A 54,548-nucleotide genomic window follows, 5' to 3' on the forward strand; every position below is an offset into this window, starting at 1 on the left:
TTCGCAGATGCGCAAGCGCGGACGCGAGGTGCAGGACAGCGACGGGATCATGACGGCCAGACTTGCGGTTCATCCCGCTCAGCACGGGCAGCTTGACCTTGAAGACTTTCGCGGCGCGCTGGAAAAGCTTCCCGAAGACCAGCGCGAAGCGATCATCCTGATCGGTGCGTCCGGCTTTTCCTACGAGGAGGCGGCGGAAATCTGCAACTGCGCCGTCGGCACGATCAAGAGCCGCGTCAGCCGCGCCCGCACCCGGCTACAGGAAATCCTGCAGATCTCGGGCGAAGACGATTTCGGCCCCGATGCGATTTCCACTCAGGTGATGACGTCCCCGGCGGACTGAAGAGGGGGCGCTTTGCGCGCGGCCACCAGCGCCGCGACGAGATCGCTTCCCGAATAGGGCTTTTCGACCAGCGCGACACCCGGGAAATCACGCTCAAGCTCGTCGGTGATGCCGTGGCCGGAGGCGAAAACGAAGGGAATGCCGTCACGACGCAGTTGGGCCGCAAAAGGCAGCGTGGAGGCGCCATCCAGCACAAGGTCGAGGATCGCTGCGTCGAAGCTGGATGCCGCGAGTGGATCGAATCCTGCAAGGTTGTCGACGATGGTGACATCGGCTGCGCCGGCGTCGCGGCAAATCTGCTCGACATCCATAGCGATAAGATACTCGTCCTCAAGGATGAGAATACGCAGTCCATCGAGCAAAGCTGACAACGCCGTGACTCTCCTTTGGAGTGGGGGCGCAGTCATGGCCGTATTTTGCTACCCTGTCATTTAAAAAAGACATAGCCTCGGAAAACGGCTCTCGGAACTTCCGCAGGGGAAATGCGTTTGTATTGAACAGCTTGGGGGATAGGGGTCCGAAATGGCGGAACAGCAGGGAAGTCGTTCGGCGCGGCGTTATCCGTGTGAAAAGTGCCCCTTGCGACCACTGCCCGCGTTCCGCGAATTCGAGCCGGAAGAACTTGCCTTCGTCAGCACTTTCAAAAAGGGCGAACTGGCGGTCGATCGTGGAGCCACGGTGCTGGTGGAGGGCAACCACAGCGCGCACCTCTATACGGTCCTTTCCGGATGGGGCTTCCGCTACAAGCTGCTGGACGATGGGCGCCGCCAGATCCTCAACTACATCATGCCGGGCGACCTGATCGGTCTGCAAGGCAGCGTGATGGGCGAGATGCAGCACTCGGTCGAGGCGCTGTCGGAGTTGCTTTTGTGCGTATTCGAACGCGACAATCTGCACGGGCTCTATCGCGGGCATCCCGGCCTCGCCTACGACATCACCTGGCTGGCGGCGCGCGAAGAACGCATGCTCGACGAGAACTTGCTGAGCGTGGGGCGGCGCACGGCGCTGGAGCGAGCTGCCTATCTCATCGCCTTCATCCATGCGCGGGCAAAGGTGGTCGGCTTGAACGGCAAGACGCCGGTTGAAATCCCGATCACGCAGCAGCATGTCGCCGATACGCTTGGCCTGTCGCTGGTTCATACCAACAAGACGCTGCGCAAGCTGATGGACCGCAGACTGATCCATTGGCGCGACGGCGGATGCGAGGTGATCGATCCGGATGGCCTGCAATCCATTGCCGGCTGGGATGGATTGGATGAAGGTCGCCGTCCGCTTGTGTGATGGCTGCGATGGCCGATTGTGGACTCCGACAAGGAAAAGCTTTCCTATGAGGGCCAGCCCGGAACTTTGAGGTTTTTTGCGCGTTCCCGATACGACACAAATTCAAGGAGTTGAGAATGGCCACCGCAACCGGAAAAACCGCCGACGACGCCAAGACCACGTCCGACCTGGAAGCCGATATCAAGCAGTTGAGGGCGGACATCGACAAGCTTGCCAAGCTCTTGGCGAAGACCGGCGAGCATGGGGTCGGCACGGCGCGGCGGGCGGCGACAGAAGGCGTCGAACAGTTGCGGGCGCAGGGCGAGGCGGCGATGGACAGCCTGCGTTCCAATGCACGCGACCTTGAAGAGCAGGTCATCGCCAATGTGCGCGAAAAGCCGGTGACGTCGCTGGCAATTGCCGCCGGTGTCGGCTTCCTGTTTGCGCTCATCTCGCGTCGCTAGCGGCTGCGCATCATGGGCTTCATCGCATCGCTGATCGCGGGCTTCGCATCGGGTGAGACGGTCGCAGCTTTGCGCCGTGCGCGCGGCGCGGCAATTGCCTATGCGCTGGCCGGCCTTGCCGCGCTGTGCGGGGTCGGGTTCCTCATTGGCGCTGGCTACATCTGGGCTGCGGCGCGCTATGGGTCGCTGGAAGCCGCAATCGGCTTCGGTATCGGTTTCCTCGCCCTGTCGGGACTTATCGTGCTCATCTTCCGCCTGAGCGCGGAGTCGCGCGTGGTGCGTCGTGTGCGCCGGCGCAATGCCGACATGACAGCGCTGGGCGTAACGGCAGCCCTTGCCGCTCTGCCCGTCCTGTTGCGCAGCAAGGGTGGGCTAGGTGCCATCCTTGGTCCGGCGGCTGCGCTTGTGGCCTATGCCATCTATCGTGAAAACGTGAAGCCCGGCGATGAAGATGACGCCGGCAAGGGCGGCGGCTGATCGGCTTATTTCTGGGCTGGAACCAGCACTTTCAACGCCTTGGGATGGATTTCGATCGTGGTTTCCGGCGTGAGATCCACCAGTTCGCCATCCATGGCGGCATAGAGCTTGCGCCGGCTCGAGCGGATGTTCAGCTTAACCTTGTCTGTCTGGTGGATTTCGACATGCTCGTTGTCGCGCCATTTGCCACGCGCCACGTTGAGCATGAACTTCATCAGTTCGCCCTTCTGTCGCGCCACCGTGACATAGATGCCCAGCACGCCGCCGGCAGGATTGTCGGCATAGGGCAGATGGCCTTCGCCAAACAGGTTGTTGGTGACGCCGATGGCGCTCGCGCGGGCGATGACCTCGGCCTCGCCGATGGTCAAGGTGACATCCATCTTGGGTGGATTGGCGAGCGTGTCATAGGCGGCGCGCGCCGAAGCGCGCATCTTGCCCAGCCGCGAGCCGAATTCCATCTTGTCGCGCAGGTGGATCATCTTGGCGTGCATGCCGACCGAGAACTGGTGGACGAAGGGCTCGCCATTGGCGCTGGCCATATCCACGGACACAATATGGCCATCGGCAAAGGCGGCGATAGCGGCATCGAGTGATTGCGGGATGCCGAGGCTGCGGGCAAAAAGGTTCATGGTTCCCGCAGGCAAGATGGCAAGCGCCTTCTTCTTGCCCATCAGCCGTGCCGCGGCAGTCGAGACGGTTCCGTCGCCGCCGCCGACGAGGACGACGTCGATGTTTCGCCGCGCGGCAGCCTTGTCGAGCGCTTCAGCCACGTCCTTGCCGGGAACGATATCGATATCGACCTTGTGACCGGCGCTCTCAAGGGTTTCGGCCGTACGCTTGGAAAACGCGTCGAGGTCGGTGGTACGCAAGGTGCCGCCCTCGCTGTTCAGCACCGCAGCAAAGCGCATGAAAAATCCTTCGTGACGGTCGTTGGAAGTTATGTGGCCAATTCATATTGGCCGACCCTCCGACGCGAAACGTCAATGATCGCAAATGGTTCCCAGCTTTCGAGGGATCTGCATCGAAGGCAATTGGCGGAAAAATTTCGGAACCTCAAAGTGATGGCGGCGTTGTCGAAACGTCATTGCCGTGGCCGTCCTCCCCAATGCTGGCCGCGGTGGAAACGAACAGCATACGAGGAGAGACATCATGATCCGCACACTCCTGGCTACGACAGCCCTTGCGACGCTTCTTGCCTCCGGCGCCATGGCGCAGGAAACCACCGCGCCTGCAACGACCGCGCCGGCGCCGATGACCGACAGTGCCGTTCCGGCCGCTCCGGTTGCGCAGGCGGATGGAAGCCTCGTTACAAACATCATCGGTGAATCGGTGTTCAACGGACCGGGCGACGATGCCCAGAACATCGGCAAGGTGAGCGACGTCGTGTTCGACAAGGACGGCAATGCGACTTCGGTCGTCATTGGCGTTGGCGGCTTCCTTGGCATAGGCGCCAAGGACGTGGCGTTTGATTTCGCCAAGCTGCAATGGGCCGAAAAGAACGGCGACCGCTGGTTGGTGGCTCCGTCTACCAAGGAAGAACTGGCCGCGCAGCCGGCCTTCGATCCGGCGCCTTACGAACCGGCACCTGCGCCGCAGGCTGCGGCTGACGTGCCGGCGACGACGACCGCACCCGCCGATGGCACGTCTGCGCCTTCCGATACAACGGCCATGGCGCCGGCCACCGATATGCAGACGGCACCGGCTGAGCCTGCTCCGCCGATCAAGCGGGCCGATGGCAGCATCGCCACGCAGATCATTGGCGAGAACGTGTACAACGGCACCGGCGATGAAGCTCAGGATATCGGCAGCATCAACGATATCGTTTTGTCCAAGACCGGTCAGGTGGAGTCGCTGGTGATCGGTGTGGGCGGTTTCCTGGGGCTCGGCCAGAAGAACGTCGCCTTCGACTATGGCAAGACAAGCTGGACGGAAAAGAACGGCGACCGTTGGCTGGTGGTCGAGGCGAACAAGGAGTCGCTCGAGGCCCTGCCTGATTTCGATCGCCGCGCTTATGACCCGGCTCCGGCGGCAGCGGCGGCTGGTGCTGAAACGCCGGCGACCGTAACCCCGACGACGGACACGGCCGCCAATACCGAGACTGCACCGGATGCGAATTCGACTGCACCGGCTGGAGAAATGGCGGCCGAAACGCCGACCCCCGATGCGACCGCAACGCCTGATGAAACGCAGACTGCTGCAATCGACAAATCCACGCTGACGGAAATGCCGATGACGGGCGAAATCCGTTCCGAGGATCTCGTTGGAACCACCGTCTACGGTGCCGATGATGCCAAGGTTGGCGAGATCGGCGATGTGGCGCTGACCGCCGACAGCAAGGTCGACGCCGTAATCGTCGATGTCGGCGGCTTCCTCGGGATCGGTGAGAAAGAGGTCGCGGTCGGTATGGATAATCTGAAGATCATGACCGACAAGGACGGCAAGAAGTATCTCTATACGGACTTCACCAAGGAGCAGCTTGAGGCGCAGGCCGCCTATGACAAGGGCAGCTATACAGAAAAGCGCGATGAGCAGCGCCTGATGCTGCAGTAACCTGTCATCTTTCGGGAGGAGCGCCCGCGCCGGCAACGGCGCGGGCATTTTTGTTTCCGCCTCAGACCTGTCTATGGCTCATCCGTAAACAATAGCGGAGTGATTGTTCACTTATTCAGCACGGATCATTCTGAGTTTGCCGCCTTTGCTCTGGTCCATGACGGGACCATATTGGCCTCGACAGCGGCAAGGACCGCAGAAAGGGGCAATGTCATGCTCACCCAGATCAAAGGCCTGCATCACGTCACATCGATGGCGAAGGACGCACGCACCAACAATGCGTTCTTCACGCAAAAGCTCGGCCTGCGCCGCGTAAAGCAGACAGTGAATTTCGACGCGCCTGACGTCTATCACCTCTACTATGCCGACGAGTTCGGCACGCCGGGGTCAGTGATGACCTATTTTCCCTTTCCGAACATCGGACAGGGCCGCCCCGGCGTGGGCGAGGTCGGCACTACAGTCTTTTCGGTGCCGGAAGGTACGCTCGATTTCTGGCAACAGCGCTTTGCCGAACAGGATGTCACAGTACTTGGGAGCGAGGAACGCTTCGGCGAAAAGCGCCTGACCTTCGCTGGTCCGGACGGGGACGGTTTCGCTTTGGTTGAGGCCAAGGGTGATGTCCGCGCGCCATGGTCTACAGCCGAAATTGCTTCAGATGAGGCGATCCGAGGCTTTCATTCCGTATCGCTGAGATTGCGCGATGGTGGTGCGACCGAGGAGCTGCTCAAGTTCATGGGCTATGAGGAGGTTGACAGGGGCGGCAACCTCAAGCGCCTCGCCATAAAGGACGGCAACGGCGCCGATCTCGTCGATATCGAAACGCTTCCGGGTGCCGCTTTTGCCAATCTCGGTGCGGGATCGGTGCATCACGTTGCCTTTGCGGTGGAAGACCGCGCGCGTCAGCTCGAGGTCCGCAAGGCGTTGATGGATACCGGTCATCAGGTAACGCCGGTGATTGACCGCGACTATTTCTGGGCGATCTATTTCCGTACGCCCGGCGGCGTGCTGTTCGAGATCTCGACCAATGAGCCGGGCTTTGACCGGGACGAGGATACGGCTCATCTCGGTGAGGCGTTGAAGTTGCCCAAGCAGCATGAGCACCTGCGCCCTTATCTCGAACAGCATCTGCAGCCGTTGAACGCATAAGGAGCGAGCCATGACCAAGGATGCCTATATCCACAAAATCGTGCCCGGTAAGCCGGGCGGCCCGCTTCTCTTTGTGTTTCACGGTACGGGAGCAGACGAGACGCAGCTTCTATCGCTCGGCCATGATCTCATGCCGGACGCCACCATTGTCTCGCCGCGCGGCGACGTTTCGGAAATGGGCGCGGCGCGCTTCTTCCGCCGCACCGGCGAAGGCGTCTACGACATGGCCGATCTGGCGCGCGCAACGAAGAAGATGGCCGGGTTCGTAAAGGCACACATAGCGGATGCCGAGCCGTCGCGTGTAGTGGGCCTTGGCTATTCAAACGGCGCCAACATATTGGCGTCGGTGCTGTTCGACGCGCCTGAGTTGTTTGATGCTGCCGTGCTGATGCATCCGCTGATCCCGTTCGAGCCGCAAGTGGCGGGCGGCTTCGCTGGTCGGAAGGTGCTGGTAACGGCCGGTCGGCGCGACCCGATCTGCCCGCCAAACTTGACCACGCGGCTGGAAGCGTATTTGCGTGATCTTGGGGCCAGCGTGACTGTCGAATGGCATGAGGGCGGGCACGAGGTGCGCCCCAATGAAATCGAGGCGGCACGCCAATTCGTTGCGGCTGTCTCTGGAAAGGAAATGGCGAAATGAACGAGCAATTGCCGGAAGTGCAACTTGAGGACAACGGCACCAAGGGGCGCTATGTCCTGCGAGGACCGGATGGTGCTGAAGCCGAAATGACCTTCACCAAGGTCGGCGAAACGCAGTTCATCATAGACCATACCGAGGTGCCGGGTGCCTTTCGTGGGCAGGGCGCGGGGCTGAGGTTGGTGACAAGGGCCGTCGAGGATGCGCGTGCTTCCGGCAAGAAGATCATTCCGCTTTGCCCGTTCGCTGCGGCGCAGTTCCGCCGTCACCCGGAATGGGCGGACGTGCTCAAGCAGTAAAGCTGAACTGGCCCTGCGGTCTCCGCTTCCTATATTTATGCCAGGCAATTTTGGTAGAGGTCGCGAATGGATGCGCATGTCGATATCCGCAAGGAAGAGCACGACGGCAGGGGCCGCTATGTGCTTGAGATGCCGGCTGGCGAAGAAGCCTATCTGACCTTCGTGCGCTCCAGCCCAGCGCACATCGTGATCGACTACAGCTTCGTGCCACCGTCGGCGCGAGGGCGCGGCGTGGCGGCCAGGCTCGTCGCCTACGCCGTTCAGGATGCGCGCGATACCAACACAAGGATTACGCCCGTGTGCGGTTACGTTGCTGCCGAATTCCGCCGGCATGGCGAGTGGGCCGACGTGCTGGCGCGCTGATTTGGCAGCCGGCAGGTTGCCCTTCCGCTGGCGTCCTCACACCGCCGACGAACAAGGCTCTGGCCTGTCTCCCACCGTTTCTTAAGGTGTTTTGGCTAGACAAGGGCAGTTTTGCGCAAACACGGAGACGGACAGGGTGCGCTTTTCCGCGGCCACGACAGCCGACCGGATTTTGCCGCAGCGCCTTGCGTCGCGCGTGCGACCTTTGCTTTTGCGCGTGGACGACATTCTTTTCAGCGCAGATGAGCGCGGCGAAGCCGGACGGATGTCGCTGATCGCCTTTGCGATACGTGTGGTCAGCGCGGCCATCGCCTTCATCAGCCAGGTCATGATGGCCCGCTGGATGGGCAGCTTCGAATACGGCATCTTCGTGCTGGTGTGGGTGACGATGCTGATCATCGGCAGCATCTCCTGCCTCGGTTTCAGCACGTCGGTGATCCGCTTCATCCCGGAGTTTCGCGAGCGGGCGATGCTGGAAGAACTGCGCGGCATCGTCTTGTCCAGCCGCTACTTCGTTCTTGCCGCCTCAACGGTAATAGCGGGTGCTGGCGCACTCGGCGTCTGGCTGTTTTCGCCGTGGATGGAAGACTACTATTTCGTGCCGTTCCTGCTCGGCATCTTCTGCATTCCGATGATTGCCTTGACCGACCTGATGCAAGGCATGTCGCGCGCCTATTCTTGGGCGTTGTCGGCCCTGTTTCCGACCTTCATCACGCGGCCGATCCTGATCCTCGTGTTCATGGCGCTGGCGATCTGGTTCGGCTTCCCGGCGGATGCCAAGACGGCGATCCTGTCAGCGATCGCGGCGACATACCTGACTGCGGTGTTGCAATTGGCCAGTCTGACCGCGCGGCTGGATACCTTGATCCCGGCCGGGCCGATGAAGGTGAATTTGCGCTATTGGCTGGCTGTTTCGCTGCCGATTTTCCTCGTTGATGGATTCTTCTACCTTTTGACCAACGCCGATGTGCTGATGGTTGGGCTCTACCTCGATCCCGATCAGGTCGCGGTCTACTTCGCGACGGTAAAGACGCTGGCGCTGGTGCATTTCGTCTATTTTGCCGTGAAGGCGGGCGTTGCCCAGCGCTATGCCCAATTCACGCATGGCGGCGATACCGACAGGCTGGCCGGCTTTGCCCGTGAAACGGTGTCGTGGACGTTCTGGCCATCGCTGGCTATGGCCGCGGTCGTGCTGATCCTCGGCGAACCCATGCTGGCGCTGTTCGGTGAGGAGTTCGTGGACGGCTATCCGCTCTTGTTCGTGCTCGTCGTCGGCGTGGTGGCGCGTGCGTCGGTCGGCCCATGCGAAAGCCTGCTCACCATGAGCGGCAACCAGAACGTCTGTGCCGCCGTCAATGCGACGACGCTGGCCTTCAACATCGGCCTCAACATGCTTCTGTTGCCGCTGTTCGGGCTGTGGGGTGCGGCCTTTGCCACGGCGTTGGCGATGATGTTCGAAGCCGTGGCGCTTTCCTTCACGGTTTGGCGTCGGCTTGGCATCGTCATGCCGATCTTCATCCCGGTTCGGAGCGCTGCCTGATGGCTGCCGTTCCGTTGATACAGGAAATCAGTGGTGGGCCTGCCGGCGCGATGATGTCCGGCCTTGCCGGGTTGGCGCGTGACCCGGCCGAACTTGCCGAGATCGAACTGCTTGCCAGCGGAAGGCCAGAGCGGCGGCTTGCGATCTATCCGGCTTCGGCGGGGTTCGATCTCGTCGAGGAACTCGACCATCTGTGCGTGCGGACCGTCGAGCCGAACATCTTCTTCAATCCGCGGTTCCTGGCGCCGGCAATGCCGCGGCTCGAAGACCGTGAGGTGCGGTTGGCTGTCATTCGCGACGGCGACGAATACCGCTCGCGGCTTCGGCTTCTGGTGCCGTTTTCCGTTGAGCGCTCGACCGTGCCGCTCGGCCAGTCGATCATGCGGACGTGGTCGAACCCGTTCGGACCAACCGGCACTCCGCTCATAGATCGCGATGACCCGTTGGGCGTCCTGGAAGATTTCCTCGACATGATGTCGCGATCGCATCTGAAGCTGCCGAAGGTGCTTGTACTGCCCGATCTATGGCTTGACGGTGCAATGGCGAGTCTGCTCATGGGCGTCGCCGAGGCTCGGCATCTCACCTTGGTGACCACCGACATGGTGGAGCGCCCGGTGCTGGAGAGCAATCTTGAGGGTGACGCCTATCTGAAGGCTTCGCTGCGTTCTCACCACTATCGCGAGTTTCGCCGGCTGTGGCGCAGGCTCTCCGATACAGGCACGCTGGAACATAGCGTTGCGCGAAGCGCGCAGGAGATCCGCGAGGCCACCGAAAGCTTTCTGGCACTGGAAGCGGATGGCTGGAAAGGCCGCGAGCGCACGGCGATGGCCATCGACCGGTTCCAGGCGCCCTTTGCCCGTGAGGCTGTGCATCGGCTGGCCGAGCTGGATATGTGTCGCATCCACACATTGTCGCTCGATGGACGCACGATCGCCAGCCTGATCGTGTTTATCGAGCAGGGCGTCGCCTATACGTGGAAGACTGCCTATGACGAGAGCCTGGCGGCGTTTTCGCCCGGCACGCTTTTGATGATCGAGGTGACGAAACAGCATCTCGAAGACCCCAACATCGTCTTCACCGATTCCTGCGCGGTGCCGGACCACCCGGTGATGAGCCGCCTGTGGTCGGAGCGCAAGACGGTTGGAACCGTCGTCATCGGCTTGTCGCCGGATGCCGACAGGGCTGCGCGGCAGGCGGCGTCGCAACTGCACCTCTACCGGGAGACGCGCAATATGGCGAAGGTCTTGCGTAATCGCGTACGCGGCCTTCTCAAGCGTCGATAGCGGCCATTCGGCATGGGTATCCGATGTTATCCAAACGGAAATCATTGTCTGCTAAGGCAAGGGCAACCATGCGGCTCCAGTCGTTCATGATTGATTTGAAGCGGGGGTGGAAATGACGCTGGTGAATGCCGCCGCACCTTTTGAGGTGCCGCGTTCGGACCATGCTTACAAATGGTCCATCAGGCTGGTTTGGGCTACCGGACTATACGTTGCCGGAGCGTTTTGTTTCTGGCCGGGGTCGTTCCTGACGCTGAGCCAAATGTACGGCATGAAGTTCGCGGTCAACGTTCCGATCCTGTTGACGCTGGGAATCTTTTCAGCCGGGCTCATTTATGGCGGTTCCGAGCCGACGCGCTACGCCATCAACATGTTGACCCAGCGCTGGCGGCTCTATGCGCCCGTCTTCTTTTTCTTCTTCCTCGGCCTGACGGCCTTTTCGACCTACAAGACGGCCATTCCCTCTGTGGTTCCATTCTATGCCGATCCCTGGCTCGCCAGCCTGGACGAATGGCTGCATGGCATCCAGCCTTGGCAGCTGGCTCACTGGTACGACAGCGATATATTCGGGCTTGTCATCTTCGAAAGCTACAAGAAGGTCTGGTTTGGCCTGTGGTTCGGGACTGTGCTTTTCGTTGCGATGTGGCCACGGCACATCGAACGGATCAGATATCTGTGGGCGCTGCTTCTGACATTCGCGATCATCGGAAGCATGCTTGCCATGGGGTTGTCTTCGGTCGGCCCGATTTTCTATGATCAGATCCTTGGCGGCGATCGTTTCCGCGGCCTGCAGATGGCTCTCGACAACCAGGAATACAGCTACCGTATCCGTGAATATTCGGACTATCTTTTGATGCTCTATCGGGCGGACAAGACGGATCTCGGCAGCGGCATTTCGGCAATGCCGAGCGTTCATGTGGCACTGGTGGTGCTCAACGCCTACTTCCTGTCGTCGCTCAACCGCTGGCTTGGTGCGTTTGGCTGGACCTATGCCGCGTTCATACTGTTCAGCTCGGTCTATACCGGAATGCACTACGCAATGGACGGTTATGTTTCGATTGCCGTGGTCTCGCTGATCTGGTGGCTGACCGGACGCTTCATTCTTCGACCCGCATCGGCCGCAGACCGAGACGCTTGATGTGCATGGGGCATGGCTTGAGCCTGACCCTTAGCGCAGGATATCAGAGAGCTTGTTCGGCTTCTTGTCGCCGAGGCTGAGATCGAGTCCGGAGAGAAGATCGGCCAGATGGCTTTTCATCAGTTCCGAGGCTTCACTCGCGCGGTGTGCTTCGATCGCATCAACCAACTCGTTGTGCGCATGGGTGTGGCAGGTGGTTTCGCGCCTGGACCAGTAGAGCGTGATGATGAGCGAGGAATGGGAGACGAGATCGCGCACGATGTTGATGAGTGCCGACTGGTCGGCGATCTCTGCCAGGCCGACATGGAAACGGGCTGACAGGATGATGGCTTCGCTGTCACGGCCAGCGTGCAGCGCCTCGTGCTCTTCCTTCAGATGCTGGCGCAGCAGCGCGATGTCCTCGGGCTTCGCGCGCATCGCGGCAATCGCTGCAACCTCTGCCTCGATCAGCGCGCGCGCCTGGAAGACGTCAAGCGCTTCCTTCTTCGACGGGTGCGCGACGAACGCCCCGCGATTGGGCTCGAGGCGGACAAGGCGCTCATGCGACAGGGCTTGGAGCGCGGCGCGCACGACGGTACGACTGACCGAATAGATGGCCGCGAGCTCGTCTTCGGGCAGCTTGGTGCCCGGCATAAGGCGACGGCCGATGATGGCGTCCTTTAGGCCTTGATGGAGGCTGGTCCAGCGCGACGCCGGTTTTTCCCCTTCATCAACCGGCCTTAATACAGTCAGCATACTTTTCTTTTTCCGGCGATAGCTCTTTGGCTCCCCACCGATATGGGATTGCAAACCCGCCAAGCCAACCAAAATCAGCCTGAAATCTCACATTGCCCGCATGTCGGTCAATCCCTCCAATTTGTGCAGAAAGCTGGAGGAAAAGGCGGTTCGGTTCGATTTCTCCCTAACAAGGCCGGCTATGCCGCTGAACTGTCCTTGATATGTCCGGACGGGGATAGCGGTGCATAAAAGCCGGCGAAACGCTTGGCGAGTGGTGCAGCGTAGCTTCCAACCTTCGAAGTTTTGAGGCCAAGCATGTGCAGTGATTCAGCCAGCTTGACCGCACAGACCACGCCATCCAGCACCGGAACGCCATGCTGGTGGGCGAGTTGATTGGCAAGATCGGCCATGCCTGCGCATCCGAGAACGATGGCTTCGGCCTTGTCTTCATGCAGGGCGCGGGCGATCTCGTCGGAGATCTTGTGGCGGGCGTCCGAATCCGTTTTCTCCAGATCGAGCACGGGAACGTCGGAGGCCCTGACCTTGGCGCAGCGCGAGGATAGCCCGTACTTGACCAGATTGTGCTCGATGGCAGGAACGGAGCGGGCAAGCGTGGTGACGACGCTGAACTTGCCGGAAATCAGGCTGGCCATGTGGAAGGCGGCTTCGCCGATGCCGATGACGGGTGCTTCCGTGGCACAGCGCGCGGCGTCGAGACCGGTGTCGTCAAAGCAACCGATGACATAGGCATCCATACCCGGGTTTTTGTGCATTTCCGCGATGATGCCCGGGATGGCGAATACCTCGTCGAAATAGCCTTCGATGCTGGGCGGGCCGTCATCAGGATTGACCGCCTGAACCTCCGTGCCGGCACCGGCCGCCAAAGAGGCGGCCTTGCCGATCTTGCCGGTCATGGACCTGGTGGTGTTCGGATTGATGACAAGGATACGCATAAGATATTCCTAGACCTCGCCGCCGAGGTAGAGCTGCTTGACGCGCTCGTCCGTCAGCATTTCGGAGGAGTTTCCACTGAGTGCGACAGAACCGGTCGTGAGCGCATAGGCGCGCTGCGAAATGCGCAGCGCCATGCGCGAGTTCTGCTCGACGAGGAGGACGCTCACCTTTTCGTCGCGGTTGATGGCGACGATTGAGCGGGCAATGTCCTGGACCAGTTTCGGCGCAACACCGAGCGACGGCTCGTCCAGAAGCAGAAGCTTGGGCTTGGCCATCAGGGCGCGACCGATGACCAGCATCTGCTGTTCGCCGCCGCTCATCGTTCCTGCTTGCTGGGAATAGCGTTCCTTCAGCCGAGGAAAGCGCGTCATCACCATTTCAAGGCTCTGGGCGATCTCTCCCTTGTCGGTCCGCGTGAAGGCACCCATCAACAGGTTGTCGCGAACCGTCATGTAGGGGAAGACGCGGCGGCCTTCCGGCACCATCGAGATACCCATGCGCACGATCTCGTCGGGGCCTGCGCCATCTATGCGCTTACCGTTGAAATGGATCGTGCCTTTGCGCGGCTTCTTCAAGCCGGTGATGGCGCGAAGGATCGATGACTTGCCGGCGCCGTTGGCACCGATCAGTGCGACCGTCTCACCTTCGTTGACCTCCAACGATACGCCCTTCAGCGCGTAGACGTGATCGTAGTAGAGTTCGACATCGTCGAATTTGAGCAGTTTTTCCATGGCCTACAACCCGATCGATTCGTCTTCGGCGCCGAGATAGGCTTCGATGACTTTGGGGTTTTGCTGGATTTCCAAAGGTGTGCCCTCGGCAATCTTCTGGCCGAAGTTCAGCACCACGATGCGGTCGGAGATGTTCATCACCGCAGGCATGTCGTGTTCCACCAGAAGCACGGTGATGCCGCGATCCCGCACCTTGCGCACCATCTCCACGGCCTTTTTTGTCTCGTCGTGGTTCATGCCGGCGAAAGGCTCGTCGAGCAGGAGCACCGTCGGATTGGTGGCAAGGCCGATGGCGATGCCAAGCGCCCTAAGATGGCCGTGCGGCAAGGTAGAAGCCACTTCGCCGCCCAGTTCGCCCAGTCCAAGGAAGTTGATGATCTCGTCCGCCGAGCGCCCAAACTCCTCCTGGTCGCGGCGGGCCGTGGCACTGCCGAAATAGAAGCCGGCGAGGCTGGCATTGGAGCGCAGGTGATGTGCGGTGATGACGTTGTCGCGCACCGTCATGCCCTTGAAGATGGTGGTTTCCTGGAATGTGCGCACCACGCCCTTGCGCGCCACGATATGCGCGGCAAGACCGGAGATGCGTTCGCCCTTGAAGCGAACCTCGCCTTCAGTTGGGCGAAGGAACGAGGAGATGAGTTTGAACAGCGTGGACTTGCCCGCGCCGTTCGGCCCGATGACCGAAAGGATTTCCCGGTCGCGCACGGTGAAGGAGACATCGTTGACCGCCACCAGGCCGCCGAAGCGCTTGGTGACTTTCGAAATGGTGAGAATGTCGGTCATCGTCCCGCTCCCTTCGCCTTGCCGGAGAACCTGAGGCTCAAGAGGCCGTTGGGCAGCAGGAGCATCAGTGCGATGAGGATCGCGGAGAAGATCAGCAACTGGAACTCACCGGTCTGGAACAGCACATCCCAGCCGAAGTACAGCACGAAGGTGCCGAGGATCGGTCCGAACACGTAGCTCAAGCCGCCGAGGAAGCAGTTCAGCATGAAGTTGACTGAATCCGCCACGGTGAAGCTCGAAGGGTAGATCGACTGCGAGATGGCCGCGAACATCGCTCCGCCGACACCACCAAGGAAGGAGGAAATCGCATAGGCGAGGACGCGCAGATAGGTGATGTTCACACCGATCGAAGACGCCAGTTCCTCGTTCTGCTGCAGGGACTGGCAGAGCTGCCCTATGCGGGAGTTCTTCAGCCGGTAAAGGCCGGCAAAGCACAGCGCCATCAGAATTACCGAGACGATGTAAAAGGCAAGCCGAGGATTGGTGAGCGTGACAAAGTCTGGCAGCAGCGTGATGCCGAACAGGCTTATGCCGCCGGGTTGCGGAATGCTGACGATGCCCTTGGCGCCGTTGGTGATCGGAAGCGCCAGCGCCAGCAGGCGCACCACTTCTGTCAAAACCAGCGTGACCATGGCGAAATAAACGCCGCGCAAACGCAGGATCGGCAGGCCGATCAGGATACTGGCTGCAGCACAGAATATGCCTGCCAATGGCAAGGTGAGCCAGAACGATACCCCGTAGGCGGTGACCAGGATTGTCGAGACGTAGCCACCCATCAAGGCATAGGCGCCCTGACCGATGTTGATGCGTCCGATGTAGAAGGTGATCCAGACGCCGGCGCTGATGATGCTGAGCAGCGCCACGGAGGTCAGCGTGTAGTAGAGGTCTTCGCGACCGCTGGCACCGATCGCCAGCGGCACCACGATGAGGAGGACCAGCAGGAACGCGCCTGCGAGGAGGGCTTTTGTCGTCATGGTCATGGCCTCAACCCCACGGCTTGCCCATCAGCCCGTTCGGGCGGATGCTGAGGAACACCATCAGGAGAGCGAAGATCACCAGGTAGGTGATGTCGCCATATTCGCGCAGGACGGTCAGGCCGACCGACTCCATCATGCCGAGGATGAAGCCGCCGGCGATTGCACCGCCGACAACGCCCGCGCCGCCGATCATGACCATGAGGAAGGCCTTGATCGAGATCGGGCCGCCAATGCCTGAATTGACGCCGGTGATGGTGACAAGCAGGCCGCCGACCGCACCGGCCAGAAGCGCGCCGAGGGCAAAGCCGATCATCGAGTAGCGATCGACCTTAACGCCCATCAACTGGGCGGCGACGCGGTCCTGGGCGAGTGCCCGCATGGCGCGTCCGGGCTTGCTGTACTGCATGTAAAGGACGAAGGCGGCGATCATGGCGAGCGCGACAATGCCGACGACCATGCGGTCATAAGGCATGATCAGGCCGTCGGACACGAAGACGCCGCTGACGATCTTGGGCACGCCGCGCTGCTTTTCGCCGAAGGCAAGCAGGATGACCGCGTCGAGGAAGAAAGCGACCGCCGCTGCAAGCAGCATGGTACTTTCCTCCCGCTCGCTTCGTCGCACGACCGGGCGAAACAGGAATTTTTCGATCAGCGCGCCTACCACGCCAAGCGTGATGCTGGCGGCTGCGAGCGCGACTGGAAATGGCAGACCTAGTTGCCCGTAGATGGCGTAGGTGACGAAGCCGCCAAGCACATACATCTGCCCGTGGGCAAAGTTGAGCACGTTCATCAGCGCGAAGATCAAGGTTAGACCGAGCGCGATAAGTGCGTACTGGGCTCCGAGATAAAGCCCGTTGGCAATTACCTGTTCCATGATTTCGAATCCGGTTCGGAAAGAGAACTGGGCCAAGTCCCAAGTCTCGAAAACTCTAAGGTGCAACCAGCAGAAATGACATGTGGTGTTGCACTTGATCGCACTCTTGAACGCTGCGCCCGCGCATGTCTTTTGCCCTTGCAGGGGGCGTACGGGCAATCAGGTCCCGCTTTGGAGCGCCCCGATCCTACGGGTGGCGACGCTCCAAAGCAGTGTTGCGCAACATTTCTGCCGAAACCGATGCAGGCTTCGGCAACGATCGATCAGTCGACTTCGCCGACGAACAGGGTCTCGAACTTGCCGTCCTTGAATTCGGTCACCACCATCGGCACCGAAATCTGGCGCTTCTGGGTGAACGACGTCTGGCCGACATACTTCAACGTGCCTTCCTTCACGAAAGGATTGGGCGCGGAGAAGGTGTCCATCGTCTTCTTGTATTCCTCGACATTGTCGATCGCGGCCGGGTTGGCCTTCAGCGTTTCGACGATGTAGTCGAGGGCATAGACCTTGGTGTTGGACTCGTCGTTGTACTCGCCATATTTCTTCGTATAGCGGTCGATGAACTCGTCCATTTCCGCCGACCTGATTTCAGGGGTCGAAGCGCCGCCGACCGAGATGAAGCCGTTGGCAAGCTCGCCGGCGCCTTCCTGAAGCACGGTGGCGTCCTGTGCCGTTTCAGCCGAAATCAGTCCTTCATAGCCAAGCTCGCGCGCTGCACGAATGAGCAGGGGCGCGTTGGCCGGAGCAACGCCCGAAAGTACGAGCAGGTCCGGCTTCTGCTGGACGATCGGCGTCATCACAGGCGTGAAATCGCGGGTGTCGTTCGGGTAGGTGTCGTTCTGCGCGACGATTTCCAGCCCAAGCGCCTTGGCCGCTTCGACACCGCCGTCGCGCTGGCTGAGCGGGTCGGATTCATTGGCGGCAACGAAGGCGATCTTCTTAACGCCCTTGTTTTCCTTGAGGTACTTATAGATCGCGGGGGCGGACTGGTAGTTGGCGACCATGCCCAGAACGGCATTCGAGGCCGGCGGGGTATAGAGCGCCTTGGGGAATGCATATGGGAAGTAGATGATCCCCTTGCTTTCCGCTACCGGGCGGACGGCGGCCGCGCCGTCATCGACGTTCGGGCCGACGACGTAATGAATGCCTTCCTGCGCCATCTTTTCCATGCCGGCGATTGCGCGCTTCGGGTCTTTCTGGTCGTCGAAGGTGACCAGTTCGATGTTGTAGGTGTCGTCGCCGATCTTGACGCCGCCCTTTTCATTGATCCAGTCGGCGCGAACCTGCATGGAGCGAACGTTCGACGTTCCCCAGGCTGCGGCCGGACCGCTGGTCACGCCAACGAAACCGATCTTGAGGGTCTTATTTTCGGCGTGGGCCGAAGAGAGAGCGCCGACAATGGCAAGTGTGGAGGCAGCGCCGAGTGCCAGAGACTTCAAAGCAGTGCGTCTGTTAATCATTTCACTCCCCTTTTTATGATCGCGCTTTTATCGGCTCTATGGCTGCGCGAGTGACGTAACGAAAACACGGGTATACATTTCTGTCAACATATCACTGGTAGTTTTGTATACAAAATATTTGACCGCGAAATTTGCCCCCATTTCGTACGACAATGCTGTCAGTTCATCGAACTTGGCTGGCTTGGGCAGTGTTCATTTGGAGCGCTTTGCGATACTCGATTGAGAAGGGGAATTCGCACGCGAAACAAGTGCGGGGAGCTTGATGAGGGCTTTCATTGCAAAGCTGGTGGCAGCGGTCGTCCTGCTGTTCGCACGCGCGGTAACCGCTGTCAGGGCCATCTGGGATGAAAGCGGTTTGCCACGCCGGCAGGCCGTCTATTTCGCCAACCATTCCAGCCATGGCGACTTCATCCTGATATGGGCGGTGCTGCCTCCGCGCCTGCGCCGGCGGGTGCGGCCGGTTGCCGGCGCCGACTACTGGCTCAAGTCCAAGCTGAGGAGCTTCATCGGCAAGGATGTTTTCAACGCAGTGCTGATCCAGCGGGTGCGCGACGAGCGCGAGGACGACCCGGTAACAATCATGGCCAAGGCGCTGGGTGGCGGCGCGTCGCTGATCTTCTTTCCAGAAGGTACCCGCAACCAGACGGACGTGCCTCTGCAACCCTTCAAGTCCGGCCTGTTTCATCTGGCGACGGCTTGCCCGAACGTCGACTTGGTGCCGGTTTGGATCGCCAATCTCAACCGGGTCATGCCGAAAGGCGAATTCGTGCCGATCCCGTTGATCTGCACTGTAACTTTCGGCGCGCCGACACGCCTTGGCATTGGCGAAAGCAAGGAAGCATTTCTGGCGCGGGCGCAGGCGTCACTGCTTGAGCTTGCTCCCAAACAGGCGGGCGGTTGAAGATGAGCGCAACCCAGTCGGACATGCTTCTACTTTTGCTCGGCATAGCCGGTGTCCTGCTTGTCGCCTCGCTCGCCGGTTACATCCTGCAGCAGAAGCTGTCGCCGGAAGGTTCGAACGCGGCGATTGAAAACCTGAATGCACGCATCAAGGCGTGGTGGGTGATGGCGATCCTGATCGCGATTGCGTTTGTTGCCGGGCGTATCGGCGTGCTTTTGCTGTTTGCGTTCTGCTCGTTCGCGGCACTCAGGGAATTCGTGACGCTCACCAATACGCGGCGTGCCGACCACTGGGCGCTTGCCACCGCCTTCTTCATCGTGCTGCCGGCCCAGTATGTGCTGTTGTGGACCGAGAACTACGGGATATTCTCGATCTTCATACCGGTCTATGCGTTCCTTTTGATGCCGATCATCGCGGTGGTCCGCGGCGACACGCAGCATTTCCTGGTGCGCATAGCGGAGGTTCAATGGGCGTTGTTGATCTGCGTCTTCTGCGCCTCGCACGTGCCGGCATTGCTGACGTTGCAGATTCCCGGCTACGAAGGTCGCGCCGTGCTGTTGATCGCATTCCTGGTCATCGTGGTTCAGTCGAGCGACGTGCTTCAATATGTGTGGGGCAAGCTGTTCGGGCGGACCAAGATCGCGCCCAACCTTTCGCCTTCCAAGACCGTGGAAGGATTTGTCGGCGGTGTCGCCAGCGCAACGCTGGTGGGGGCGGCATTGTGGTGGATCACCCCATTCACGCCGGTCCAGGCCGGGCTGATGGCCCTTCTCATTACCATGATGGGCTTCTTCGGAGGGCTGGTGATGTCGGCCATCAAGCGGGATCGCGGCATCAAGGACTGGGGGCATCTCATTGCGGGCCATGGCGGTCTGATCGACCGGCTGGATTCCGTGGTCTTTTCAGCGCCGATCTTCTTTCACCTCACCCGTTACTGGTGGTCGGCTTCGTGATCGAAAGGCTGCGCGCCCTTGCCGGCAGCGGCGTTGTCCATGTCGCCTTCGCCTTCGTGGCGATGGGCGGCTGGGCCGTATTCGCCAACTTTTCGCATCCGATGCCGCGTCCGCTTCTGGCAGGGCTGGTCCAAGGCACAATTTCGGCCGTCCTGACGCTTTGCCTGAAGTCCATCATCGATAAGCTGTCGGACGTATTCAAGGGAAGTTTGCGCCTTTGGGCGCCACCCCTGGTTGCGTGTCTTGCGACGTCGGGCATTCTCGTCGCCCTGCATGCGTTGAGCGGAACACCTGAAATCCTGCGCACCATCGCGGTGCCGCTTGCCGTTTTCACGACATATGCTGCGACCTACAATTACGCGCGATTGCGAGGGGGAAGGGAGAGCCATGGGAGAAGGTGACCGCAGGCCATTGGCAAGCCGGAATACACAATGGGCGCGGGCGCTTGCAGGACGCATGGCTGCGCTATCGGTCACGCCGAATACGATCTCTCAGGCAAGCATGGTTATGGCGGCGTGTGCCGGCGCGGCCTTCTGGGTAGGGGGTGAAAGCAGCGGTGGTACGCGCAGCCTGCTTTTGATCGCGGCAGCGGCGTTTTGCCAGTTGCGCCTGCTTTGCAATCTGCTTGACGGCATGGTGGCCGTGGAGGGCGGCAAGGGCGAAGCCGACGGGCCGTTCTGGAACGAGTTTCCAGACAGGGTCGCGGACGTGATGATCCTGGCAGGTTTGGGGTGTGGGATCGGTATGCCGGCTCTCGGCTGGGCTGCGGCCGCCTTCGCGCTGCTGACCGCATATGTGCGGGAGCTTGGCCGGGCAAACGGAGCGCCAAGCGACTTCTCCGGACCGATGGCCAAGCAGCATCGTATGGCGTTGGTGACGGCAGCGGCCCTGCTGACGTCAGTCGAGTTCCTGTGGAATGGCGACGGCCAGATCCTGATGCTGGCGCTGTGGATCATCGTCATTGGCGCCGGCCTGACCGCGCTTCGCCGCGCCTATCGGCAGATCGGCTGGCTGAGGGCAAATCGTGCCAGCTAGATGGGGCGTCGGCAATGGCAGCGGAATTCGGCCCGCTCGGATGCAACCGGGCGGGCCTTTGTCAAGAACAGCCGGGTCAAGAATAGCCGGGCAGCGTCACGGATTGCCGATCTGTGCTCCGCCGAGACTTGCGCCAACACCTTGAGAACTGGCGCTGACACCGAGGCCATCGCGCCCGCCGACACCAATGCCTAGCCCATCGCTGTTGTTGCTGCCTGCGCCTGCACGTCCGACATCGGCGTTGATGCCTCCGGTATTGTTGGAAGCGGCGTCACGCCCCAAGCCGACATTCAACCCTCCGGTATTTCTCGAGGCTGCCGCAGTGCCAACACCTGCATTCATGCCGCCTGAATTTCGAGATGCGGAATTGCCGCCAACTCCGATGTTCACGCCACCCGTGTTGTCTTGGGTCGCACCGCCAATGCCAAGATTGACGCCGCCAAGCACACCGGCAGCCGAGGTTGCGCCTGATGCGCTCGACTTGCCGGGTGCGGCCTTGGCAGTCTTGCTCGGCGAAAGCGGCGCGACGCAGCCGTTTTCCAAAATAGTCAGAAGTTGTGCGCGTGAAAGCGATCCCGCCGGGACACTGCAGATGTCAGCATGCGAATAGGCCGTACCAATCAATAGCAGTGTAAAAGCCAACCCTGTACTGCGACTTGAACATTTGATTCTCGGAATGAACATGGCATTTCTCCCGCCTGTTGATGATAGAAAACAACCAGTCGGTGACAACAAGGTTTCATTTGCCCTGCCAATAGAGATAACGAAAAGTTAACGGCGCGGGATGTCCCGGAAGACGGCGGGGAAGTGGGACACCTCTAAGACGAAGAAGTGGGCAGCAAGCCGGGCGCGACCGCGGCAATGACATACCAGTGAGGAAGAGAACCGAGGCTCATATAGAGTCGGTTGGTGCCCCTAGCCGGGATCGAACCAGCACTCCTTGCGGAACTCGATTTTGAGTCGAGCGCGTCTACCAATTCCGCCATAGGGGCTCGGACCCTGAGGTCACGATGGGCGCGGACTATACGGCCCAAGGGGGGTTCGTCAACAGCCCAGTTCGCTATTTCCAAAGATGGGGCAAAACACCATCTGTCGGTTTCGTGACCAAGCCGTCATTGTGCCGCCACGAATCTCTTCCTATTCAGGCGGCACGTAATTCGGGGGACATATGCTTCGCGGACTTTACGACTGGACGCTGTCGCTCGCGGCAAGGAAATCCGCCGAGTGGTGGCTTGCTTTCATCGCTTTCGTCGAAAGCTCGGTATTTCTCGTTCCGGCCGACGTGCTCTATCTGCCCATGGCGCTATCGCGGCCGGAGCGGGCATATCGTTATGCGCTGGTTGCGACGGTGGCATCAGTGCTGGGCGGCATCGCCGGCTGGTTCATAGGTCACTACGCCTACGATGCGTTCGCCAAGCCGGTGCTCGAATTCTATGGCAAGTATGACGAGTTCGAAGCGCTGCGGACCTCTTCGGGCGTCGGCTTCATCATCCTGATGCTGGTGACTTCGGGCCTCGCCCATCTGCCGCCGATCAAGGTGGTAACGATCCTTTCCGGCGTCATCGGCGTCAATCTGTTGCTGTTCATCATCCTGGCAATCGTGGCGCGTGGCGCGCGCTTCCTGTTCCTGGCCTGGCTGTTGCGCAAATATGGGGAGCCGATCCGGGAGTTTATCGAAAAGCGGCTTGGCACCATCGCTGCCGCCGCTGCCGCCGTGCTGATTTTGATCTATGCAGTCGTGAGATATGCCCACTGACGGTTGCGAACTACAAAGGCCGACAAGATGACCGACAACACAGTTTCCCACAGCGCTCGCCGACCGATGCGCACAGCGCTGTTTCTTGCCGTCGCCATGGCTGCGACCGTGGGCTCGGCGCTCGGCTTCCAGTACATAGGCGGCTACATTCCCTGCAAGCTCTGCTACGAACAGCGCATCCCGTACTATGTTGGCATTCCCCTGATGGTTCTTGCCGTGCTGACTTCGTTGGTCAAGCTGCCGGCCTGGACCACGCGCGCGCTCCTGGTCATCGTCGGACTGCTGATGGTCTACGGCCTCTATCTCGGCGTCTATCATTCCGGGGTGGAATGGGCCTGGTGGCCGGGTCCGACCGATTGCACCAACGTAGCTGGTCCGGTCGATACCGGCGGCAACGGCGTGCTCGATGCGCTGGACAAGTTCGTGCCGCCATCCTGCGACAAGGCGGCGCTGCGTATCCTTGGCCTGTCGCTGGCCGGCTGGAACGCCATTGCCAGCCTTATCCTGGCAGCAGTCGCGTTTCGCGGAGCGCTGTCGCGCCGCTGAGCATTCCGGAAAGCCGGGATCAAGGCTCCAGTTCGACGTCCCAATAGAGATAGTCCATCCAGCTTTCGTGCAGATGGTTGGGCGGGAACGAACGGCCGTTATTGTGAAGGTCTTGTACGGTAGGTTGGTACGGCTTCTGCAGCGGCCACATCTTGGCCTTTGCGGGCAGAAGGCCCCCCTTGCGCAGATTGCAGGGCGAGCAAGCGGCAACCACGTTATCCCACGTCGTCGCGCCGCCGCAACGCCGTGGGATGACGTGGTCGAAGGTTAAGTCCTCCGGCGTGCCGCAATATTGGCAGCGGAAGTGATCGCGCAGGAAGACGTTGAACCGGGTGAAGGCCGGATAGCGCGAAGGCTTCACATAGGTCTTGAGGCTGACCACGCTTGGAAGCTTCATCGAGAATGTCGGCGAGGAGACGGCGTGCTCGTACTCGGCGACGATGTTGACCCGGTCGAGGAACACCGCCTTGATGGCGTCCTGCCAAGACCAGAGCGACAAGGGGTAATAGCTGAGCGGGCGGTAGTCCGCGTTCAGCACCAGTGCTGGCAGCCCATCCGGAGATACGCCAACCGTCACGTTTCTGGCCTCCTTCGCCCACGCATCAACGGTGCGGATACTGTAAGCCCGACATGACAGGGATGTGAAGCGGGTTGTCCGTCGTGCAGCCCCTCAAATATGCACGATTTAAGCGCTTTTTTGTGGTCAGGCGGGCGGTGCGGCGTCGCGGCCCCTGGTTTCGCGGTAGTAAGACCAGAAAAGCCGCGATGCGACGCCTCGCCAGGGGCTCCATGATTCGGCCAGCTTGATCAGCGCTTTTTCACCGGGACGAGGGCTTATTTCCAGCGCATGGCCAACAGCGCTTTGCAGAGCGACATCGCGGGCCGGGAAGATGTCGGGGTGGCCGGCGGCGAACAGCAGATAGCATTCGGCAGTCCAAGGTCCGATGCCGGGAACCGCGGTCAAAAGGCGCAGCGCCTCGGCAGCGTCGAGCGAGCAAAGGTGATGGAGGTCGAGACCATCCTCCACCGCCTGCGCGACAGCGAGCAGGCCGCGCTGCTTCGGCCGCGACAGGCCTGCCTCGCGAAACACCTGTTCGCCGGCGGCAAGGACGGCCTGTGGCGTCAGCGGATCGAGCAGATTTACCAGCCTGCCGAAAATGGCGTCGGCGCTGGCCCGCGAAACCTGCTGCGAGATGACAATGGAGGCGAGGCTTCTGAAACCGGGTTCGGACAGGCGCAACGGCACCTCGCCGGCGATGCCGCGCACCTTTTCCAATCTTGGATCAAGGCTGCAAAGCGCATCGAGCCCAAGGGCTATGTGGTCGAGGGTCTCTATGCGCTGCATGGCTTTCTTGAATCGCTCGCCACGCCAAGGTAGCAATCGGTTCAAGTTCCACACAACCCGAAAACAACCCGCTTGCCGACACTGCCGACATTTCGCTTCGCTCCGAGCCCGAATGGCCAGTTGCATCTTGGCCATGCCTATTCGGCGCTGCTCAATCAGGCGCTGGCGAAGGCAAATGGCGGGCGCATGCTGTTGCGGATCGAAGACATCGACACGACACGCTGCACGCCTGCATTCGAGGCCAGCATCTACGAGGATCTGCGCTGGCTGGGCGTGGAATGGGAAGGGGCAGTGCGGCGGCAGTCGCAACATTTCGCCGACTACGAACAGGTGTTTTCGCGGTTGATCGCAGAGGAACTTGTCTATCCGGCTTTCATGAGCCGGGGCGAAATCCGCGCGTTCATTGCCGAAAGTGAGAGCAGGGGACGCAAATGGCCGCGCGACCCTGATGGTGCGCCGCTCTATCCGGCCGTCGACAGGGCGCTCAGCCAGAAGGAGCGCCGCAAGCGAATTGCCGATGGCGCGCCCTTTGCCTGGCGTCTCGATGTGGAGGCCGCGGTTGCGCGTATCGGCATGCCGCTCGCCTGGATGGAGTATTCAAACGAAGCCTTGTCCGAGACGCGGGTGGTGGAGGCCCAGCCACAGGCCTGGGGCGATGTCATCCTGGCGCGGCGCGAGATCCCGACCAGCTATCATTTGTCGGTCGTGGTCGACGACGCCTTGCAAGGGATCAGCCATGTCGTGCGCGGCATGGATCTTTATCTTGCCACCAGCATCCAGCGCCTGTTGCAGGAGCTACTCGGATTGCCGCAGCCAAGCTATTTCCATCACCGGCTTGTTCCGGGACCGGATGGGCGCAAATTGTCGAAAAGCCAGCAGGATACCGGCCTTGCCGCGCTTCGGCAGGCAGGTATGACCCCGTTGGACGTGCAGCGCCTCGCCGGCTTCAATTCTAGCGGCGCGCCAACCCAGCCTTGATCAGCGCCAGTGCCGCGAACAGCGCAAAGCCGCCGCCAAGGCCATAGGCTGTCGCAAGCTTGAGGTCGGCAAAGATAAGTCCCTGGCGGTTGGCCAGATAGACGGCGGTGACAAAACCGGCCGTGACAAGCAAGGCATTGCCGGTCGGCCCGAAGCCGTTTTCCTTTACAACCGCGTCGAGTATCGTTCCCGATAAGAATGCTATCGCGGCGACGACCGTGAGGCCGATCGCCAACCCGCCCATATCCATGTCCCACATGGCCGTTCCCTTCAAGAGTTCAGCGCGCGACAGATTTGGCGGAGGATTCCGGCTCGCCTACCGCGCTCCAGAGTCTTGAATTTGCTCATGCTCCGGCTTGGGATATGTTTGAATTGGACGGAGCATGCGCTGCTGGCGCCGGTCTGAGGCCGCCGGCCATTCAATTAGGCTTAGTATATGATTCAGCCGTTTCCTTTTGCTTGAATGCGATCGCGGCATTAGAGCGAGCGCATTAGCAAAAACTTCACCAAGGCGCGGCGACCCATCGGCATGCATGAAATCAAGAGATTTATCCCGGCGACCTTCGTCGTTTTGTGGGCCACCGGGTTTATCGGCGCGCGCTATGCCATGCCGTGGGCGGAGCCGTTCACGTTTCTTGGCACGAGGTTTGTCATCGCGGCGATCCTGTTCGTCCTGCTGATGGTCGTGCTCGGTTCGAAGAAGGCGTCGCGCAAGGAGGCGCTTAGTGCTGCCGTTGCCGGAATGCTGATGCACGGCGTATATCTGGGTGGCGTGTTCTGGGCGATCCATCGGGGAATGCCGGCAGGGCTTTCTGCGTTGATCGTGGGCCTGCAGCCGCTGATCACCGCGGTGATGGCCGGCAAGGTGCTGGGCGAGAAAATCCTGCCGCGCCATTGGCTGGGGCTGGCGATCGGCTTTGTCGGCGTGATCATCGTGCTATGGCCGAAGCTTGGTGCGCTGGGCAGCGGCATCACGTTCGAAACGCTTCTCGCCTCGCTTATCTCCGTTGTCGGCATGAGCGCGGGTACGGTGTGGCAAAAGCACTCCGGCTCGAACGGCGATCTCGTGACAGGTACGTTCTGGCAATATGTCGGCGGCGCCGTCGTCGTCGTGCCGGCTGCCTTCCTGCTCGAAACGCGGGAGGTCGTCGTCAATGGCGAGCTCATCTTCGCGCTTGCCTGGCTCGTGCTGGTTCTCTCGATCGGCGCCATCTTCCTTTTGATGATCATGATCCGCGACGGCGAGATGTCGAAGGTCGGATCGCTGTTCTACCTCGTGCCCGCGGTGACGGCCGTCATGGCCTGGGCGCTGTTCGGCGAACATCTCAATTTCATCCAGATCGTCGGCATGGCGATCACGACATTCGGGGTGGGCCTGGCGACGGCTCAGGTGCCGACGCGGGCGCGGGCATCGAGATAGCGGCTGATCGCGGCGTTCAGTTCACCGCCGAGAATGAAGATTGCCGAGACGATATAGAGGAAGACGACCGCGATCATGATCGATGCCAGCCCGGCATAGGTGGTGACGTAGGATGAGAAATGGTCGAGATAGGTGGCGAATACCGTCGAGCCGACAAGCCATGCGACAAGCGTGAAGATGATGCCGGGGATGATCGAGACGAAGCTGCGCTTGCCGGCAGGCAGCCAGAAATGAACTGCGATCAGGCCGCCGACAATGACCGACGAGGCGATGATATAGCGCCACAATGTGATGGTGCCGGTGTAGGGCTTGATCCATTCCATGTAGGCCTCGGCCAGGCGTGCCAGCAACGGTGCGAAAACCAGAAGCAGGCTGATGGCGAGGAAGCCGGCCGTTGCGATGAGGACGAAGCCGATGCTTTGCACGCGGCGGTAAATGATGCCGCGGTTCTCGGTGACGCGATAGGCGCGGTTCAGCGAGGTCCGCAGCGCCTCGATGCCGTTCGAGGCGAAAAACGCTGCCAGAAGAACGCCATAGGTCAAGAGATCGGTACGCTGCACGGTCAGGACGTTCAAGACTTCGCGGGCAATCGGCTTGGCGATCTGCTCGGGCCAGGTATCGAAGACGATGTGGACAGCGGTGTCGGAAAAGGCCTGCGCACCAAGGAAGCTCGCAAGCGTGGTGGCGAAAATCAGGAACGGGAACAGCGCCATCAACGCGGTAATGGCAAGGTGACTGGCCATCGCCCAGCCGTCGTCGGCGTTGAAGTGCCCGAGCGCATCATAGAGCACCCGCTTCAGGGCTACGATCTTCCGTAACAATGACCCGTCCTGCAATTGTATCCCAGTCGCGAATATGGGAAGGGTTTGCGACAAATAACAAGCCTTGCCGGAGCAACGATCCTGACCGCGAATGAGTTGCGCACCATCATTGTCACCGGTGCCTCATCCGGTATCGGCGCGCATTGCGCCCGCGCATTGAAGGCTGATGGGTGGCGGGTCTTCGCAACGGCGCGCAAGGAAAGCGATCTTGCCGCGCTCGAAGCCGCCGGCATTGAAAGTTTCTATCTCGACTATCGCGAGCCAAAGTCGATCGAGGCTCTGGTTGCCGCCGTGCTCGAGCGCACCGGCGGACGGCTGGACGCGCTTTACAACAATGGAGCCTATGCGCAGGCGGGCGCAGTGGAAGACCTGACGGTAGATGCGCTGCGCGAACAGTTCGAGGCCAATTTCTTCGGCTGGCACGATTTGACGCGCCGCGTCATTCCCGTCATGCGCGCTCAGGGCCACGGCCGGCTCGTGCATTGTTCATCGATACTCGGGCTGATGCCGGCGGGGCTGCGAGGCGCCTACTGCGCCTCCAAATATGCGGTTGAAGGCCTCATGCTTTCACTGCGGCAGGAACTGGCGGAGAGCGGTATCCACGTTTCGTTGATCGAGCCCGGCCCCGTCGCCTCCAGCATTCACAAGAATGGGATGACGTGGTTCCTCAAGAATGTGGACTATGGAAACTCGGTTCACCGTGCGGGCTATCGCGCGCAACTGGAGGGACTTCGGGCGGCTCCTGCCAGGCGGCGCGCCAATCCCGAAATCGTGTACCGGGCACTGCGGCATGCGCTTGTGTCGCGGCGTCCCCGACCGCACTATGTGGTAACTGTTCCAGCCCGAATCGGCATCCTGTTGAAACGGCTCGTGCCGGCGCCGCTGCTCTATCGCTTGCTAGCCAGGACAGCCTGAGAAACCAAAGCGGATTTTGCCCATGGCAACCTTTTTCAATATTCTTGCTGTCGTTTTCATGGTGGCGGTCGTCGCGGTGTTGATCCGCGGTCTCATCAACATGATGCGAGGCGGTTCCAGCAACACCTCTAACAAACTCATGCAGGCGCGCGTGATGCTGCAGTTCGTGGCGCTTGTGCTCATCCTGCTGGCCGTCTATTTCACGCGCAAATAGGCAGCGATATTCGAGACGAGGGGAGCGGCCTATGGTCAAGCTGAACAAGATTTATACGCGCACCGGCGACAAGGGCACGACCGGTCTCGGCAGCGGCGAGCGGCGCTTGAAATGCGATCCCCGCGTGGAGGCTTATGGCACCGTCGACGAGGCCAATGCCTGCATCGGTCTCGCGCGCGTCCACACAGCCGAAAGTCATCCCGAGATCGATGCAATGCTGGGGCGGATCCAGAACGACATGTTCGACCTTGGCGCGGACCTGTCGACGCCGGACACGGGAAAGCCGCTGGAGTACGAACCGCTGCGCATCATTGCGTCCCAGGTCGCGCGCATCGAACAGGACATCGACCTCATCAACAAGAACCTGTCGCCTCTGCGCTCTTTCGTGCTGAACGGCGGTACGCCGGCGGCGGCTGCCCTTCATCTGGCGCGCACGGTGGCGCGCCGGGCCGAACGGGCGATGGTGGCCTTGGCGCAGGATGAAAACGAACACGTCAATGCCGAAGGCATCAAGTACATCAACCGTGTTTCCGACCTGCTGTTCGTGGCCGCGCGAGCGGTCAATGACAACGGAAACGCCGATGTGCTATGGGTTCCGGGCAAGAACCGCTGAATTCTCCAACGGATAGCGGAGGGGCAAGATGTTCATTCCGCTTCATGACTCCAACAGTCTGCACTACATCAAGCTGCAATATGTCACGATCGGGCTGATCGCGGCGAATGTAATCGGCTATTTCATGACGGCGCTTGGCGGCGAGGCATTTTCCAATGCCGCCGTGCTTGGCCTCGGTTTCATTCCATCCGTGGTGCACAACACGGCGGAGCTTTCGCCGCAGTTCGTGATCATTCCGGAAGATTTCAGCTACATCACCTATGCGTTTCTGCATGCCGATATTTTCCATCTCGGCGGCAACATGCTGTTCCTTTGGGTGTTCGGCGACAATGTCGAGGATGCGCTCGGCCATGTCCGCTATCTGATCTTTTATCTCCTGTGCGCGGCAGGCGGAGCATTGTTCCACGGCATGGTTGCGCCCGAATCGCAAGCGCCGCTGATCGGCGCTTCCGGCGCGATCGCAGGCGTCGTTGCCGCCTATCTGATCCTGCATCCAAGGGTGAAAATCTGGATTCTGGCCTTTGGCCGTATTCCGCTGCGTATTCCCGCCTACATCGTGCTGGTGCTTTGGATCGGGTTGCAGTTCTTCATGTTTGCCGCAGGCGGCGAGGACCAGGTGTCGTGGGCCTGCCATATCGGCGGCATTATCTCGGGCGCGCTGCTTGTCGTCGTGATGAAACGTCGCGACGTACCGCTGCTGGATAGGGAAGTGGTGACGCCGCGTTCGGTCAAGGTTGAGCAGAAGAGCGCCGTCGAGCCGGTCGAGGCGCAGCCTGCGCCACGGTGGGGCCGACACTAGGACAACCGCGATTCAACCGATTAGCGCGCCGTTGCGGATATTGACGTGGCAGAAGCTCGCAACTAGGTTCCGCGCGCCTGCGGAAGCCTTCCCGCCACCAACAGGCGGTGGAAGACCATAATTCTGTGCGAAAATGTCGGCATTCGACAACTCTGAAGGGGCAAGCGCTGCTATAGCGCACCCGAAACATCGCAAGAGGTGAAAAGAGATGAAGGTTCTCGTCCCTGTAAAACGGGTTGTAGATGCGAATGTGAAAGTTCGGGTCAAGGCGGACGGTTCGGCCGTCGAGCTTGCCAATGTGAAGATGGCGATGAACCCGTTTGACGAGATCGCCGTTGAAGAGGCGATCCGTCTCAAGGAGGCCGGCAAGGTCGAGGAGATCGTGGTGGTTTCGGTTGGGCCGCAGCAGGCTCAGGAAACGCTGCGCACCGCGCTTGCGATGGGTGCCGACCGCGCGATCCTGGTCAAGACCGACGAGCAAGTCGAGCCGCTTGGCGTCGCCAAGGTGCTGAAGGGCGTCGTGGATGCCGAACAGCCGGGCCTGGTCATTCTCGGCAAGCAGGCGATCGACGACGACTCGAACCAGACCGGCCAGATGCTGGCGGCGCTGCTTGGCTGGGCGCAAGGCACGTTCGCCTCCAAGGTTGAGCTTGCGGGCGACAAGGCCAAGGTGACGCGCGAGGTCGATGGCGGCCTGCAGACGGTCGAGTTGAAGATGCCGGCAATCGTCACCGTCGACCTACGCCTGAACCAGCCGCGCTATGCGTCGCTGCCCAACATCATGAAGGCGAAGAAGAAGCCGCTGGACGAGAAGTCGCCTGCCGATTTCGGTGCCGACGTGAAGCCGCGGCTGAAGGTCATCAAGACCGAGGAACCGGGTGGCCGCAAGGCTGGCGTGAAGGTCAAGACGGTTGCGGAACTGGTCGACAAACTTAAGAACGAAGCCGGCGTGCTTTAAGGTTCGGACAGGGAAAGGGTTAGAAATATGGCAATTCTCCTCATCGCCGAACATGACAATGCAAGCCTGTCCGACCAGACCGCCAAGGCGCTGTCGGCAGCTCTCAAGATCGGCTCCGACGTTGACGTGCTGGTGGCAGGCAGGGGCGCCAAGGGCGCTGCCGATGCGGCTTCCAAGCTGAAGGGCGTGCGCAAGGTTCTGCTGGCCGAGGCCGACGAACTGGCCGAGCGCCTCGCAGAGCCGCTGGCGGCACTGGTCGTCTCGCTGGCCGGTTCCTATGACACCATCATTGCGGCAGCCACTTCGACTGGCAAGAACGTGTCGCCTCGCGTTGCGGCGCTGCTCGATGTGGCGCAGGTTTCGGAGATTATCGAAGTCGTCTCGTCCGATACCTTCAAGCGGCCGATTTATGCCGGCAACGCCATCCAGACGGTGCAGTCGAGTGACGCCAAGAAGGTTGTTACGGTTCGCACGGCCTCGTTCCAGGCAGCGCCTGAAGGCGGCACCGCCCCGGTCGAGGCCATCAAGGCTGCCGCCAATCCGGGCCTGTCGACCTTTGTCGAGAACAAGCTGTCGGAAAGCGACCGTCCCGAACTCACCTCCGCAAAGATCATCATCTCGGGTGGCCGCGCGCTCGGCTCCTCGGAGAAGTTCCAGGAGGTAATCCTGCCGGTGGCCGACAAGCTGGGTGCCGCCGTTGGCGCCAGTCGCGCCGCGGTCGACGCAGGCTACGCCCCCAACGACTGGCAGGTCGGCCAGACCGGCAAGGTCGTAGCACCGGACCTCTATATCGCCTGCGGCATCTCAGGCGCCATCCAGCACCTTGCCGGCATGAAGGACTCAAAGGTCATCGTCGCCATCAACAAGGACGAGGAAGCCCCGATCTTCCAGGTGGCCGATTACGGTATCGTCGGCGACCTCTTCACCATCCTGCCGGAGCTCGAAAAGGCGCTTTGACGCTGTTTCGCTAAGCGTATTAAATAGTCGGAGGGCGGGGTAGACTAAGTCGCCTCGCCCTTTTAGTTTGCGCTGCACAAAAGCAGGCGGACGGGATTGTCAAATGAGCAAGATCGGTACGATCGGTATCGTCGGAGCGGGACAGATGGGTGGCGGCATCGCCCATGTTTCTGCGCTGGCAGGCTACAAGGTGCTGGTCTACGACGTCTCATCCGAGCGCATCGAGAAGGGCCTTGCCACCATCAACGGCAACCTTGCCCGGCAAGTGGCATCCGGCAAATTGGAAGAGAAGGCGCGCAAGGCTGCGGTGGAGAACATTTCCGCGGCACCCGCCATGTCCGACCTTGCAGCCGCCGACCTCGTCATTGAGGCAGCGACGGAAGACGAGGCCATCAAGCGCAAGATTTACGCGCAGCTTTGCCCGCAGCTTAATCCGACCGCCATTCTCGCGACCAACACATCGTCGATCTCGATCACGCGGCTGGCCGCGCAGACAGATCGGCCGGAGCGCTTCATCGGCATACATTTCATGAACCCGGTGCCGGTGATGAAGCTGGTCGAACTCGTGCGCGGCATCGCAACGGACGACCAGACCTTCGACGTGGCCAAGACCTACGTTAAGCAACTCGAAAAGACGATCACCGTGTCGGAGGATTTTCCGGCCTTCATCGTCAATCGCATCCTGTTGCCGATGATCAACGAGGCGATCTACACGCTCTATGAGGGTGTCGGCACGGTCGAGGCAATCGATACGGCAATGAAGCTTGGCGCCAACCATCCGATGGGTCCGCTGCAGCTTGCCGACTTCATCGGCCTCGATACCTGCCTGTCGATCATGCAGGTGCTGCACGACGGGCTGTCGGACTCGAAGTATCGCCCTTGCCCCCTGCTGGTGAAGTATGTCGAGGCGGGCTGGCTTGGCCGCAAGACGGGCCGCGGCTTCTATGACTACCGCGGCGATATCCCGGTCCCGACGCGCTGAGCGGCAACCGAGGCCGGGTGTTTCAAATCAGGATGCCTTGGCGGCCTTGAGCGGTTTCGTCTCGACGGTTTCAGAGGCTGCCTTTGGCGCAGCGCCCGCCACGAAGACACAGCCTCGGCCAGCCGCCTTGGCTGCGTAGCAGGCCATATCCGCCCGCGCGATGATCTCGTCCACCTCGCCATAGCCTGTATCGATCGGCGTTACACCGATGCTGGCTCCGATGGAATGCGTGCGGCCGTTCCATTCGAACTCCAGCGCCGCGATGGCCGCGACGATGGTTCTTGCCGCCTCTTGCGCGGCCTCGGCTGAACCGTTCTGCAAGACCACTGCAAACTCGTCGCCGCCGAGCCTTGCGACAAGATCGGCCGGTCCGAAACCGTTTCGAATGATGGTTGCGACGCGCTTCAGCAGGGCGTCGCCAGCGGCATGGCCGCCAGTGTCATTAACCTGCTTGAAGTGATCGAGATCGATGAACATGAAGTGGTGACCGACGGCGTCGGACTTCGACTTCGCGACCAGTTCCGTCACCTTCTGGATAAAGAAGGAGCGGTTGGCCAATCCGGTCAGGGCGTCGTGGGTGGCTGCATGGGCAAGCTGCCGCTGCAGGGCGCGGGCGTCGGTAAAGTCCTGGAAGACGACCACCGAACCGGAGAATTCGCCGTGCTCATTGATGATTGGCGAAACCACCTGGCGCACGCTGCAACGGGTGCGGTCGTGCCTTACCAGAACAGCCCGGTTGTTCTGGTCGGCCGATTTTCTATCAGACGAGATCGAGCGGGCGAGGTCGAGAACGTGGCTGCTTTCCTCGTCCACGGTGCAATAGACCGCTTCCAGAGGCTGGCCGAGCGCTGTCGTGCCGTCCACACCGGTGAGCTTTTCGGCCAAGGGGTTCATGAACGTAATCTTGCCCGCGGCGTCGGTGCAGATGACTGCATCGCCAATGGAGCGCAGTGTCACCCGTAGCCGTTCCTTCTCGTCTGCCAACAAGGCGGCCGATTGGGCAAGGCGCAGTTCGACTTCCTTGCGCGCGGTGATGTCGGTGATGCTGCCGATGACCCGGATTGCGTGACCTTCAGCGTCGCGCGACACTGCCTTGCCGCGATCAAGCACCCATATCCACCTGCCGCTCTTGTGGCGCATGCGGTACTCGACCTCGTAGTACGGGGCCTTTCCATCCAGATGGGCCTGATCGGCCGCCTTGATGCGTTCGATGTCGTCGGGATGGGCAAGCTTGAGCCAGAGGTCGGAATCAAGCTTCTTATCGCCCCGGCGATAGCCAAGCAGCTCGAGCCATGTGTCGGAATAAGTCGTAGTGCCTTCCTGCAGGTTGCCGTCCCACACGCCTTGCTTTGCGCTGGCCAGCGCGAAGTTCCAACGCGTTTCGGTTTCGGCGATCCGTTGCTTGTCGTCCATGACCTGGCGGACGAAAAGGCCGACGAGAAACGGCGTCGAAACGGTGATGGCAACTGCGATCTGGAAGCCGTTCCTGAACGCTTCGATGCCTTCGCCAAGATCCGGGACGTAGCCCAACATTGCCGTGACGACGGCGGCGCCACCGGTTGCCGAGCAGACCAAGGCCAGTTCGAAGACACTGAGCCGAGGTGTCAGCACCATCAGCGGCAGCATCGCGATTGCGAACAGGAAGTGACCCGAAGTCAGGGAAAGGCAGGTAATCGCGATGCAACCTGCGCAAATGGCCAGCAATCGTGCGAGCGCGCCGACATCGAGCAATGCGGTAAGCTTGGTTCGCGTGGCGAAGGCCATTGCGGGAAGGAAAATTGCGACCCCCAAGGCATTAGCGGAGAACCAGGCCCAGCCTGTTGGTGCGACCGGCCAGCCGTTCAGGAAGAATGTCACGCCGGCGAAAGCAAAACCCGCCGCGAGGGGCGCAATTCCTCCCGCAACTCCCAGAACAAGGCCGAAATCGCGCGCGCCCAGCTTTTCCGGGCGAACCTTTCCGACCAGCCTTCGGGTGAGATCGATCGCGATGGCGATGTGGCACAAGTTTGCCGCGGCATAGAGCGCCGCCATTTCCAGGCTTGATCCGAAGGCCATGTTGACCGCCAGGGAGGCCAGGATCAGGACAGCGGCGTCGTGGATCGAGACGGTGGATTTCTGGCGGGCCAGCATGGCAAAGGCGAAAGCGTTCGGCAGCCACAGGCCGGCAATGCCATCACCCAGGCGCGACAAGAGAATAGATGCCGCCCCAGTTACGAAGAAGCCACCGGCAAGAAGCGCTGTCCGCCTCCAATTGCCTGATGTGAAAGGCCTCAACCCCAAAAAATGCACGAGAACCCCAAGATTTCAGCGAAAACTATGAGGTTCGACACTGCAGGAACTGCATTTAAGAAAAGTTGCCCCCGAGGTCCGATGGCCTTCAGGACGGCGGCATCTGGCGGCATGATTAAGGAAAAGTTGCGTTCAAAATTGCGACGGGCCTGTTTCCGCCAGCGGGGTTTTTCGGCAGGTGGTTTTACCAAGCCGCAAAGAAAAGCGGGCGAGACCTAAATGGTCCCGCCCGCATTTGTACGTTCGGATATGCCGCCTAGGCGAAAGTGCCGTGGCAGTGTTTGAATTTCTTGCCAGACCCGCACGGGCAGAGCTCGTTGCGGCCGATCTTGCCCCAAGTGGCAGGGTTGTTTGGATCGCGATCTTCCGGCGCTACGACCGCGCCTTGCTCGGCGCGAACCATAAGTGCCGTGTCGCCGAAGTCGTTCTCGCCCGTGGTTGCATCGATATGCTGGCCATAGGTCTCTGGTGCTTGCGGAGGCGGAGCCTCAGCCGCCTGCCTGACCAGTTCGACACGCATCAACTGCGAGGTCACCACTTGGCGCAGGTTGCCGAGCATGGCCTGGAACAGTTCGAAGGCTTCCTGCTTGTATTCCTGCAGCGGGTCGCGCTGGGCATAGCCTCGGAAACCGACCACTGAGCGCAGGTGATCGAGATTGACGATGTGCTCGCGCCACAAATGGTCGAGAGCCTGCAGGACGATCGAACGCTCGACATAGGTCATGACGTCGGGGCCGAAGCGCTCGGCGCGGTCGTTGGCGGCGACATTGACCGCTTCGGTGATGCGCTCGCGGATGTCGTCTTCGGCGATGCCTTCTTCCTTGGCCCACTCGTCGATCGGCAGGTCGAGGTTGAGATACTCGAGTACCTCGGCCTTGAGGCCATCGATATCCCATTGTTCCGGATAGGCATTTTCAGGAATGCCTTTGGCGACGATCTCCTCGATGACGCCGCTGCGCATCTCGGCGACCATCTCGGACAGGCCTTCGCCATCCATGAGGTCGATGCGCTGTTCGAAGACGACCTTGCGCTGGTCGTTGGAGACGTCGTCATACTTCAACAGGTTTTTGCGGATGTCGAAGTTGCGCGCCTCGACCTTGGTCTGCGCCTTTTCGAGGGCCTTGTTGATCCAGGGATGGATGATGGCCTCGTCTTCCTTGAGGCCAAGCTTCTGGAGCATGCCGTCCATGCGCTCTGAACCAAAGATACGCATCAGATCGTCCTGCAGCGACAGGAAGAATTTCGAACGGCCCGGATCGCCCTGACGGCCGGAACGGCCACGCAACTGATTGTCGATGCGGCGCGATTCGTGGCGCTCGGTGGCGAGAACATAGAGCCCGCCGGCGGCGAGCGCCTTTTCCTTCAGCCGCGCCACGTCCTGCTGGATTTCCTTTTCGCGGGCGGTCCGTTCCGGACCTTCGGGCATATCGGCCAGTTCTTCGGCTATGCGCATTTCCGCGTTGCCGCCGAGCTGGATGTCGGTGCCGCGACCGGCCATGTTGGTGGCGATGGTGATGGCACCGGGCTTTCCGGCCTGGGCAACGATCGACGCTTCGCGCTCATGGTGGCGGGCATTGAGGACTTCGAAATCCTTGAAGCCTTCCTTGCGCAGCCGCTCGGCCAGTTGTTCGGATTTTTCAATCGAAGTGGTGCCGACCAGCGTCGGCTGTCCCTTGGCGTGCGCTTCCTTGATCTCGCGCACGATGGCCTTGATCTTCTCCTCGACGGAGCGATAGACCTCATCATCCTCGTCGATGCGCTGCACAGGCAGGTTCGTCGGGATTTCTGTGACTTCCAGGCCGTAGATGTTGCCGAATTCCTCGGCTTCGGTAAGGGCCGTACCGGTCATGCCGGCCAGCTTCTTGTACATGCGGAAGTAGTTCTGGAAGGTGACCGAAGCCAGCGTCTGGTTCTCAGGCTGGATCGTGACGTGCTCCTTGGCCTCAAGCGCCTGGTGCAGGCCTTCGGAATAGCGGCGGCCCGGCATCATGCGTCCGGTGAACTCGTCGATGATGACGATTTCGTCGTTGCGTACAATGTAGTCCTTGTCGCGCTGGAACAGCCGGTGGGCTTTCAAGGCATTGTTGACGTGGTGGACGATGGCCACGTTCTCGATGTCGTAGAGCGAGGAGCCTTTCAAAAGGCCGGCCTCGCGCAGCATGTTTTCGAGCTTTTCGGTGCCTTCCTCGGTGAAGATCGACGTCTTTTGCTTTTCGTCGATTTCGTAGTCGGACGGCACCAGCTTGAGCATGAAGGTGTCGATGGTGTTGTACATTTCCGACCGGTCTTCGAGCGGTCCGGAAATGATCAGCGGCGTACGGGCCTCGTCGATCAGGATCGAGTCGACCTCGTCGACGATCGCGAAATGGTGACCGCGCTGGACCATCTGCACGCGCTCATACTTCATGTTGTCGCGCAGATAGTCGAAGCCAAGCTCGTTGTTGGTGGCATAGGTGATGTCGCAGGCATAGGCCGCGCGGCGTTCCTCGTCGGTAAGGCCGTGGACGATGACGCCTACCGTCAGTCCGAGGAATTTGTAGATACGGCCCATCCAACCCGAGTCGCGCGTGGCGAGGTAGTCGTTGACGGTAACGACGTGGACGCCTTTGCCGGCGAGCGCGTTGAGGTAGACAGGAAGCGTGGCGACCAGCGTCTTGCCTTCACCCGTGCGCATTTCGGCGATGCCGCCGCCATGCAGGACCATGCCGCCGACCAATTGGACGTCGAAGGGCCGCATGCCCAAAACGCGGCGCGCAACCTCGCGAACCGTTGCGAAGGCGGGTACGAGGAGATCGTCCAGAGAGGCGCCATTAGCAAGTTCCTCGCGGAACTTTTGCGTGCGGGCCTTCAATTCGTCATCGGAAAGCGCCTGGATTTCGCTTTCCAGAGCATTGACCGCCTGGACGCGCGCTTTTGTCGACTTGATGCGCCGATCATTGGAGGAGCCGAAAACCTTGCGGGCGAGACCGCCGAGACTGACCATATAATGGCCCTTTCGATTGCAATCCTGAACATTTGCGACTGGAGCCGGATGGCCCCGTCTTATCCGCCTTTGAGCGAAGAAAACACCAAAAAGCGCCCGGAAAACGGTTCTGGACGCAAAGTCGTTGGACAGATAAGAGGGGGCATCACTGATGTCAACGCTGCGCTCTTTTGCTGGAACACGCCAAATTCCGCCACATTCTCACTGATCTGAAAGCCGGCGCTCTCCTCACAATCTCCATTGGAGTCTTTTTCATGTCATTTTCGTCACGCCGCGTTTCGCTTGCCGGTATCGGCATTGCAGTCGGACTGTCGGCTCTTGCGCTGGCGCCGCTTGCGGCCCAGGAAACTGCGCCTGCAACGCCTGCCGTCGAAGCGGCCAAGCCTGTCGATCCGAATGCGGTTGTTGCCACCATCAACGGCCAGACGATCACCGAGGCCGATCTTTCTTTGGCAGAGGGAGAACTTTCGCAGCAATTTGCGCAGCTTCCGCCTGAACAGCGCCGCGCAGCGGCGCTTTCCGCGGCAATCGAGATCAAGGTTCTGGCCGACAAGGCTACTGCCGAAGGGCTCGACAAGGACCCGGATTTCCAGCGTCGCGCCGCTTTCCTCCAGCAGCGCGCGCTGCATGGCTGGATCGTGGAGAAAGAGGTTGTCGGCAAGATCACCGATGCAGAAATCCAGGCGCGTTACGACAAGGAGATCGCCGCAACGCCGCCGGTAAATGAAGTCCATGCCCGTCACATTCTCGTGAAAACCAAGGAAGAAGCCGACGCCATCATCAAGCAGCTCGATGGCGGTGCAGATTTCCAGAAGCTCGCCAACGAGCATACCGCTGATCCGAGCGGCAAGACCAATGGCGGTGACCTCGGCTATTTTGGCCCCGGCCAGATGGTGCCCGAGTTCGAAAAGGCAGCGGCAGGGCTGGAAGTCGGCGCATACAGCAAGGAGCCGGTCCAGACTCAGTTCGGCTGGCACATCATCAAGGTCGAGGACAAGCGTGCACAGCAGCCGCCGGCGTTCGACAAGGTCAAGGAGCAGGTCAAGTCGCTTTTGATCCGCGACAAGTATTTTGCCCTGGTCAAGGAAGCGCGCGCCAACGCCAAGGTGGACATTCCCGATGCCGACCTGAAGAAGGCGATTGATGCTGCTGAAGGTAGCGCGCAGTAAGACTGCTCTCCAATCGACAAAGGCCGGTCGTTGAGACCGGCCTTTTCTTTGCTGGTCGCCTGCGGTTCACTCCGGTTCCGTCCGCTACCGCCGGCCAACGCAAAACGCCTTGCGTGGCGTGGCCGTATGGGGCAAACCGGGCCAATTCCGCGCTATCTGCCCGAGGCTTCCATGTCCGAAACCATTTCGCCGCTTGCCCCCAAGAAATACCCGAAAATGCCTTCTATCGACGGTGTACGCATCGCGACTGCCGAAGCAGGGATCAAGTACAAGGGCCGCACGGACCTGCTCGCCATGGTGTTCGACGCCGGGACAACTGTCGCGGGCGTCTTCACGCGCTCGAAATGCCCATCTGCGCCTGTGGATTTCTGCCGCCAGAACCTTCCGGCAGGCAAGGCGCGCGTGCTGGTGGTGAATTCGGGTAACGCCAATGCGTTTACAGGCAAGCGCGGCCGTGAAACGACCGCCGTGACCGGCGAGGCGGCTGCAAAGGCTGCGCGGTGCACCTCGGGCGAGGTGTTTCTGGCGTCTACGGGCGTCATCGGGGAGCCGCTCGACGCCGGCAAGTTCAGCCACCTCCTCGCCGGGCTGGTCCGCGATGGCAAGGCGGATCAGTGGACCGAAGCCGCCAAGGCCATCATGACCACGGACACCTATCCCAAGGTGGCCACCGCCACGGTCAGACTGGGTGACGCTGACGTCACCATCAACGGCATTGCCAAGGGCGCGGGCATGATCGCCCCCGATATGGCCACCATGCTTTCCTTCGTCGCCACTGACGCGCCGATTTCCGCACCTGTTCTTCAGGACCTTTTGTCTCGCGGCGTCGGCAAGACGTTCAACGCGGTGACCGTCGATTCCGACACATCGACCAGTGACACGCTTTTGCTGTTTGCCACCGGTGCTGCGGCCAAGCGCGGCGTGCCGCCGATCAACGATCCTAAAGATCCGCGCCTTGCTGTCTTGCGCCGGGCGCTTGGAAAGATCCTGAAGACGCTGGCGCTGCAGGTGGTCCGCGACGGCGAGGGTGCGCGCAAGCAGGTTGAAGTCACGGTAACTGGCGCAAAGTCGGCGCGCTCGGCCAAGCGCATCGCGCTTGCCATCGCCAATTCACCCCTGGTGAAAACCGCGGTTGCTGGCGAAGACGCCAATTGGGGGCGCGTCGTCATGGCCGTTGGCAAGGCGGGCGAGCCCGCGGACCGGGACCGCCTCTCTATCTGGTTCGGCAAGAACCGGTTGGCGCACGAAGGCGAACGCGATCCTTCCTATTCGGAGGCGGAAACGTCGGCCTATATGAAGCGTGACGAGATCAGTATCCGCGCCGATATCGGCATCGGTCGTGGCAAGGCAACCGTCTGGACCTGCGATCTCACCAAGGAATATGTCGCGATCAATGGCGACTATCGGAGCTGATTTGTCCGCGATCCATCCATCCGAGCAACTGGCCGCGGTCCGCCGCTATGAAGCGGCTGGCTTCCGGTCGTGGCCCGCGGCGGCCGTCCACTATGATGGAACGTGGGTCATCAGGCTGACTGCAGGGCACCCGGCCAAGCGGTTGAATTCGATAAACCCGCTCGATCCCGGCGACGTCGCCGACATTCCTGAGCGCATCGCGCGTGCCGGCCGACGTTTCGAGGCCTATGGGCGTCCGCTGACCTTTCGCGTCTCGCCACTGTCGGGACCGGAGCTTTCAGCATATTTCGACTCGCAAGGCTGGTCGCGATTCGACGAATCCCTGGTCATGCGGATGTCGCTTTCAGATGCGCCGGTCGATGAGGCGCTCGACCAGATACCGCTGAAAGACATTGGCCGTTTCGTGACGGCTTCGATGAAGGTTCATGACGCCGACCCCTCATTGCGCGCTGGTCTTTCGGAAATCATCGGCGCGATACAGCCGGAAGCCGGGCTGTTTGCGCTGGAAAGCGGCGATGATCCGTTGGCGACGATGATCTGCGTTCACGAAGGGGACCTCGCCGGCCTGTTTGAAATCGCCACGCACGAAGCCGTGCGCAAGCAGGGGCACGGACGCCAACTCATCCTGTCGGCCTTGAAGTGGGCGCGGCTGCGCGGTGCCAAGGAGGCCTGGCTACAGGTCGAGGCAAGCAATGACGCAGCACTTGCTCTCTACAAGAAGCTCGGCTTTCGTGAAGTCTACCACTACCACTACAGGCGGCCGCCCGGATCATGACCATCCCTGAAAATGCGGGAAAACGCCTGCTTCTGGTCACCGCCTGCGCCCTGATCGATGCGGATGGGCGTGTGCTGATCGCGCAGCGCCCCGAAGGTAAGCAGCTTGGCGGCTTATGGGAATTTCCCGGCGGCAAGGTCGAGCCGGGGGAAACGCCGGAGCAATGCCTTATCCGCGAACTGCGCGAAGAACTGGGCATCGAAACCAAGGTCGATTGCCTTGCGCCTCTCACCTTCGCCAGCCACAGCTATGATGATTTTCACCTCTTGATGCCGCTCTACGTGTGCCGGCGCTTTACGGGGATTCCGCAGCCTCACGAAGCGCAGGCCCTGAAATGGGTGAAGCCGCGCCAATTGCGCGACTATCCGATGCCGCCGGCCGATGCGCCGCTGATCCCCTTCCTGATCGATCTCCTGTGAGTTGTGCCGCTTCGGGAATGCCGTCTCCCGCGAGCGTTAATGGAAGATTTATCTTGCCGTGAAAAATTGAGCGAAGCCAGAATCGGCCGCGCAACGGCATTTCCGGGAAGTGTCACATGAATTTCGACAGCGATTGGAACTTGGACCGCCCGGAACGCGGCGTTCGCGTCGTCAAGGCCGGCATGGGCCTGTTGCGGATTACTTTGCTTTTTGGATCGGCTGCCATCGCGCTCGCCCTTTTTGCCACCCCGTACCTGGCTGATCAAAACCGCCAGCAGATTGTCGGTTCGGGGTATGGCGGTCTCGACCTGATGAGCACGGGTTCTATCGGAGCGAACACCTACACCGTCAGGCGCAGCGTGCTGCAAACTTCGCCGAATGCGGTTTGCATCATCCGCGAGAGTGGCGCCCGTAGCGGTGACTGCTGATTTTTCCCAGCCCTTTTGGCTGCTATCTTGAGCGATATTTTTACACCACCGCTTCACTGAGCGTTAAGTGTGTTGCATTAACCTTTCTTAATGGCTGGGTGATAGGTTCGGTTCAACGAGGATCGATAGCTATGGCACGAATTCTTCAGAGATTCCTGAAAGACGAGACCGGCGCGACGGCGATCGAGTACGGCCTGATCGTCGCCATTCTTTCTCTTGCCATTATTGGCGGCGTCGGTGGAGCTGCTGAGTCCCTGACCGAATTGTGGAGTGGCAACAACAGCAAGCTCGCGGAAGCTTTCCGCTAGCCGTCCAACTTCCCTGGATTTTCCAAGGCCTTTGCCAGCGACATCTTTGCCGAGCCCGGCTTGAGCGGTTTTTGCTGCGAGGGATCCGGCGCCCATCCTGACAGCCAGACGATCGCGAAGCTGGCCCTTATGCGCCCATCCGGATCGGAAAAACGTTCGGCATAGATCTCGGCAGTGCGTGCAAAAAGGCGGCGCGTTGCCGGTCGCCTCGAACGGTCGCTCAGAACGCTGGTCTCGCCCATGGCGCGAAGGTCGGCCAAAAGCGCAAACAGATTATCATAGCGCACCGTCACCGTTTCGATGTCTGCAACAGGCAGCGCCAGCCCAGCTCTCTGCAGCAATGCACCGGCATCGCGCACGTCGACGAAGGGGCTGACCCTCGGGCTGATGCCGCCGTAGAGCTCACTTTCGGCTGCGAGCAGGCTTTCGCGCAATTCGTTGAGCGTGCCGGCCCCGGCCATTGCACCCAGAAAGAGCCCGTCGGGCTTCAGCGCGCGACGGACCTGGATGATGAAACCCGGAATGTCGTTCATCGCCTGCATCGACAAGAGCGAAACGGCAAGGTCGAGACTTGCCGGCTCGAATGGCACTGTCTCGGGCGTAGCTACCACTTCCGTCTGGTTGGGTTCGCCAGGCAGGAAGGCCGTGTCCGCCTCCACGCGCACGACTTGGGCAACTTTGTTGCTTTCGGCCAGGACCCGGGCACCCGCAGAGGTTTGGCAAAACAGCGCTGCGCCCTTGTCGAACTTGCGCTGCACGGCGGCGAGGCGATCGGCGAGGTCATCTGCGGCGCGCTTCATAAGAAAATCGGCGCCGGTTACCGGGGGGGAGAGGGCTCGCCGTTTGCGCGCCAGCCATAGCGGAATGTCAAAGATCGTCTGCACGAAAATGTCTCGCTTCAACCGGCGTCTTGTATAGGGTGGGCCGGTACAGAAGTCGCATGGCCGATCCGATGGCTGAGATCAAGCGTTTTGCTCACACGGTTTTGAACTGGCCCGCGCGCATCCTATTTCCGCCGATCTGTGCCGGATGCCGCAGGCATGTTCTCGAGCCCGGCGTCCTTTGCGGTGCATGCTGGTCCAAGCTCAAATTTCTGGAGCGACCGTGGTGTCCGGCAATGGGCACGCCATTCCTGCACGAGATGGGCGAGGGATTTCTTTCCGCCGAAGCCATTGCCGACCCGCCGCCATTCGAGCGCGCACGGGCTTCGGTAATCTATGGCGGCGTTGCACGCGAGATGGTGCAGGGGCTGAAATATCATGACCGCACCGACCTTGCGCCGTGGATGGCCAAGTGGATGATGCGAACAGGCAGCGAACTCGTTGCGGATGCCGAGGTGATCGTTCCGGTGCCGCTGCATTGGCGACGTTTCTTCAGGCGCAAGTTCAACCAGTCGGCGGAGCTGGCGCGAGCCATTTCCAAACTGAGCGCCGTGCCGCTTGTGCCTGACGCCTTGAAGCGCGTGAAGCTTACACGGCAACAAGTCGGACTGGAACGCAAGGAGCGGGAAGCCAATGTACGCGGGGCCTTCCGCGTGCCGCCGGAAGCGGAAATCACTATTGCCGGGCGGCGGGTGCTTTTGATCGACGATGTCTACACGACAGGGGCCACAGTCGGTGCCGCCACCCGGGCGCTGAGGAAAGGTGGTGCGGCGGCTGTCGATGTTCTCACTTTTGCGCGCGTTCTGCCCGGGGACTTTCGAGCCGACGAAACAACGCCTATATAAGCCTCGTAACAAAGACAGGATTGTTGACCCATGGTCGACGTGACAATTTATACGCGTGCAATGTGCGGCTACTGCTCGGCAGCCAAACGGCTTCTTGAAAAGAAGGGCGTTGCATATACCGAGCATGATGCATCTTTCTCGCCTGATTTGCGCCGGGAGATGATTTCGCGCGCCAATGGCCGCACGACCTTTCCGCAGATTTTTATCGGATCGACCCATGTCGGCGGCTGCGATGATCTGCACTCGTTGGAAGCTGAGGGCAGACTTGATACACTGCTTGCCAACGGTACGTTTGCTTGAGGTAGGATCATGGGTGTTTTCAAGGCCGCCGCCGTTCAGATGCGCTCCGGCACAAGTGTTGATCGCAATGCAGCGGATATGGAGCGGCTGATCCGCGAGGCCGCTGCTCAGGGTGCGACCTATGTCCAGACGCCCGAGATGACCGGCGCTCTTTTGCGCGACAAGGAAGCGCGTGCAGCCTCGTTCGTATCCGAGGACCGCGACCTGGTAGTTTCGACCGCGCGGCGGCTGGCCAGTGAACTCGGTATCTTCCTGCATATCGGTTCGACCGCGATCCTGCGCGCCGATGGCAAGATCGCCAATCGTGCGCTTTTGTTTTCGCCGGAAGGCAAGACGCTGGCGTCCTACGACAAGATCCATATGTTCGACGTCGATCTCGACAATGGCGAGAGCTGGCGCGAATCCGCTGCTTACGAACCGGGCACCCAGGCGGTCGTCTCTGAAGTGAACGGCGCGAAGCTTGGCTTTGCCGTGTGCTACGACTTGCGTTTTCCGCAGCTTTTCAGGTCGGAAGCGCTTGCCGGCGCTGAAGTGCTGACTGTCCCCGCAGCTTTCACTCGCCAGACGGGCGAAGCCCATTGGCATGTCTTGTTGCGCGCCCGGGCTATCGAGAACGGTGCGTTCGTGGTTGCTGCGGCACAGGGCGGACTGCACGAAGATGGCCGCGAGACCTACGGTCATTCGCTGATCATCGACCCTTGGGGCCGAATTCTTGCCGAGGCCAATCATGACGAACCGGGCGTGATCGTTGCCGAAATCGATCCGTCGCAATCGGCTGCGGCGCGGCGCAAGGTCCCGAATCTGAAGAACGCTCGGGAGTTTTCCGTGCGTGTTGCTGGCAGCGACGTGCATCTAAGGGGAGCGGCTTCTTGATCCGCTTTTCCCTGATATGCGACAGTGAGCACGAATTCGAGGCCTGGTTCCGCTCCAGCGACGATTTCGAAACGCAAAAGAAGCGCGGTTTCGTCGATTGTCCGTCCTGCGGTTCGCATAAGGTCGAAAAGGCGCTGATGGCGCCTGCCGTCTCGACAGCGCGCAAACAGGAGAAGGTTGCCCTTGCCATGGGCGAGGAACAACGCCGGATGATGACGCAGATGAAGGCCATCGCCGAAAAGATCCGCTCCAATGCCGACTATGTCGGAGACAAGTTCGCCGAGGAAGCCCGCAAGATTCACTTCGGCGAGGTCGATCAGCGCGGCATTTATGGTGAAGCGACACTCGAAGAGGCCAAGAGCTTGGCCGAAGACGGCGTCGATTTCATTCCGGTGCCGGTCTTCCCTGAAGACCAGAACTGACCCCCTGCTTTTACCGATGCTGGCGCATTCGCGTTGCGATGCGTTTCCTGCCTAGTACGCGACGGGAATGGCGGAGCAATCATGAAATCCATCTGGGATTCGGCACTTGGCTTGCTGGTGATCACGGGTGCGTTGCTCGGCCTGGCGCTTCCATTCGGCAAGATTGCGACCGATGCAGGTGTCGAAGGCATTGTCTGGGCCTTCGTGATTTCTGCCGGGGCAGGAAGCGTTCTTTTGTGTTCGCTGCTGCTCGGCGGCAAGCCGATCAGGCTTAGCGGGCACAAGCTGCGCTATTTTACGGTCACCGCAACCGTATCCTATGCCATACCCAATCTTTTGATGTTCTCGGCCATCAGCCATCTGGGGGCGGGATATACCGGCATCATGTTCACCCTGTCGCCCATTATCACCTTGGTGTTCTCGATCATGCTGGGTGTCAGACGTCCCAATGTCTTGGGCATTGTCGGAATCATCATTGGCTTTGCGGGCGCGGTCATGGTGGCGGCGACGCGCGGCGAGGCAGGCCAGCCGGCTGATCCCGTGTGGGTCGTCGCGGGACTGCTGATCCCGGTCAGCCTGGCTGTCGGAAATATCTACAGAACCTGGGACTGGCCCGGCGATACCGGCCCGATCGAGCTTGCTGTCGGCAGCCATCTTGCGGCTGCCGTCATGTTGCTCGTCGCGATCATTGTCCTGCGGGGCGGCGCTGCGTTTGCCCCGCTGGCTGCGGTTCCGGTAGTCGTCGCCGCACAAGTCGTTTCGGCCTCGACGATGTTCGTTTTTTTCTTCCGGCTGCAGGCCGTCGGAGGCCCGGTCTATCTCAGCCAGATCGGCTATGTCGCTGCTGCAATTGGCCTTTTTTCCGGACTTATCTTCCTCAGTGAGCACTATCAGTGGCTGACATGGGTGGGAGCGGTGGTGATCGCTGCGGGAGTAGTCGTCACCACCAAGGCGCAGTGCCAGGAGAAAAGCCTGGAGTAAGCGTTACGCAGCTGCTTTCTCGGCCAGCACCATGTAGTTGACGTCCATGTCCTTGGAGCGCTGCCAGCGGTCCGCAAGCGGATTGTAGATGACGCCGGTGCGGTCGGTAATCGCAAGGCTGGCGTTGGTCAGCGCCTTTTCCAGTTCCTCGGGACGCACGAGCTTGCCGAACTGGTGGGTGCCGCGCGGCAGCCAGCGCAGCACATATTCCGCGCCGATGATGGCGAGGCCGAGCGCCTTCAAGGTGCGGTTGATGGTGGCGACGAACATGATGCCGCCGGGCTTGACCATCTCGCCGCATTTGGAGACGAAAAGATCGACGTCGGCAACGTGCTCGACCACTTCCATGTTGAGCACGACATCGAATTTCTCGCCTGCATCGGCAAGTTCTTCCGCAGTCGTTGCGCGATAGTCGACATCGACGCCGGATTCGGTTGCGTGCAGCTTTGCAACTTCGATGTTGGTCGCAGAGGCGTCAGCGCCGACCACTTCGGCGCCGAGCCTTGCCATCGGTTCGCACAACAGCCCGCCGCCGCAGCCGATGTCGAGGATGCGCAAGCCGTCAAACGGCCTTGCCTCGCGCGGGTCGCGGCCGAAACGCTGGGCAACCTGATCGCGGATATAAGCGAGCCGTACGGGATTGAATTTGTGCAATGGGCGGAATTTGCCGTTCGGGTTCCACCATTCGGCGGCAAGCGCCGAAAAGCGCTCTACTTCACCGGCATCGATGGTCGATCGTCGGGTGTCGGGCATGTCCTGGTCTCCGTGGGAGCCATAGGAAGTCGGGCGTGAGCGGGCGAATGTCAAGGCGACAATTTTTCAGGGCCGAGGCGCGGTCTCCTGTCGCTTGCACACAGGGGTTGTTTTGGCTAAGGAGGCCGCGCATCGGGGTTTGCATTTAGCAAGCACTCAAAACCATTCATTTCGGGCCGTTCGGCTCGGCATCCAAAGGCATTCCGCTCCCATGGCGCGTATCGTGATGAAATTCGGCGGGACTTCGGTCGCCGACATCGCCCGCATCCGCAATGTCGCGCGTCATGTCAAACGCGAGGTCGATGCCGGACACGAAGTTGCCGTGGTGGTTTCGGCGATGGCAGGCAAGACCAATGAACTGGTTGCCTGGACGCGTGAAGCTTCGCCCATGCACGATGCGCGTGAATATGACGCCGTGGTCGCATCGGGCGAGCAGGTCACGGCTGGACTTCTGGCTATCACCTTGCAGAACATGGGCGTACACGCCCGCTCATGGCTCGGTTGGCAAATCCCGATCCGGACCGACAATGCGCATGGCGCTGCCCGCATCACCGATATCGACGGCTCTTTCCTGATCAAGCGCTTCGGCGAGGGGCAGGTTGCGGTTGTGGCCGGCTTCCAGGGCCTCGGCCCGGACAATCGCATCGCAACGCTCGGTCGTGGCGGCTCCGATACCAGCGCGGTCGCGATCGCTGCTGCGGTCAAGGCGGATCGTTGTGATATCTATACCGATGTCGATGGCGTCTACACGACGGACCCGCGCGTCGAGCCGAAGGCGCGCCGGCTGGCGAAGATTTCGTTCGAGGAAATGCTCGAAATGGCTTCGCTCGGCGCCAAGGTGCTGCAGGTTCGCTCTGTCGAACTCGCCATGGTGCATAAGGTGCGCACCTTCGTGCGCTCGTCTTTCGACGATCCGGACGCACCCGGTATGGGGGATCTGATCAATCCGCCTGGAACGCTTATTTGCGACGAGGATGAAATCGTGGAACAGCAGGTCGTCACAGGAATTGCCTACGCCAAGGACGAGGCACAGATTTCGTTGCGCCGCGTCGCCGATCGGCCGGGCGTCGCCGCCGGGATTTTTGGCCCGCTGGCGGATGCCGGCATCAATGTGGACATGATCGTCCAGAACATCTCCGAGGACGGTAAATCGACCGACATGACCTTTACGGTACCGTCGGGAGACGTCGGCAAGGCGCTCACGGTTCTGGAAAAGGTCAAGGAAACAGTCGGTTTCGATGCTGTCCAGCATGATGACGGCATGTCGAAAGTGTCGGTCATCGGCATCGGCATGAGAAGCCATACCGGCGTTGCGGCGACCGCGTTCAAGGCGCTGTCGGAGAAGTCGATCAACATCCGCGCCATCACGACATCGGAGATCAAAATCTCCATCCTGATCGACGGGCCTTATACAGAGCTTGCAGTTCGCACGCTCCATTCCGTATACGGTCTAGATAAGCAATAAGGGCGTAGGAGTCTGTTGTTGCGTTGACTACCGGCGGGCAGGGGCGCCCGCTGGTTTGAAGCCATTGGAGAATGTGCCGCGATGCGTGAAACGGCCGTCGGCCCACGCGTTTTGCTGAAACGGCTCCGCGAGCTCATGCAAGAGCCGCTTGAGCCGCAGGAGCGGCTTGACCGGATTGTCCGCGACATTGCTTCGAACATGGTCGCCGAAGTCTGCTCGCTCTATGTGCTGCGCGCCGATTCCGTGCTCGAACTCTACGCTACCGAGGGTCTCAACCCCAACGCCGTGCACTTGGCGCAGTTGCGTCTGGGCCAAGGCTTGGTCGGAACAATTGCGGCAAGCGCCCGTTCGCTCAACCTGTCCAATGCGCAGGAGCATCCGGCATTCGCCTACCTTCCGGAAACGGGAGAGGAAATCTACAGCTCCTTCCTCGGCGTTCCGGTACTGAGGGCCGGCCGCACGCTTGGCGTTCTGGTCGTCCAGAACAAGACCATGCGGACCTATCGCGACGATGAGGTCGAGGCGCTGGAAACCACCGCAATGGTGATCGCCGAGATGATCGCCACAGGCGATCTGGCCCGGCTGACGCGGCCCGGGCTCGAACTCGACCTTAAGCGGCCGGCCAGTTTCGGGGGCGTTTCGTTCAATGACGGCATCGGCCTTGGCCATGTGGTGCTGCACGAGCCGCGCATCGTCGTCACCAACCTGTTCAACGAAGACAGCGAAGATGAAGTCCGCCGTCTTGCGGCCGCACTCGGTTCGCTCAGGCTTTCCATCGACGACATGCTGGAACGCCGCGACGTGGCCTTCGAAGGCGAGCATCGCGAGGTGCTGGAAGCCTATCGCATGTTCGCCAACGATCGCGGCTGGGTGCGCCGGCTGGAAGAGGCGATCCGCAACGGCCTGACCGCCGAGGCGGCGGTGGAAAAAGTGCAAAGCGACATGCGCGCCCGCATGATCCACATGACCGACCCCTACCTGCGCGAGCGGATGAGCGATTTCGACGATCTCGCCAACCGGCTGCTGCGCCAGTTGATGGGGCGCGGACCGGACGATGTCGCTGCGTCCCTGCCGAAGGATGCGATCATCGTGGCCCGCTCGATGGGCGCGGCAGAACTGCTCGACTATCCGCGCGACAAGCTGCGGGGCCTCGTGCTGGAAGATGGTGCTGCGACCAGCCATGTCGTCATCGTGGCGCGCGCCATGGGCATTCCGGTGGCAGGACAGGTCAAGGGCGCGGTCTCCATGGCCGAAAATGGCGATGCCATCATCGTCGACGGCGAGGAGGGCACCGCGCATCTTCGGCCACAGCCCGATCTCGAGGCGGCCTATGCCGAGAAGGTGCGGTTCAGGGCGCGCCGGCAGGAACTCTATCGGGAACTGCGCAACAAGCCTTCCGTTTCAGCGGACGGCGTTCCGGTCGATCTGTTGATGAATGCGGGCCTGATGGTCGACCTGCCGCAACTTGCCGAATCTGGTGCGAGCGGCATCGGCCTGTTCAGGACCGAACTGCAATTCATGGTGGCTTCGACCTTCCCGCGCGCCGAAGCGCAGGAAGAGCTTTATCGCGACGTGCTCGATGCGGCGCGAGGCAAGCCGGTCACCTTCCGCACCATCGACATCGGCGGCGACAAGGTGCTGCCCTATTTCAAGAACACGGCGCAGGAGGAAAATCCTGCACTTGGCTGGCGGGCGATCCGGCTGACGCTAGATCGCCCGGGACTGCTCAGGACGCAGATCCGCGCGCTTCTCAAGGCCGCCGGCGGGCGCGAACTGAAAGTGATGCTGCCGATGGTCACCGAACTCGGGGAGATCGTGCAGGCGCGCGAGATAATCGACCGGGAAGTGCGGCACCTGTCGCGCTTCGCCCATCTTCTGCCGACCAGCCTGAAACTCGGCGCCATGCTGGAGGTGCCGTCGCTGCTGTTCCAGCTCGACGAGTTGATGAAGGCGGTCGATTTCGTTTCGGTCGGCTCCAACGACCTGTTCCAGTTCGTCATGGCGGTCGATCGCGGCAACACACAGGTTTCGGATCGGTTCGACCCATTGTCGGTGCCGTTCCTGCGTGTCTTGAAGCAGATCGCGGATGCCGGCCGGCGCAACCATACTTCGGTGACGCTGTGCGGCGAACTGGCCGGCAAGCCGATTTCGGCCATGGCGCTGCTCGGCCTCGGTTTCCGCTCGATCTCGATGTCGCCGGCATCGGTCGGCCCGGTGAAGGCGATGTTGTGCGAATTGCCGATTGCCGAGCTGGAAGCCTTCTTCGAGGACAATTTGTCGGCACCGGCAAACGGCATTCCAATGCGGGCGCTGTTGCAGGCGTTTGCCGACGACCGTTCCATCCCCCTTTGAGATTCACGTGAATCTGACCGAAGTTCCAAAAATATGACCAATCTACCCCGAGACCGCATGGACCAGGTCGTCAAACGCCTGGAGATGCTTGAGGCACAGATGGCTGCCGGCCCGGCGGCTGACGCCTATGTGAAAATGGCGTCGGAATATGCCGACATTCAGGACCTTGTCGCCAAGATCCGGGAGTTGCGGGCTGCCGAACAGGAAGAAGCCGACCTCTCCGCCATGCTGGCGGACAAGGCGACGGATGCGGAGATGCGGGAATTGGCGGAAGCCGATCTGCCAAGCGTCAAGGAGCGCATCGAGACCCTGCAAAAGGATATCCAGATCCTGCTGCTGCCCAAGGACGCTGCCGACGACCGCAACGCCATCCTCGAAATCCGTGCTGGCACCGGCGGCGACGAAGCCGCGCTTTTCGCCGGCGACCTCTATCGCATGTATGAGCGCTATGCGGCATCCAGAGGCTGGCGTTTCGAGACGGTGTCGGCCAGCGAGGGCGAGGTTGGCGGCTACAAGGAAATTTTCGCCGCGGTCTCCGGCAAGGGCGTGTTTGCCCATCTGAAGTTCGAGTCCGGCGCACACCGCGTGCAGCGCGTTCCGGAAACGGAGGCGCAAGGCCGCATCCACACCTCTGCTGCCACCGTTGCCGTACTGCCGGAAGCGGAAGAAGTGGACATCGAGATTCGCCCCGAGGATATCCGCATCGACACGATGCGCGCATCGGGATCGGGCGGACAGCACGTCAACACGACGGACTCTGCCGTGCGCATCACGCATTTGCCGACCGGCATCATGGTTGTGCAGGCGGAGAAGTCACAACACCAGAACCGGGCGCGGGCCATGCAGATTCTGCGTGCGCGCCTTTATGACCTGGAGCGCAGCCGGGCCGATGAGGAACGCTCCGAATCGCGCAAGGCGCAGGTTGGCTCGGGCGATCGTTCGGAGCGCATCCGCACCTATAACTTCCCGCAAGGTCGGGTGACCGACCACCGCATCAACCTGACGCTCTACAAGCTTGACCGGGTGATGATGGGAGAGCTCGACGAAATCGTGAACGCGTTGATCGCCGACCATCAGTCGAAACTGCTTGCCGACATTTCCGAGGGCTGACGCTGTTTTTGCCAGAAGATAGTGCGGCGACATTGGCGGTTGTTCACCGGGCCGCCCGGGCGCGCCTGGCAGTCGGGGGAATAGAAGACGCTGGATTGGATGCGCGGCTTCTGGTCGAGCATTTTTCCGGCACATCGCGGACCGATGCGATTGTCGATCCCGAGCGCAGGGTCGAGGTGGATGCCGTTGTGGCGATCGATCAGGCGCTGGAGCGGCGGATCGCGGGCGAACCGGTTCACCGCATCCTTGGATTTCGCGAATTCTATGGTCTGCGCCTGGCGTTGTCGTCCGAGACGCTGGAGCCGCGACCCGACACGGAGACTCTGGTCGATGCCTTGCTGCCATTTGTGAAGGCAATTGCGGCGCGCGAAGGCCGATGCCGGATTGTCGATATGGGAACAGGTACGGGGGCGATTGCGCTGGCGCTGTTGAGCGCCGAGCAGCAGGCCGAAGCGACCGGGGTCGACATCTCCGAAGATGCGCTTGCGACCGCCCAAGCCAACGCCAACGCGCTTGGGTTTTCGGACCGGTTCACCGCAACAAGGTCCGACTGGTTTGGGGGAGTTTCGGGGCGGTACCATGTAATCGCCTCAAATCCTCCCTATATTACATCCGACGAAATCGAGACCTTGCAAACGGAAGTTCGCGCCTTCGATCCGCTTCGTGCGCTGGACGGCGGGAGCGATGGTCTTGAGGCCTACCGCATCATTGCGAGCCAAAGTGCCGGCCATCTGGAACCGGGTGGGGTCGTTGGCGTCGAAATCGGCAATACGCAGAAGGTGGACGTAACTCGACTGTTCGAAGATGCCGGCTTTACTGCGCTTCAGGCGCTCTGCGACCTCGGTGGAAACGATCGCGTGCTGGTGTTTACCTATCCGCAAAAAGGCTGACCGTCCGCGACGAAATAACGCTTGGCAAGCTTTGGGAATATATATAGGGTCACCGCGACCGGATGAGACGAAGCTGGCAGTGCTCCTAGCGATTCGGTTCCCTTGGAAATAGCTGCCCTCTTGTGCAATTGACGCTAGAGCTTCGTGCGGGAATCAACCGGCAAGTGTTATGTGGCCAAAACAGGGTGGCACGTGGCGCCAACGCAATCGATGCGGGCGAACACCGGCGGGATGACGAAACGGCTGGCCGCATGAGCGCCGCCTTTCGCGATGGATTTTTCAAGATATTCAAACTGAAGAGAGTCTGATGAGGCCACAACAGCAGAACAGACGCATGCGCGGTCGCAACAACAATGGCGGCGGCAACAACAATAACAACAACAACAATCGAAAGGGGCCCAATCCTCTCAGCCGCAACTACGAGAGTAACGGCCCAGACGTCAAAATCCGCGGTTCCGCCCAACAGATCGCCGAGAAATATGCCGCTCTTGCCCGTGACGCGATGAGCTCCGGCGACAGGGTCATGGCTGAGAACTACCTACAGCACGCAGAACACTACAACCGCATCATCGCTGCCGCCCAGGCGCAGATGCCGATCCAGCAGGTCCAGCACAATCGCGACGAGTTCGACGATGACGGCGAGGATGAGCGCGACGATTTCGACGGCAACGTCAATGGCAATGAAAGCCAGGTTTCGGCCAATAAC

The 54,548-nt window shown here is 60.7% G+C and carries 62 protein-coding genes and 1 tRNA gene (2 of these 63 only partly in view); 44 read left to right on the plus strand and 19 right to left on the minus strand.

Annotated elements, in window-relative coordinates; all coding sequences use genetic code 11:
• A protein-coding gene (locus ACODTY_RS09540) for a sigma-70 family RNA polymerase sigma factor (protein ID WP_488994056.1) crosses the window boundary here: on the plus strand, window positions 1-343 show its 3' portion. Its footprint begins 206 nt before the window's first position; the window shows 343 of its 549 coding nt (coding positions 207-549); its start codon lies beyond the left edge, outside the window; it ends in the stop codon at window positions 341-343.
• On the opposite strand, the gene ACODTY_RS09545 is transcribed toward ACODTY_RS09540, so the two are convergent.
• Window positions 316-714, minus strand: coding sequence for a response regulator (locus ACODTY_RS09545; protein WP_488994057.1), 399 nt, complete (start codon window positions 712-714; stop codon window positions 316-318). The two genes, ACODTY_RS09540 and ACODTY_RS09545, sit on opposite strands and share 28 nt — an antisense overlap.
• Before the next feature lie 151 nt (window positions 715-865).
• Here ACODTY_RS09545 and ACODTY_RS09550 point away from each other — a divergent pair, with 151 nt between their 5' ends.
• The 3 genes from ACODTY_RS09550 to ACODTY_RS09560 all read left to right on the plus strand — a co-directional run bounded on the left by ACODTY_RS09550 (window position 866) and on the right by ACODTY_RS09560 (window position 2,544).
• Window positions 866-1,624 carry a Crp/Fnr family transcriptional regulator gene (locus ACODTY_RS09550; RefSeq protein ID WP_488994058.1) on the plus strand — a complete coding sequence of 253 codons (759 nt, stop codon included), beginning with the start codon at window positions 866-868 and terminating at the stop codon, window positions 1,622-1,624.
• 116 nt (window positions 1,625-1,740) lie between these two features.
• Window positions 1,741-2,067: an ElaB/YgaM/YqjD family protein gene (locus tag ACODTY_RS09555; protein WP_488994059.1), complete on the plus strand. Its 327-nt coding sequence runs from the start codon at window positions 1,741-1,743 to the stop codon at window positions 2,065-2,067.
• A 12-nt stretch (window positions 2,068-2,079) separates the two neighbouring features.
• The gene (locus ACODTY_RS09560) at window positions 2,080-2,544 is read left to right on the plus strand and encodes a hypothetical protein (protein WP_488994060.1); all 465 of its coding nucleotides are present in this window, start codon (window positions 2,080-2,082) and stop codon (window positions 2,542-2,544) included.
• A gap of 5 nt (window positions 2,545-2,549) precedes the next feature.
• Here the strand turns inward: ACODTY_RS09560 and ACODTY_RS09565 are convergent, their stop codons facing one another.
• The gene (locus ACODTY_RS09565; RefSeq protein ID WP_488994061.1) at window positions 2,550-3,452 is read right to left on the minus strand and encodes a diacylglycerol/lipid kinase family protein; all 903 of its coding nucleotides are present in this window, start codon (window positions 3,450-3,452) and stop codon (window positions 2,550-2,552) included.
• Window positions 3,453-3,693: 241 nt separating this feature from the next.
• Here ACODTY_RS09565 and ACODTY_RS09570 point away from each other — a divergent pair, with 241 nt between their 5' ends.
• The 8 genes from ACODTY_RS09570 to ACODTY_RS09605 all read left to right on the plus strand — a co-directional run bounded on the left by ACODTY_RS09570 (window position 3,694) and on the right by ACODTY_RS09605 (window position 11,497).
• Window positions 3,694-5,094, plus strand: a complete 1,401-nt coding sequence (locus tag ACODTY_RS09570) for a PRC-barrel domain-containing protein (RefSeq protein WP_488994062.1) — start codon at window positions 3,694-3,696, stop codon at window positions 5,092-5,094.
• A 213-nt stretch (window positions 5,095-5,307) separates the two neighbouring features.
• A complete protein-coding gene (locus tag ACODTY_RS09575; protein WP_488994063.1) occupies window positions 5,308-6,240 on the plus strand; it encodes a VOC family protein in 933 nt (310 codons plus the stop codon).
• Between the two features lie 10 nt (window positions 6,241-6,250).
• Complete coding sequence (locus ACODTY_RS09580; protein ID WP_488994064.1) at window positions 6,251-6,880, plus strand: alpha/beta hydrolase; 630 nt, start codon at window positions 6,251-6,253, stop codon at window positions 6,878-6,880.
• Entirely contained in the window at window positions 6,877-7,176 is a 300-nt protein-coding gene (locus ACODTY_RS09585) for a GNAT family N-acetyltransferase (RefSeq protein WP_488994065.1), read from the plus strand. Before ACODTY_RS09580 ends, ACODTY_RS09585 begins: the two co-directional genes overlap by 4 nt.
• Before the next feature lie 66 nt (window positions 7,177-7,242).
• Entirely contained in the window at window positions 7,243-7,539 is a 297-nt protein-coding gene (locus ACODTY_RS09590; RefSeq protein ID WP_488994066.1) for a GNAT family N-acetyltransferase, read from the plus strand.
• A gap of 136 nt (window positions 7,540-7,675) precedes the next feature.
• Window positions 7,676-9,079: a lipopolysaccharide biosynthesis protein gene (locus ACODTY_RS09595; protein WP_488994067.1), complete on the plus strand. Its 1,404-nt coding sequence runs from the start codon at window positions 7,676-7,678 to the stop codon at window positions 9,077-9,079.
• On the plus strand, window positions 9,079-10,362 hold the full coding sequence (locus tag ACODTY_RS09600; RefSeq protein WP_488994068.1) for a GNAT family N-acetyltransferase: 1,284 nt from the start codon (window positions 9,079-9,081) through the stop codon (window positions 10,360-10,362). Before ACODTY_RS09595 ends, ACODTY_RS09600 begins: the two co-directional genes overlap by 1 nt.
• 112 nt (window positions 10,363-10,474) lie before the next feature.
• Entirely contained in the window at window positions 10,475-11,497 is a 1,023-nt protein-coding gene (locus ACODTY_RS09605) for a phosphatase PAP2 family protein (protein ID WP_488994069.1), read from the plus strand.
• Window positions 11,498-11,527: 30 nt separating this feature from the next.
• Here the strand turns inward: ACODTY_RS09605 and ACODTY_RS09610 are convergent, their stop codons facing one another.
• The 7 genes from ACODTY_RS09610 to ACODTY_RS09640 form a co-directional block, all read right to left on the minus strand.
• Window positions 11,528-12,232: a GntR family transcriptional regulator gene (locus tag ACODTY_RS09610; RefSeq protein ID WP_488994070.1), complete on the minus strand. Its 705-nt coding sequence runs from the start codon at window positions 12,230-12,232 to the stop codon at window positions 11,528-11,530.
• Window positions 12,233-12,411: 179 nt separating this feature from the next.
• Window positions 12,412-13,167: an aspartate/glutamate racemase family protein gene (locus ACODTY_RS09615; RefSeq protein ID WP_488994071.1), complete on the minus strand. Its 756-nt coding sequence runs from the start codon at window positions 13,165-13,167 to the stop codon at window positions 12,412-12,414.
• A gap of 9 nt (window positions 13,168-13,176) precedes the next feature.
• Window positions 13,177-13,899, minus strand: a complete 723-nt coding sequence (locus ACODTY_RS09620) for an ABC transporter ATP-binding protein (protein WP_488994072.1) — start codon at window positions 13,897-13,899, stop codon at window positions 13,177-13,179.
• A gap of 3 nt (window positions 13,900-13,902) precedes the next feature.
• Window positions 13,903-14,682, minus strand: coding sequence for an ABC transporter ATP-binding protein (locus tag ACODTY_RS09625; protein ID WP_488994073.1), 780 nt, complete (start codon window positions 14,680-14,682; stop codon window positions 13,903-13,905).
• Window positions 14,679-15,662: a branched-chain amino acid ABC transporter permease gene (locus ACODTY_RS09630; protein ID WP_488994074.1), complete on the minus strand. Its 984-nt coding sequence runs from the start codon at window positions 15,660-15,662 to the stop codon at window positions 14,679-14,681. Before ACODTY_RS09630 ends, ACODTY_RS09625 begins: the two co-directional genes overlap by 4 nt.
• A gap of 4 nt (window positions 15,663-15,666) precedes the next feature.
• Window positions 15,667-16,533 carry a branched-chain amino acid ABC transporter permease gene (locus tag ACODTY_RS09635; protein ID WP_488994075.1) on the minus strand — a complete coding sequence of 289 codons (867 nt, stop codon included), beginning with the start codon at window positions 16,531-16,533 and terminating at the stop codon, window positions 15,667-15,669.
• Between the two features lie 263 nt (window positions 16,534-16,796).
• Entirely contained in the window at window positions 16,797-17,993 is a 1,197-nt protein-coding gene (locus tag ACODTY_RS09640; RefSeq protein WP_488994076.1) for an ABC transporter substrate-binding protein, read from the minus strand.
• Between the two features lie 262 nt (window positions 17,994-18,255).
• Between ACODTY_RS09640 and ACODTY_RS09645 the strand changes: the two genes are divergently transcribed.
• From ACODTY_RS09645 to ACODTY_RS09660, 4 genes are read left to right on the plus strand one after another with little or no spacing between them, the layout of a single operon-like run.
• A complete protein-coding gene (locus ACODTY_RS09645; protein ID WP_488994077.1) occupies window positions 18,256-18,894 on the plus strand; it encodes a lysophospholipid acyltransferase family protein in 639 nt (212 codons plus the stop codon).
• Between the two features lie 2 nt (window positions 18,895-18,896).
• Complete coding sequence (locus ACODTY_RS09650) at window positions 18,897-19,847, plus strand: phosphatidate cytidylyltransferase (RefSeq protein WP_488994078.1); 951 nt, start codon at window positions 18,897-18,899, stop codon at window positions 19,845-19,847.
• Window positions 19,844-20,248, plus strand: a complete 405-nt coding sequence (locus tag ACODTY_RS09655; protein ID WP_488994079.1) for a hypothetical protein — start codon at window positions 19,844-19,846, stop codon at window positions 20,246-20,248. Before ACODTY_RS09650 ends, ACODTY_RS09655 begins: the two co-directional genes overlap by 4 nt.
• A complete protein-coding gene (locus tag ACODTY_RS09660) occupies window positions 20,235-20,882 on the plus strand; it encodes a CDP-alcohol phosphatidyltransferase family protein (protein WP_488994080.1) in 648 nt (215 codons plus the stop codon). Before ACODTY_RS09655 ends, ACODTY_RS09660 begins: the two co-directional genes overlap by 14 nt.
• 96 nt (window positions 20,883-20,978) lie before the next feature.
• Here the strand turns inward: ACODTY_RS09660 and ACODTY_RS09665 are convergent, their stop codons facing one another.
• The gene (locus ACODTY_RS09665; protein WP_488994081.1) at window positions 20,979-21,614 is read right to left on the minus strand and encodes a hypothetical protein; all 636 of its coding nucleotides are present in this window, start codon (window positions 21,612-21,614) and stop codon (window positions 20,979-20,981) included.
• A gap of 175 nt (window positions 21,615-21,789) precedes the next feature.
• Window positions 21,790-21,874: transfer RNA gene (locus ACODTY_RS09670), tRNA-Leu, on the minus strand.
• A 176-nt stretch (window positions 21,875-22,050) separates the two neighbouring features.
• Between ACODTY_RS09670 and ACODTY_RS09675 the strand changes: the two genes are divergently transcribed.
• Both ACODTY_RS09675 and ACODTY_RS09680 read left to right on the plus strand, forming a co-directional pair.
• Window positions 22,051-22,638, plus strand: a complete 588-nt coding sequence (locus tag ACODTY_RS09675) for a YqaA family protein (RefSeq protein ID WP_488994082.1) — start codon at window positions 22,051-22,053, stop codon at window positions 22,636-22,638.
• A gap of 27 nt (window positions 22,639-22,665) precedes the next feature.
• Entirely contained in the window at window positions 22,666-23,184 is a 519-nt protein-coding gene (locus ACODTY_RS09680; protein ID WP_488994083.1) for a disulfide bond formation protein B, read from the plus strand.
• Window positions 23,185-23,203: 19 nt separating this feature from the next.
• Here ACODTY_RS09680 and ACODTY_RS09685 read toward each other — a convergent pair whose 3' ends face one another.
• Together ACODTY_RS09685 and ACODTY_RS09690 are read right to left on the minus strand one after the other, a co-directional pair.
• Window positions 23,204-23,761 (minus strand): HNH endonuclease, encoded by a 558-nt coding sequence (locus ACODTY_RS09685; RefSeq protein ID WP_056234434.1) that lies wholly within the window; start codon window positions 23,759-23,761, stop codon window positions 23,204-23,206.
• Between the two features lie 126 nt (window positions 23,762-23,887).
• Entirely contained in the window at window positions 23,888-24,529 is a 642-nt protein-coding gene (locus ACODTY_RS09690; RefSeq protein WP_488994084.1) for a DNA-3-methyladenine glycosylase family protein, read from the minus strand.
• A gap of 72 nt (window positions 24,530-24,601) precedes the next feature.
• On the opposite strand from ACODTY_RS09690, the gene gluQRS reads away from it, so the two are divergent.
• Window positions 24,602-25,507: a tRNA glutamyl-Q(34) synthetase GluQRS gene (gluQRS, locus tag ACODTY_RS09695; RefSeq protein ID WP_488994085.1), complete on the plus strand. Its 906-nt coding sequence runs from the start codon at window positions 24,602-24,604 to the stop codon at window positions 25,505-25,507.
• On the opposite strand, the gene ACODTY_RS09700 is transcribed toward gluQRS, so the two are convergent.
• Window positions 25,482-25,766 (minus strand): hypothetical protein, encoded by a 285-nt coding sequence (locus ACODTY_RS09700; protein WP_488994086.1) that lies wholly within the window; start codon window positions 25,764-25,766, stop codon window positions 25,482-25,484. The genes gluQRS and ACODTY_RS09700 overlap by 26 nt on opposite strands.
• A gap of 270 nt (window positions 25,767-26,036) precedes the next feature.
• Here ACODTY_RS09700 and ACODTY_RS09705 point away from each other — a divergent pair, with 270 nt between their 5' ends.
• Complete coding sequence (locus ACODTY_RS09705; RefSeq protein WP_488994087.1) at window positions 26,037-26,927, plus strand: DMT family transporter; 891 nt, start codon at window positions 26,037-26,039, stop codon at window positions 26,925-26,927.
• Here ACODTY_RS09705 and ACODTY_RS09710 read toward each other — a convergent pair.
• A complete protein-coding gene (locus tag ACODTY_RS09710) occupies window positions 26,894-27,748 on the minus strand; it encodes a YihY/virulence factor BrkB family protein (protein ID WP_488994088.1) in 855 nt (284 codons plus the stop codon). The two genes, ACODTY_RS09705 and ACODTY_RS09710, sit on opposite strands and share 34 nt — an antisense overlap.
• 45 nt (window positions 27,749-27,793) lie before the next feature.
• On the opposite strand from ACODTY_RS09710, the gene ACODTY_RS09715 reads away from it, so the two are divergent.
• The 7 genes from ACODTY_RS09715 to ACODTY_RS09745 all read left to right on the plus strand — a co-directional run bounded on the left by ACODTY_RS09715 (window position 27,794) and on the right by ACODTY_RS09745 (window position 33,186).
• Window positions 27,794-28,663 carry an SDR family oxidoreductase gene (locus ACODTY_RS09715; protein WP_488994089.1) on the plus strand — a complete coding sequence of 290 codons (870 nt, stop codon included), beginning with the start codon at window positions 27,794-27,796 and terminating at the stop codon, window positions 28,661-28,663.
• A gap of 22 nt (window positions 28,664-28,685) precedes the next feature.
• Window positions 28,686-28,877, plus strand: a complete 192-nt coding sequence (locus ACODTY_RS09720; protein ID WP_488994090.1) for a twin transmembrane helix small protein — start codon at window positions 28,686-28,688, stop codon at window positions 28,875-28,877.
• Window positions 28,878-28,908: 31 nt separating this feature from the next.
• Window positions 28,909-29,490: a cob(I)yrinic acid a,c-diamide adenosyltransferase gene (locus tag ACODTY_RS09725; RefSeq protein ID WP_488994091.1), complete on the plus strand. Its 582-nt coding sequence runs from the start codon at window positions 28,909-28,911 to the stop codon at window positions 29,488-29,490.
• Window positions 29,491-29,518: 28 nt separating this feature from the next.
• Entirely contained in the window at window positions 29,519-30,289 is a 771-nt protein-coding gene (locus tag ACODTY_RS09730; RefSeq protein ID WP_488994092.1) for a rhomboid family intramembrane serine protease, read from the plus strand.
• 208 nt (window positions 30,290-30,497) lie between these two features.
• Window positions 30,498-31,247, plus strand: a complete 750-nt coding sequence (locus ACODTY_RS09735) for an electron transfer flavoprotein subunit beta/FixA family protein (RefSeq protein WP_488994093.1) — start codon at window positions 30,498-30,500, stop codon at window positions 31,245-31,247.
• A 27-nt stretch (window positions 31,248-31,274) separates the two neighbouring features.
• Window positions 31,275-32,204, plus strand: coding sequence for an electron transfer flavoprotein subunit alpha/FixB family protein (locus ACODTY_RS09740; protein ID WP_488994094.1), 930 nt, complete (start codon window positions 31,275-31,277; stop codon window positions 32,202-32,204).
• A 103-nt stretch (window positions 32,205-32,307) separates the two neighbouring features.
• Window positions 32,308-33,186 (plus strand): 3-hydroxybutyryl-CoA dehydrogenase, encoded by an 879-nt coding sequence (locus tag ACODTY_RS09745; RefSeq protein ID WP_488994095.1) that lies wholly within the window; start codon window positions 32,308-32,310, stop codon window positions 33,184-33,186.
• A 27-nt stretch (window positions 33,187-33,213) separates the two neighbouring features.
• Here ACODTY_RS09745 and ACODTY_RS09750 read toward each other — a convergent pair whose 3' ends face one another.
• Window positions 33,214-35,376 carry a diguanylate cyclase domain-containing protein gene (locus tag ACODTY_RS09750; protein WP_488994096.1) on the minus strand — a complete coding sequence of 721 codons (2,163 nt, stop codon included), beginning with the start codon at window positions 35,374-35,376 and terminating at the stop codon, window positions 33,214-33,216.
• Window positions 35,377-35,731: 355 nt separating this feature from the next.
• On the minus strand, window positions 35,732-38,458 hold the full coding sequence (secA, locus tag ACODTY_RS09755) for a preprotein translocase subunit SecA (RefSeq protein ID WP_488994097.1): 2,727 nt from the start codon (window positions 38,456-38,458) through the stop codon (window positions 35,732-35,734).
• 3 nt (window positions 38,459-38,461) lie between these two features.
• Between secA and ACODTY_RS09760 the strand changes: the two genes are divergently transcribed.
• The 7 genes from ACODTY_RS09760 to ACODTY_RS09790 all read left to right on the plus strand — a co-directional run bounded on the left by ACODTY_RS09760 (window position 38,462) and on the right by ACODTY_RS09790 (window position 42,970).
• Window positions 38,462-38,671 carry a hypothetical protein gene (locus ACODTY_RS09760; protein ID WP_488994098.1) on the plus strand — a complete coding sequence of 70 codons (210 nt, stop codon included), beginning with the start codon at window positions 38,462-38,464 and terminating at the stop codon, window positions 38,669-38,671.
• Window positions 38,672-38,712: 41 nt separating this feature from the next.
• Window positions 38,713-39,627 carry a peptidylprolyl isomerase gene (locus tag ACODTY_RS09765; protein ID WP_488994099.1) on the plus strand — a complete coding sequence of 305 codons (915 nt, stop codon included), beginning with the start codon at window positions 38,713-38,715 and terminating at the stop codon, window positions 39,625-39,627.
• 171 nt (window positions 39,628-39,798) lie between these two features.
• Window positions 39,799-41,040: a bifunctional glutamate N-acetyltransferase/amino-acid acetyltransferase ArgJ gene (argJ, locus tag ACODTY_RS09770; RefSeq protein ID WP_488994100.1), complete on the plus strand. Its 1,242-nt coding sequence runs from the start codon at window positions 39,799-39,801 to the stop codon at window positions 41,038-41,040.
• Complete coding sequence (locus ACODTY_RS09775) at window positions 41,021-41,815, plus strand: GNAT family N-acetyltransferase (protein ID WP_488994101.1); 795 nt, start codon at window positions 41,021-41,023, stop codon at window positions 41,813-41,815. The genes argJ and ACODTY_RS09775 overlap by 20 nt, the downstream gene beginning before the upstream one ends.
• Complete coding sequence (mutT, locus tag ACODTY_RS09780; RefSeq protein ID WP_488994102.1) at window positions 41,812-42,234, plus strand: 8-oxo-dGTP diphosphatase MutT; 423 nt, start codon at window positions 41,812-41,814, stop codon at window positions 42,232-42,234. Before ACODTY_RS09775 ends, mutT begins: the two co-directional genes overlap by 4 nt.
• Window positions 42,235-42,350: 116 nt before the next feature.
• Entirely contained in the window at window positions 42,351-42,662 is a 312-nt protein-coding gene (locus ACODTY_RS09785; protein ID WP_488994103.1) for a hypothetical protein, read from the plus strand.
• Window positions 42,663-42,793: 131 nt separating this feature from the next.
• Window positions 42,794-42,970: a Flp family type IVb pilin gene (locus tag ACODTY_RS09790; RefSeq protein WP_488994104.1), complete on the plus strand. Its 177-nt coding sequence runs from the start codon at window positions 42,794-42,796 to the stop codon at window positions 42,968-42,970.
• Here the strand turns inward: ACODTY_RS09790 and ACODTY_RS09795 are convergent.
• Window positions 42,967-43,854, minus strand: coding sequence for a methyltransferase domain-containing protein (locus tag ACODTY_RS09795; RefSeq protein WP_488994105.1), 888 nt, complete (start codon window positions 43,852-43,854; stop codon window positions 42,967-42,969). The two genes, ACODTY_RS09790 and ACODTY_RS09795, sit on opposite strands and share 4 nt — an antisense overlap.
• A 56-nt stretch (window positions 43,855-43,910) precedes the next feature.
• Here ACODTY_RS09795 and ACODTY_RS09800 point away from each other — a divergent pair, with 56 nt between their 5' ends.
• From ACODTY_RS09800 to ACODTY_RS09820, 5 genes are all read left to right on the plus strand, one after another.
• The gene (locus tag ACODTY_RS09800; RefSeq protein WP_488994106.1) at window positions 43,911-44,696 is read left to right on the plus strand and encodes a ComF family protein; all 786 of its coding nucleotides are present in this window, start codon (window positions 43,911-43,913) and stop codon (window positions 44,694-44,696) included.
• Window positions 44,697-44,726: 30 nt separating this feature from the next.
• Window positions 44,727-44,996: a glutaredoxin 3 gene (gene grxC, locus ACODTY_RS09805; RefSeq protein ID WP_488994107.1), complete on the plus strand. Its 270-nt coding sequence runs from the start codon at window positions 44,727-44,729 to the stop codon at window positions 44,994-44,996.
• Window positions 44,997-45,005: 9 nt separating this feature from the next.
• On the plus strand, window positions 45,006-45,869 hold the full coding sequence (locus ACODTY_RS09810) for a carbon-nitrogen hydrolase family protein (RefSeq protein WP_488994108.1): 864 nt from the start codon (window positions 45,006-45,008) through the stop codon (window positions 45,867-45,869).
• Complete coding sequence (locus ACODTY_RS09815) at window positions 45,866-46,291, plus strand: DUF1178 family protein (protein WP_488994109.1); 426 nt, start codon at window positions 45,866-45,868, stop codon at window positions 46,289-46,291. Before ACODTY_RS09810 ends, ACODTY_RS09815 begins: the two co-directional genes overlap by 4 nt.
• An 81-nt stretch (window positions 46,292-46,372) precedes the next feature.
• Entirely contained in the window at window positions 46,373-47,272 is a 900-nt protein-coding gene (locus ACODTY_RS09820) for a DMT family transporter (protein ID WP_488994110.1), read from the plus strand.
• A 3-nt stretch (window positions 47,273-47,275) separates the two neighbouring features.
• Here ACODTY_RS09820 and ubiG read toward each other — a convergent pair whose 3' ends face one another.
• The gene (gene ubiG, locus ACODTY_RS09825; protein WP_488994111.1) at window positions 47,276-48,025 is read right to left on the minus strand and encodes a bifunctional 2-polyprenyl-6-hydroxyphenol methylase/3-demethylubiquinol 3-O-methyltransferase UbiG; all 750 of its coding nucleotides are present in this window, start codon (window positions 48,023-48,025) and stop codon (window positions 47,276-47,278) included.
• Between the two features lie 211 nt (window positions 48,026-48,236).
• On the opposite strand from ubiG, the gene ACODTY_RS09830 reads away from it, so the two are divergent.
• The 5 genes from ACODTY_RS09830 to ACODTY_RS09850 form a co-directional block, all read left to right on the plus strand.
• Window positions 48,237-49,490, plus strand: coding sequence for an aspartate kinase (locus tag ACODTY_RS09830; protein ID WP_488994112.1), 1,254 nt, complete (start codon window positions 48,237-48,239; stop codon window positions 49,488-49,490).
• 81 nt (window positions 49,491-49,571) lie between these two features.
• Window positions 49,572-51,842: a phosphoenolpyruvate--protein phosphotransferase gene (ptsP, locus tag ACODTY_RS09835; protein ID WP_488994113.1), complete on the plus strand. Its 2,271-nt coding sequence runs from the start codon at window positions 49,572-49,574 to the stop codon at window positions 51,840-51,842.
• 33 nt (window positions 51,843-51,875) lie between these two features.
• Complete coding sequence (gene prfA / locus ACODTY_RS09840) at window positions 51,876-52,952, plus strand: peptide chain release factor 1 (RefSeq protein ID WP_488994114.1); 1,077 nt, start codon at window positions 51,876-51,878, stop codon at window positions 52,950-52,952.
• An 8-nt stretch (window positions 52,953-52,960) separates the two neighbouring features.
• A complete protein-coding gene (prmC, locus tag ACODTY_RS09845; protein ID WP_488994115.1) occupies window positions 52,961-53,842 on the plus strand; it encodes a peptide chain release factor N(5)-glutamine methyltransferase in 882 nt (293 codons plus the stop codon).
• Between the two features lie 334 nt (window positions 53,843-54,176).
• Window positions 54,177-54,548 carry the beginning of a DUF4167 domain-containing protein gene (locus ACODTY_RS09850; protein WP_488994116.1) on the plus strand. 435 nt of this gene lie beyond the right edge of the window, so the window shows 372 of its 807 coding nt (coding positions 1-372); the start codon lies at window positions 54,177-54,179; its stop codon lies off the right edge, out of view.

The organism is Mesorhizobium sp. FG116 (assembly GCF_057809835.1).

Bases quoted from the DNA above. Each gene is read 5' to 3' on its own strand.
- ACODTY_RS09680 (WP_488994083.1), top strand. From the start codon at position 22,666: ATGACCGACAACACAGTTTCCCACAGCGCTCGCCGACCGATGCGCACA.
- ACODTY_RS09725 (WP_488994091.1), top strand. From the start codon at position 28,909: ATGGTCAAGCTGAACAAGATTTATACGCGCACCGGCGACAAGGGCACG.
- ACODTY_RS09775 (WP_488994101.1), top strand. From the start codon at position 41,021: ATGGCGACTATCGGAGCTGATTTGTCCGCGATCCATCCATCCGAGCAA.
- ubiG (WP_488994111.1), bottom strand. From the start codon at position 48,025: ATGCCCGACACCCGACGATCGACCATCGATGCCGGTGAAGTAGAGCGC.
- ACODTY_RS09810 (WP_488994108.1), top strand. From the start codon at position 45,006: ATGGGTGTTTTCAAGGCCGCCGCCGTTCAGATGCGCTCCGGCACAAGT.
- ACODTY_RS09735 (WP_488994093.1), top strand. From the start codon at position 30,498: ATGAAGGTTCTCGTCCCTGTAAAACGGGTTGTAGATGCGAATGTGAAA.
- secA (WP_488994097.1), bottom strand. From the start codon at position 38,458: ATGGTCAGTCTCGGCGGTCTCGCCCGCAAGGTTTTCGGCTCCTCCAAT.
- ACODTY_RS09630 (WP_488994074.1), bottom strand. From the start codon at position 15,662: ATGACCATGACGACAAAAGCCCTCCTCGCAGGCGCGTTCCTGCTGGTC.
- ACODTY_RS09550 (WP_488994058.1), top strand. From the start codon at position 866: ATGGCGGAACAGCAGGGAAGTCGTTCGGCGCGGCGTTATCCGTGTGAA.
- ACODTY_RS09615 (WP_488994071.1), bottom strand. From the start codon at position 13,167: ATGCGTATCCTTGTCATCAATCCGAACACCACCAGGTCCATGACCGGC.
- ACODTY_RS09565 (WP_488994061.1), bottom strand. From the start codon at position 3,452: ATGCGCTTTGCTGCGGTGCTGAACAGCGAGGGCGGCACCTTGCGTACC.
- ACODTY_RS09660 (WP_488994080.1), top strand. From the start codon at position 20,235: ATGGGAGAAGGTGACCGCAGGCCATTGGCAAGCCGGAATACACAATGG.
- ACODTY_RS09690 (WP_488994084.1), bottom strand. From the start codon at position 24,529: ATGCAGCGCATAGAGACCCTCGACCACATAGCCCTTGGGCTCGATGCG.
- argJ (WP_488994100.1), top strand. From the start codon at position 39,799: ATGTCCGAAACCATTTCGCCGCTTGCCCCCAAGAAATACCCGAAAATG.
- ACODTY_RS09555 (WP_488994059.1), top strand. From the start codon at position 1,741: ATGGCCACCGCAACCGGAAAAACCGCCGACGACGCCAAGACCACGTCC.
- ACODTY_RS09605 (WP_488994069.1), top strand. From the start codon at position 10,475: ATGACGCTGGTGAATGCCGCCGCACCTTTTGAGGTGCCGCGTTCGGAC.
- ACODTY_RS09790 (WP_488994104.1), top strand. From the start codon at position 42,794: ATGGCACGAATTCTTCAGAGATTCCTGAAAGACGAGACCGGCGCGACG.
- ACODTY_RS09620 (WP_488994072.1), bottom strand. From the start codon at position 13,899: ATGGAAAAACTGCTCAAATTCGACGATGTCGAACTCTACTACGATCAC.
- ACODTY_RS09785 (WP_488994103.1), top strand. From the start codon at position 42,351: ATGAATTTCGACAGCGATTGGAACTTGGACCGCCCGGAACGCGGCGTT.
- ACODTY_RS09800 (WP_488994106.1), top strand. From the start codon at position 43,911: ATGGCCGATCCGATGGCTGAGATCAAGCGTTTTGCTCACACGGTTTTG.
- ACODTY_RS09610 (WP_488994070.1), bottom strand. From the start codon at position 12,232: ATGCTGACTGTATTAAGGCCGGTTGATGAAGGGGAAAAACCGGCGTCG.
- ACODTY_RS09820 (WP_488994110.1), top strand. From the start codon at position 46,373: ATGAAATCCATCTGGGATTCGGCACTTGGCTTGCTGGTGATCACGGGT.
- prfA (WP_488994114.1), top strand. From the start codon at position 51,876: ATGACCAATCTACCCCGAGACCGCATGGACCAGGTCGTCAAACGCCTG.
- ACODTY_RS09600 (WP_488994068.1), top strand. From the start codon at position 9,079: ATGGCTGCCGTTCCGTTGATACAGGAAATCAGTGGTGGGCCTGCCGGC.
- ACODTY_RS09640 (WP_488994076.1), bottom strand. From the start codon at position 17,993: ATGATTAACAGACGCACTGCTTTGAAGTCTCTGGCACTCGGCGCTGCC.
- ACODTY_RS09720 (WP_488994090.1), top strand. From the start codon at position 28,686: ATGGCAACCTTTTTCAATATTCTTGCTGTCGTTTTCATGGTGGCGGTC.
- ACODTY_RS09645 (WP_488994077.1), top strand. From the start codon at position 18,256: ATGAGGGCTTTCATTGCAAAGCTGGTGGCAGCGGTCGTCCTGCTGTTC.
- ACODTY_RS09760 (WP_488994098.1), top strand. From the start codon at position 38,462: ATGGCCCTTTCGATTGCAATCCTGAACATTTGCGACTGGAGCCGGATG.
- ACODTY_RS09585 (WP_488994065.1), top strand. From the start codon at position 6,877: ATGAACGAGCAATTGCCGGAAGTGCAACTTGAGGACAACGGCACCAAG.
- ACODTY_RS09635 (WP_488994075.1), bottom strand. From the start codon at position 16,533: ATGGAACAGGTAATTGCCAACGGGCTTTATCTCGGAGCCCAGTACGCA.
- grxC (WP_488994107.1), top strand. From the start codon at position 44,727: ATGGTCGACGTGACAATTTATACGCGTGCAATGTGCGGCTACTGCTCG.
- mutT (WP_488994102.1), top strand. From the start codon at position 41,812: ATGACCATCCCTGAAAATGCGGGAAAACGCCTGCTTCTGGTCACCGCC.
- ACODTY_RS09580 (WP_488994064.1), top strand. From the start codon at position 6,251: ATGACCAAGGATGCCTATATCCACAAAATCGTGCCCGGTAAGCCGGGC.
- ACODTY_RS09705 (WP_488994087.1), top strand. From the start codon at position 26,037: ATGCATGAAATCAAGAGATTTATCCCGGCGACCTTCGTCGTTTTGTGG.
- ACODTY_RS09830 (WP_488994112.1), top strand. From the start codon at position 48,237: ATGGCGCGTATCGTGATGAAATTCGGCGGGACTTCGGTCGCCGACATC.
- ACODTY_RS09740 (WP_488994094.1), top strand. From the start codon at position 31,275: ATGGCAATTCTCCTCATCGCCGAACATGACAATGCAAGCCTGTCCGAC.
- ACODTY_RS09650 (WP_488994078.1), top strand. From the start codon at position 18,897: ATGAGCGCAACCCAGTCGGACATGCTTCTACTTTTGCTCGGCATAGCC.
- ACODTY_RS09765 (WP_488994099.1), top strand. From the start codon at position 38,713: ATGTCATTTTCGTCACGCCGCGTTTCGCTTGCCGGTATCGGCATTGCA.
- ACODTY_RS09730 (WP_488994092.1), top strand. From the start codon at position 29,519: ATGTTCATTCCGCTTCATGACTCCAACAGTCTGCACTACATCAAGCTG.
- ACODTY_RS09575 (WP_488994063.1), top strand. From the start codon at position 5,308: ATGCTCACCCAGATCAAAGGCCTGCATCACGTCACATCGATGGCGAAG.
- ACODTY_RS09625 (WP_488994073.1), bottom strand. From the start codon at position 14,682: ATGACCGACATTCTCACCATTTCGAAAGTCACCAAGCGCTTCGGCGGC.
- ACODTY_RS09675 (WP_488994082.1), top strand. From the start codon at position 22,051: ATGCTTCGCGGACTTTACGACTGGACGCTGTCGCTCGCGGCAAGGAAA.
- ptsP (WP_488994113.1), top strand. From the start codon at position 49,572: ATGCGTGAAACGGCCGTCGGCCCACGCGTTTTGCTGAAACGGCTCCGC.
- ACODTY_RS09560 (WP_488994060.1), top strand. From the start codon at position 2,080: ATGGGCTTCATCGCATCGCTGATCGCGGGCTTCGCATCGGGTGAGACG.
- ACODTY_RS09745 (WP_488994095.1), top strand. From the start codon at position 32,308: ATGAGCAAGATCGGTACGATCGGTATCGTCGGAGCGGGACAGATGGGT.
- ACODTY_RS09570 (WP_488994062.1), top strand. From the start codon at position 3,694: ATGATCCGCACACTCCTGGCTACGACAGCCCTTGCGACGCTTCTTGCC.
- ACODTY_RS09590 (WP_488994066.1), top strand. From the start codon at position 7,243: ATGGATGCGCATGTCGATATCCGCAAGGAAGAGCACGACGGCAGGGGC.
- ACODTY_RS09700 (WP_488994086.1), bottom strand. From the start codon at position 25,766: ATGTGGGACATGGATATGGGCGGGTTGGCGATCGGCCTCACGGTCGTC.